The organism is Actinomyces sp. oral taxon 849 str. F0330 (genome assembly GCF_000239715.1).
Lineage (GTDB): Bacteria > Actinomycetota > Actinomycetes > Actinomycetales > Actinomycetaceae > Actinomyces > Actinomyces johnsonii.
In genome coordinates this window covers 97,210-153,735 of sequence record NZ_JH470355.1, presented here as the reverse complement: position 1 = coordinate 153,735, position 56,526 = coordinate 97,210, and the positions used below count along the sequence as shown (strand labels likewise).

49 protein-coding genes and 1 pseudogene (1 of these 50 only partly in view) are annotated in these 56,526 nt (G+C 66.8%); 24 read left to right on the top strand and 26 right to left on the bottom strand.

Annotated elements, in window-relative coordinates; translation table 11 throughout:
* The 3 genes from HMPREF0975_RS10925 to HMPREF0975_RS10915 form a co-directional block, all read right to left on the bottom strand.
* Window positions 1–821 carry the 5' portion of a carbohydrate kinase family protein gene (locus HMPREF0975_RS10925; RefSeq protein ID WP_009234235.1) on the bottom strand. 121 nt of this gene lie to the left of the window's left edge, so only the first 821 of its 942 coding nucleotides appear in the window; the start codon lies at window positions 819–821; the stop codon falls past the left edge of the window.
* Between the two features lie 492 nt (window positions 822–1,313).
* Window positions 1,314–1,649: an exodeoxyribonuclease VII small subunit gene (locus HMPREF0975_RS10920; protein ID WP_232212512.1), complete on the bottom strand. Its 336-nt coding sequence runs from the start codon at window positions 1,647–1,649 to the stop codon at window positions 1,314–1,316.
* 267 nt (window positions 1,650–1,916) lie between these two features.
* Complete coding sequence (locus tag HMPREF0975_RS10915; RefSeq protein ID WP_009234233.1) at window positions 1,917–2,654, bottom strand: ArsR/SmtB family transcription factor; 738 nt, start codon at window positions 2,652–2,654, stop codon at window positions 1,917–1,919.
* A 124-nt stretch (window positions 2,655–2,778) separates the two neighbouring features.
* Between HMPREF0975_RS10915 and HMPREF0975_RS10910 the strand changes: the two genes are divergently transcribed.
* Window positions 2,779–4,155, top strand: a complete 1,377-nt coding sequence (locus HMPREF0975_RS10910; protein ID WP_009234232.1) for an MFS transporter — start codon at window positions 2,779–2,781, stop codon at window positions 4,153–4,155.
* Between the two features lie 137 nt (window positions 4,156–4,292).
* Here the strand turns inward: HMPREF0975_RS10910 and xseA are convergent, their stop codons facing one another.
* Complete coding sequence (gene xseA, locus HMPREF0975_RS10905) at window positions 4,293–5,654, bottom strand: exodeoxyribonuclease VII large subunit (protein WP_009234231.1); 1,362 nt, start codon at window positions 5,652–5,654, stop codon at window positions 4,293–4,295.
* 44 nt (window positions 5,655–5,698) lie between these two features.
* Here xseA and HMPREF0975_RS10900 point away from each other — a divergent pair, with 44 nt between their 5' ends.
* Together HMPREF0975_RS10900 and HMPREF0975_RS10895 are read left to right on the top strand one after the other, a co-directional pair.
* A complete protein-coding gene (locus HMPREF0975_RS10900) occupies window positions 5,699–6,766 on the top strand; it encodes a 4-hydroxy-3-methylbut-2-enyl diphosphate reductase (protein WP_083840783.1) in 1,068 nt (355 codons plus the stop codon).
* A 134-nt stretch (window positions 6,767–6,900) separates the two neighbouring features.
* The gene (locus HMPREF0975_RS10895) at window positions 6,901–8,520 is read left to right on the top strand and encodes an amino acid permease (protein WP_009234229.1); all 1,620 of its coding nucleotides are present in this window, start codon (window positions 6,901–6,903) and stop codon (window positions 8,518–8,520) included.
* Window positions 8,521–9,212: 692 nt separating this feature from the next.
* Here the strand turns inward: HMPREF0975_RS10895 and HMPREF0975_RS10890 are convergent.
* The 10 genes from HMPREF0975_RS10890 to HMPREF0975_RS10850 form a co-directional block, all read right to left on the bottom strand.
* Window positions 9,213–9,584: a hypothetical protein gene (locus HMPREF0975_RS10890; protein ID WP_009234228.1), complete on the bottom strand. Its 372-nt coding sequence runs from the start codon at window positions 9,582–9,584 to the stop codon at window positions 9,213–9,215.
* Entirely contained in the window at window positions 9,574–10,122 is a 549-nt protein-coding gene (locus tag HMPREF0975_RS10885; protein ID WP_009234227.1) for a hypothetical protein, read from the bottom strand. The genes HMPREF0975_RS10890 and HMPREF0975_RS10885 overlap by 11 nt, the downstream gene beginning before the upstream one ends.
* Window positions 10,119–10,775, bottom strand: a complete 657-nt coding sequence (locus HMPREF0975_RS10880; RefSeq protein ID WP_009234226.1) for an RNA polymerase sigma factor — start codon at window positions 10,773–10,775, stop codon at window positions 10,119–10,121. Before HMPREF0975_RS10880 ends, HMPREF0975_RS10885 begins: the two co-directional genes overlap by 4 nt.
* A complete protein-coding gene (locus HMPREF0975_RS10875; protein ID WP_009234225.1) occupies window positions 10,765–11,412 on the bottom strand; it encodes a hypothetical protein in 648 nt (215 codons plus the stop codon). The genes HMPREF0975_RS10880 and HMPREF0975_RS10875 overlap by 11 nt, the downstream gene beginning before the upstream one ends.
* Window positions 11,413–11,425: 13 nt before the next feature.
* Window positions 11,426–11,974, bottom strand: coding sequence for a DUF6286 domain-containing protein (locus HMPREF0975_RS10870; protein WP_009234224.1), 549 nt, complete (start codon window positions 11,972–11,974; stop codon window positions 11,426–11,428).
* Entirely contained in the window at window positions 11,971–12,387 is a 417-nt protein-coding gene (locus HMPREF0975_RS10865) for a hypothetical protein (protein WP_009234223.1), read from the bottom strand. Before HMPREF0975_RS10865 ends, HMPREF0975_RS10870 begins: the two co-directional genes overlap by 4 nt.
* A 2-nt stretch (window positions 12,388–12,389) precedes the next feature.
* Complete coding sequence (locus HMPREF0975_RS16240) at window positions 12,390–12,566, bottom strand: hypothetical protein (RefSeq protein WP_009234222.1); 177 nt, start codon at window positions 12,564–12,566, stop codon at window positions 12,390–12,392.
* 32 nt (window positions 12,567–12,598) lie between these two features.
* Window positions 12,599–13,075 (bottom strand): Asp23/Gls24 family envelope stress response protein, encoded by a 477-nt coding sequence (locus HMPREF0975_RS10860; protein WP_009234221.1) that lies wholly within the window; start codon window positions 13,073–13,075, stop codon window positions 12,599–12,601.
* A gap of 289 nt (window positions 13,076–13,364) precedes the next feature.
* Window positions 13,365–13,622, bottom strand: coding sequence for a GlsB/YeaQ/YmgE family stress response membrane protein (locus tag HMPREF0975_RS10855; protein WP_009234220.1), 258 nt, complete (start codon window positions 13,620–13,622; stop codon window positions 13,365–13,367).
* A 159-nt stretch (window positions 13,623–13,781) separates the two neighbouring features.
* Entirely contained in the window at window positions 13,782–15,038 is a 1,257-nt protein-coding gene (locus HMPREF0975_RS10850; RefSeq protein WP_009234219.1) for a DNA recombination protein RmuC, read from the bottom strand.
* Window positions 15,039–15,310: 272 nt separating this feature from the next.
* Here HMPREF0975_RS10850 and HMPREF0975_RS10845 point away from each other — a divergent pair, with 272 nt between their 5' ends.
* The 5 genes from HMPREF0975_RS10845 to HMPREF0975_RS10825 all read left to right on the top strand — a co-directional run bounded on the left by HMPREF0975_RS10845 (window position 15,311) and on the right by HMPREF0975_RS10825 (window position 22,687).
* Window positions 15,311–16,942, top strand: a complete 1,632-nt coding sequence (locus HMPREF0975_RS10845) for an alpha/beta hydrolase (RefSeq protein ID WP_009234218.1) — start codon at window positions 15,311–15,313, stop codon at window positions 16,940–16,942.
* Between the two features lie 133 nt (window positions 16,943–17,075).
* Window positions 17,076–18,179, top strand: coding sequence for a redox-regulated ATPase YchF (ychF, locus tag HMPREF0975_RS10840; RefSeq protein ID WP_049939810.1), 1,104 nt, complete (start codon window positions 17,076–17,078; stop codon window positions 18,177–18,179).
* Between the two features lie 179 nt (window positions 18,180–18,358).
* On the top strand, window positions 18,359–20,911 hold the full coding sequence (locus HMPREF0975_RS15005) for an AAA family ATPase (RefSeq protein WP_009234216.1): 2,553 nt from the start codon (window positions 18,359–18,361) through the stop codon (window positions 20,909–20,911).
* A gap of 165 nt (window positions 20,912–21,076) precedes the next feature.
* On the top strand, window positions 21,077–21,814 hold the full coding sequence (locus HMPREF0975_RS10830; RefSeq protein WP_009234215.1) for a BglII/BstYI family type II restriction endonuclease: 738 nt from the start codon (window positions 21,077–21,079) through the stop codon (window positions 21,812–21,814).
* Window positions 21,815–21,850: 36 nt separating this feature from the next.
* The gene (locus HMPREF0975_RS10825; RefSeq protein WP_083840782.1) at window positions 21,851–22,687 is read left to right on the top strand and encodes an MT-A70 family methyltransferase; all 837 of its coding nucleotides are present in this window, start codon (window positions 21,851–21,853) and stop codon (window positions 22,685–22,687) included.
* Window positions 22,688–22,722: 35 nt separating this feature from the next.
* Here the strand turns inward: HMPREF0975_RS10825 and HMPREF0975_RS10820 are convergent, their stop codons facing one another.
* Entirely contained in the window at window positions 22,723–23,391 is a 669-nt protein-coding gene (locus tag HMPREF0975_RS10820) for an AIM24 family protein (RefSeq protein ID WP_009234213.1), read from the bottom strand.
* Between the two features lie 178 nt (window positions 23,392–23,569).
* On the bottom strand, window positions 23,570–27,154 hold the full coding sequence (locus HMPREF0975_RS10815) for a DUF5979 domain-containing protein (protein WP_009234212.1): 3,585 nt from the start codon (window positions 27,152–27,154) through the stop codon (window positions 23,570–23,572).
* Window positions 27,155–27,773: 619 nt separating this feature from the next.
* Between HMPREF0975_RS10815 and HMPREF0975_RS10810 the strand changes: the two genes are divergently transcribed.
* A complete protein-coding gene (locus HMPREF0975_RS10810; RefSeq protein ID WP_009234211.1) occupies window positions 27,774–29,378 on the top strand; it encodes a Na+/H+ antiporter in 1,605 nt (534 codons plus the stop codon).
* 189 nt (window positions 29,379–29,567) lie between these two features.
* Here HMPREF0975_RS10810 and HMPREF0975_RS10805 read toward each other — a convergent pair whose 3' ends face one another.
* From HMPREF0975_RS10805 to HMPREF0975_RS10800, 3 genes are all read right to left on the bottom strand, one after another.
* Entirely contained in the window at window positions 29,568–29,891 is a 324-nt protein-coding gene (locus HMPREF0975_RS10805; RefSeq protein WP_009234210.1) for a HigA family addiction module antitoxin, read from the bottom strand.
* Window positions 29,866–30,060 carry a type II toxin-antitoxin system RelE/ParE family toxin gene (locus tag HMPREF0975_RS15000; protein WP_269528425.1) on the bottom strand — a complete coding sequence of 65 codons (195 nt, stop codon included), beginning with the start codon at window positions 30,058–30,060 and terminating at the stop codon, window positions 29,866–29,868. The genes HMPREF0975_RS10805 and HMPREF0975_RS15000 overlap by 26 nt, the downstream gene beginning before the upstream one ends.
* Window positions 30,061–30,791: 731 nt before the next feature.
* Window positions 30,792–33,440: a sialidase family protein gene (locus HMPREF0975_RS10800; protein WP_009234209.1), complete on the bottom strand. Its 2,649-nt coding sequence runs from the start codon at window positions 33,438–33,440 to the stop codon at window positions 30,792–30,794.
* Window positions 33,441–33,940: 500 nt separating this feature from the next.
* On the opposite strand from HMPREF0975_RS10800, the gene HMPREF0975_RS10795 reads away from it, so the two are divergent.
* Window positions 33,941–34,177, top strand: coding sequence for a hypothetical protein (locus HMPREF0975_RS10795; RefSeq protein WP_009234208.1), 237 nt, complete (start codon window positions 33,941–33,943; stop codon window positions 34,175–34,177).
* A gap of 102 nt (window positions 34,178–34,279) precedes the next feature.
* On the opposite strand, the gene HMPREF0975_RS10790 is transcribed toward HMPREF0975_RS10795, so the two are convergent.
* The gene (locus HMPREF0975_RS10790) at window positions 34,280–34,876 is read right to left on the bottom strand and encodes an STM3941 family protein (protein ID WP_009234207.1); all 597 of its coding nucleotides are present in this window, start codon (window positions 34,874–34,876) and stop codon (window positions 34,280–34,282) included.
* A gap of 212 nt (window positions 34,877–35,088) precedes the next feature.
* Between HMPREF0975_RS10790 and HMPREF0975_RS10785 the strand changes: the two genes are divergently transcribed.
* From HMPREF0975_RS10785 to HMPREF0975_RS10770, 4 genes and pseudogenes are all read left to right on the top strand, one after another.
* Complete coding sequence (locus HMPREF0975_RS10785) at window positions 35,089–35,913, top strand: class I SAM-dependent methyltransferase (protein ID WP_009234206.1); 825 nt, start codon at window positions 35,089–35,091, stop codon at window positions 35,911–35,913.
* A 55-nt stretch (window positions 35,914–35,968) separates the two neighbouring features.
* A complete protein-coding gene (locus HMPREF0975_RS10780; RefSeq protein WP_009234205.1) occupies window positions 35,969–36,427 on the top strand; it encodes an RpiB/LacA/LacB family sugar-phosphate isomerase in 459 nt (152 codons plus the stop codon).
* 361 nt (window positions 36,428–36,788) lie between these two features.
* Entirely contained in the window at window positions 36,789–37,505 is a 717-nt protein-coding gene (locus HMPREF0975_RS10775) for a TetR/AcrR family transcriptional regulator (RefSeq protein WP_009234204.1), read from the top strand.
* Window positions 37,506–37,576: 71 nt separating this feature from the next.
* A pseudogene (locus tag HMPREF0975_RS10770) lies at window positions 37,577–39,239 on the top strand (MDR family MFS transporter).
* A gap of 101 nt (window positions 39,240–39,340) precedes the next feature.
* Here the strand turns inward: HMPREF0975_RS10770 and HMPREF0975_RS10765 are convergent.
* A complete protein-coding gene (locus tag HMPREF0975_RS10765) occupies window positions 39,341–40,843 on the bottom strand; it encodes a hypothetical protein (RefSeq protein ID WP_009234202.1) in 1,503 nt (500 codons plus the stop codon).
* Between the two features lie 212 nt (window positions 40,844–41,055).
* Between HMPREF0975_RS10765 and HMPREF0975_RS10760 the strand changes: the two genes are divergently transcribed.
* From HMPREF0975_RS10760 to HMPREF0975_RS10750, 3 genes are all read left to right on the top strand, one after another.
* A complete protein-coding gene (locus tag HMPREF0975_RS10760) occupies window positions 41,056–41,565 on the top strand; it encodes a methyltransferase family protein (protein WP_049939801.1) in 510 nt (169 codons plus the stop codon).
* A 65-nt stretch (window positions 41,566–41,630) separates the two neighbouring features.
* Entirely contained in the window at window positions 41,631–42,698 is a 1,068-nt protein-coding gene (locus tag HMPREF0975_RS10755) for an LLM class flavin-dependent oxidoreductase (protein WP_009234200.1), read from the top strand.
* A gap of 845 nt (window positions 42,699–43,543) precedes the next feature.
* Window positions 43,544–44,914 carry a PAS domain-containing protein gene (locus HMPREF0975_RS10750; protein ID WP_009234199.1) on the top strand — a complete coding sequence of 457 codons (1,371 nt, stop codon included), beginning with the start codon at window positions 43,544–43,546 and terminating at the stop codon, window positions 44,912–44,914.
* Window positions 44,915–45,009: 95 nt separating this feature from the next.
* Here the strand turns inward: HMPREF0975_RS10750 and HMPREF0975_RS10745 are convergent, their stop codons facing one another.
* The gene (locus HMPREF0975_RS10745; protein WP_009234198.1) at window positions 45,010–46,272 is read right to left on the bottom strand and encodes a M48 family metallopeptidase; all 1,263 of its coding nucleotides are present in this window, start codon (window positions 46,270–46,272) and stop codon (window positions 45,010–45,012) included.
* 269 nt (window positions 46,273–46,541) lie between these two features.
* Here HMPREF0975_RS10745 and HMPREF0975_RS10735 point away from each other — a divergent pair, with 269 nt between their 5' ends.
* Window positions 46,542–47,354, top strand: coding sequence for a hypothetical protein (locus HMPREF0975_RS10735; RefSeq protein WP_009234197.1), 813 nt, complete (start codon window positions 46,542–46,544; stop codon window positions 47,352–47,354).
* Window positions 47,355–47,385: 31 nt separating this feature from the next.
* Here HMPREF0975_RS10735 and HMPREF0975_RS10730 read toward each other — a convergent pair whose 3' ends face one another.
* The gene (locus HMPREF0975_RS10730) at window positions 47,386–47,976 is read right to left on the bottom strand and encodes a GtrA family protein (RefSeq protein WP_009234196.1); all 591 of its coding nucleotides are present in this window, start codon (window positions 47,974–47,976) and stop codon (window positions 47,386–47,388) included.
* 94 nt (window positions 47,977–48,070) lie between these two features.
* Window positions 48,071–48,724 carry an HAD family hydrolase gene (locus tag HMPREF0975_RS10725; RefSeq protein WP_009234195.1) on the bottom strand — a complete coding sequence of 218 codons (654 nt, stop codon included), beginning with the start codon at window positions 48,722–48,724 and terminating at the stop codon, window positions 48,071–48,073.
* A gap of 80 nt (window positions 48,725–48,804) precedes the next feature.
* Between HMPREF0975_RS10725 and HMPREF0975_RS10720 the strand changes: the two genes are divergently transcribed.
* The gene (locus HMPREF0975_RS10720) at window positions 48,805–50,166 is read left to right on the top strand and encodes a M18 family aminopeptidase (RefSeq protein ID WP_083840780.1); all 1,362 of its coding nucleotides are present in this window, start codon (window positions 48,805–48,807) and stop codon (window positions 50,164–50,166) included.
* A gap of 2 nt (window positions 50,167–50,168) precedes the next feature.
* Entirely contained in the window at window positions 50,169–50,624 is a 456-nt protein-coding gene (locus HMPREF0975_RS10715; RefSeq protein ID WP_009234193.1) for a YchJ family metal-binding protein, read from the top strand.
* 43 nt (window positions 50,625–50,667) lie between these two features.
* Here the strand turns inward: HMPREF0975_RS10715 and HMPREF0975_RS10710 are convergent, their stop codons facing one another.
* On the bottom strand, window positions 50,668–51,774 hold the full coding sequence (locus HMPREF0975_RS10710) for an oxidoreductase (protein ID WP_009234192.1): 1,107 nt from the start codon (window positions 51,772–51,774) through the stop codon (window positions 50,668–50,670).
* Window positions 51,775–51,807: 33 nt separating this feature from the next.
* Here HMPREF0975_RS10710 and HMPREF0975_RS10705 point away from each other — a divergent pair, with 33 nt between their 5' ends.
* Window positions 51,808–52,821, top strand: coding sequence for a patatin-like phospholipase family protein (locus HMPREF0975_RS10705; protein WP_442852331.1), 1,014 nt, complete (start codon window positions 51,808–51,810; stop codon window positions 52,819–52,821).
* A gap of 2 nt (window positions 52,822–52,823) precedes the next feature.
* Here the strand turns inward: HMPREF0975_RS10705 and HMPREF0975_RS10700 are convergent, their stop codons facing one another.
* The gene (locus HMPREF0975_RS10700) at window positions 52,824–53,402 is read right to left on the bottom strand and encodes an NUDIX domain-containing protein (RefSeq protein ID WP_009234190.1); all 579 of its coding nucleotides are present in this window, start codon (window positions 53,400–53,402) and stop codon (window positions 52,824–52,826) included.
* Window positions 53,403–53,769: 367 nt separating this feature from the next.
* Between HMPREF0975_RS10700 and HMPREF0975_RS10695 the strand changes: the two genes are divergently transcribed.
* The 3 genes from HMPREF0975_RS10695 to HMPREF0975_RS10685 all read left to right on the top strand — a co-directional run.
* Complete coding sequence (locus HMPREF0975_RS10695) at window positions 53,770–54,792, top strand: alpha/beta hydrolase (RefSeq protein WP_009234189.1); 1,023 nt, start codon at window positions 53,770–53,772, stop codon at window positions 54,790–54,792.
* A 131-nt stretch (window positions 54,793–54,923) separates the two neighbouring features.
* Window positions 54,924–55,532 carry a biotin transporter BioY gene (locus HMPREF0975_RS10690; RefSeq protein ID WP_009234188.1) on the top strand — a complete coding sequence of 203 codons (609 nt, stop codon included), beginning with the start codon at window positions 54,924–54,926 and terminating at the stop codon, window positions 55,530–55,532.
* 136 nt (window positions 55,533–55,668) lie between these two features.
* Window positions 55,669–56,526, top strand: an 858-nt coding sequence (locus HMPREF0975_RS10685; RefSeq protein ID WP_009234187.1) for an MsnO8 family LLM class oxidoreductase, incomplete at its 3' end; no start/stop codon positions are given.

Genomic DNA, 56,526 nt, shown 5'->3' with positions numbered 1-56,526 from the left:
TCGCGCCGGTCCGCGCCCACGAGGTCCTCGCTCCACAGGGCGTCCTCCAGGCCCCCCATGAAGGAGTCCCCGGCGCCGACCGTGTCTGCCACGATGACGCTCGGGTCGGCGGGCACCTCCAGGCGCACCCCGGAGGCGGACAGGGCCAGCGCCCCGTCCTTTCCGCGCGTGACGACCACGACGGCCGCGCCCGCCTCCAGCCAGGAGCGCAGCACCGTCTCTAGGTCCGCGTCCTTGCCGTAGAGCCAGGCGATGTCCTCATCCGAGCACTTGACCAGGTCGGACAGGCCCACCAGGCGCTCAACGATCTGGCGGGCGTCCTCGGGCTCACCCATGAGCTGGGGGCGGGCGTTGGGGTCGTAGGCGATGGTGGAGGTGGCGCGGGTCTCGCGCAGCACCTGCTCCACGGTGGCCGCGCCGGGGGCGAGGATCGCGGCGATCGAACCGGTGTGCACCAGCAGCGGCGCCTCCCCATCGGCCAGGACAGGGCGCGGCGGGTTCCAGTCCAGATCGAAGAGGTAGGTCGCGGCGCGGTCCTCACCGATAGTGGCCTGCGCCGTGGAGGTGCGCTCGGCGCCGTCGGCGCCCGGAGCTAGGCGGACCCCGGAGGCCTCCAGGTGGGCGCGCACGGCTTTGCCGCGCTCATCGGTACCGATCCAGCAGTGCAATTCGGCGTCGCGGCCCAGGCGCGCCAGGCTCAGGGCGACATTGGCGGGCGCGCCGCCGGGGATGTCCACGGGCTCCTGCCCGGGGTGGATGACGACGTCGACCAGCGCCTCGCCGATGACGAGGGCGGATCCTTGGCGGCCGGGTGCGGTCATGGGTGACTCCTTTGTACGGGACCGGGGTCCGGTGGCTGTGGGCTGAGTGAGACGGAGCGAGATGGCAGGGGCGGTGGACCGGACGGGTAGGGACGCGGCAGCGCGAACTTCCCCGTGGTTGGCCGGCGGCCTGGTCGACGAATGGGGTCGGAAGGCGAATGCTCACAGACTACCGATCCGGCGCCGCCCTGAGGGCGCGTCTTGTCCGATTGATGTCCAAATCTGCCACAAAGGCGGCGGTGAAGTACTTGCAGCGGAGAACAAGCCGCATAATTCCGCGGTTCTCATTCTGGCGCGTGGGGCTCTCGCGCCCCTTTGTGGCAGATTTGGACACGAATGAGATCAAAGACGGCTGATCCGGGGCGAGTGTGCGTCGATGATATCGTGCGATGCCGTGGCTCCGTCAGCAGCCTGCCGGGGCCCGAACTCTTCGTCGCGGAGGCGGGCACGAGCGCGGCCTGGAGCGGCTGATCCGGGGCGGGGCATGCCCTGTCAGTCCTCGGAGTCGTCCTGAGCGACCGCGGCTAGGCGGGCGCGGGCCTCATCGAGCCAGGTCTGGCAGCGCTGGGCCAGGGCCTCACCGCGCTCCCACAGTGCCAGGGAGTCCTCCAGGGGGGCGGATCCCGCCTCGAGGCGCTGCACGACGGCCACCAGCTCCTCGCGGGCCCGCTCGTAGCTGAGCGAGGCGACGTCCTCGTTGGCGCCAGCGGTTCCGTCACCGGAGGAGGCGGACAATGCCGAAGGCGAGGACCCTGAGGAGGGGCTGTTCTGGGTCGAGTACCCGTCCTGGCGGTCGGAATAGGTGCCGGGGTTCATCTCGGAGCTCACGCCCCGATTCTCGCACGGGCCGGGCTACAAGCAGAGCGGGCTGGACGGTCTGAGGGGTGCCCTCGGCGTAAAAGTGTCCAAAAGGGACGACTTTGACGGTGCTGCGTCTCAGCAGCATTTGCACCTGTGCTGGCCAGAGCGTTTTGGTGCGGTGTCGACTGGTTGTTGAGGCTCCAAAGTCGTCCCATATGGACAAAATCTTGACCTGAGTCTCTCCTGACTCCTGCTGGTTCCGGTTGAAGAGCACCGATGCGTCAGCCCCCACTTCTACCCCGTTGCGCCGTTGGAAGTCGTCTCATCGAGGTGTGTCAGCATTCCCTCCAAACCTGCCTGCGCCAGTGCTTCGCGGCCGGCCTTCGTGACCTTGACGGCCCGGCTCCGCCCGATGCGTGCGATCCAGGCGCGATCGAACAGCGCTTGCGTCAGTGCGGTCCCCAGCGGTCCGCCGAGGTGGAACCTTCGCTCAGTGGAGTCCATGCACGCCTCTCCGTGGGAACGAAGCGGCTTCTCCAGCCCCCAGGTAGCCAGGAGGTCCCCTCCGGAATCGGTCAGCCGCCAGGAGGAATCCAGGTGGCCGCGCTCCTGGAGGTGCTCGGCCAGACTCACGCCGAGCCGCCCCGCCAAATGGCGGTAGCAGGTACGGGCTGCCAGCAGCCGCTTGTTGGCGGTCCACGCGTTGAGGCTGTGCGCCGTGGGCAGTACCGATGCTGACATCACCCCCAGGGCCTCGATGACCCGAGCCGCCCCAGGCCCTGAGAGCGTGACGTAGCAATGCCGCCCCTGGCGGACCCTCGTGACGAGGTCGCTTGCTGCCAGTACGTCGACATGCTCGCTGGTCGTCGACCGCGCGATCCCGGCGTACGAGCCGAGCTCGCCCACCGTCCAGGCGCGGCCGTCCATGAGCGCCGCGCACATGGCGGCCCGCGACGGGTCGGCCAGCGCCGCAGCGGTGCCGGCGACGTCGGGAACCGCCTCGGGGAAGAGACGGTCAGGAAGCCGTGACATGCGGCCAGTATGCGCCCGCCCCGGTTCGGTTCGCGCCGAACGATTGCGGCTCTAGCCTGCCGGTGGCCGGCATCAGCCGGCAGACAGGGGCCAGAGGGGACCCAGAGGGACAAGGAGACCACTTATGAGCGGATACCGGCGGCGCGGCGCCCTCATCGCGGCGCTGCTCGGGTTCTTCGTCGTCATGCTCGACACAACGGTCGTCAACGTGGCGCTGGCCCGGATCGGCGCGGACCTGGGCGCCCCGGTCGCCTCCCTGCAGTGGGTCGTCGACGCCTACGCCCTCACCTTCGCCGCCCTGCAGCTGTCGGCAGGGGCGGCTTGCGACCGGATGGGCACGAGGAGCGTCCACCTGCTCGGTCTGGTGGTCTTCGGCCTGCTCTCGACGGCCTGCGCCCTGGCTCCTGCCGGCGGAGCACTCATCGCCTTCCGTGCACTTCAGGGTGTCGGCGCCGCCGCGATCGTCCCTGCCTCCCTGGCAATGCTCTCCCTCATCCATGATCGCCCCGCCGACCGGGCCCGAGCCATCGGCCTGTGGGGAGGGGCCGGCGGAGTCGCTGCGGCCGTCGGCCCGGTGGCCGGGGGACTGCTCGTGACCTGGACCGGCTGGCGGTTCGTGTTCTGGGTGAACCTGCCCCTCGTTGCGGTCGGCATGTGGCTCACCGCCCGCTGCCTGCCCGAGCCGGTGGCACGGTCGCCGCGACGACGTGGAGGCGACCTGTCCGGACAGATCCTCTCCGTCATCGGGCTCGCAGCAGCCACCTACGGGATCATCGCTGCAGGTGAGCACGGATGGAGTCTGGTCGCGGTTCTCTCGACCCTTGCCGGCCTGATCCTATTGGTGGCCTTCATCGTGGTTGAACGCATCGCGAGCCGACCGATGCTGCCGACAGTGGTGTTCTCCCGACCGCGTTTCGCAGTGGCCGCTGCGGTCGGGTTCGCGCTTAACACCGGCTTTTTCGGCCAGCTCTTCGTCCTGGCCCTGTTCCTCCAGCGCTACCTGGGCTATTCACCCTGGCTCGCCGGTCTGGCACTGGCGCCGCAGGCGTGCAGTGCCGTCATCGCCTCCCCGCTGGGAGGCAGGATGACCGCCAGGATCGGGGCGTTCCCCACGATGCTGACGGGCCTGCTCACCGGTGCCGCCGGATTCGCGGGGCTTGCTCTTGCCACGGCCTCGACGCCGTACCCGCTGGTGGCGGCCCTGACCTTCCTGGGTGGTTTCGGCACGGCACTGACCATGCCGGCCGCGACCTCGGCCGCCGTCGCCTCCGCGCCGGTGGGCTACACCGGAGTCGCCGGCAGCGTCATCAACGCGGCCCGGCAGACCGGAAGCGTCGTCGGTGTGGCCGTCCTTGGCAGCCTGATCGCCTCAGGCGACTTCCTGACCGGATTCCATCGGGCGGTGGCTGGGGCATCGATCGTCTTCGCGGTGGCAGCGATCCCCGTCGCCGTCGTCGTCCTCGGGGTGACCGGTCGCCTGAAGCACGTGGACGCACCGTAGGCCTCGACGACTGCCCCTCAAGGTGCCGTCCGCGAGCCGCCAGGCGCGTCCGCGAGGTTGCCGTCGGGTGCGGCCGCCTGACCTCCCCGGGCCGCGGTTGGTGGCGGAGCGGCGCCCGCCCGGTGCTCAGTCGCTATTCAGTCGATGTTGGCCGGACGCGGCCTGGTGGCACCGACGACTTGGGCCACAAGCCGCCCCTGGGCCAGCACGCCCTCGATGAGGTCGCCCTTCTTGACATCCTCCGCGCTGGTGATGATCTTCCCGCCGGGGGAGCGCAGGATCGTGTACCCGCGGTCCAGGACCCCCTGCGGCGACAGGGCGGTCAGGCGGGCGTGATCGGCGCGCAGGTCGGCGGCCGCCAGTGACAGGCGGTGGCCAACGGCCCGGCGCATCCGGTCGCGGGCCTGGCCCAGCTCGAGGACCCGGTCGCGCACGATCGAGGTGGGGTCGGCCATCACCGGCCGGGCCCGCAGCTGGTCCAGGGCCGCCTGCTCGGCGTCCAGGCGCGAGGCGAGTACCGTGCGCAGGCGCTCGCGGGCCGAGTCCAGGCCCACTGTCTCCTGGGCGAGGTCGGGGACGATCCGACGGGCCGCGTCGGTAGGGGTGGAGGCCCGGTAGTCGGCCACCAGATCCAGCAGGGGGCAGTCGGTCTCGTGGCCGATCGCGGAGACCAGCGGCGTGCGGCAGGCGGCCGCGGCGCGCACGAGCCCCTCGTCGGAGAAGGGCAGCAGGTCCTCAACAGCACCGCCCCCGCGGGCCACGACGATGACGTCGATCTGCGCATCGGCGTCCAGCTCCTGGATCGCCCGGCTGACCTCGCCGACGGCGCGCATCCCCTGGACGGCGACCTCCCGCACCTCGAAGGGCAGGCCGGGCCATCGCAGGCGGGCATTGACCAGGACGTCGTCCTTGGCCTTGGCCTGGCGTCCGCACACGAGCCCCACCTTGCGCGGCAGGAAGGGCAGGGGCCGCTTGCGCTCGGCGTCGAACAGGCCCTCGGCGGCCAGGATACGGCGCAACTGCTCGATACGGGCCAGCAGATCGCCGACGCCGACTGGCCGGATGTCATCGGCCTGCAGCTGCAGGGAGCCCCGCTTGGTCCAGAAAGTGGGCTTGGCTCGGATGACGACGCGGGCGCCCTCGCTCAGCTCGGCGCCCGTGCGGGCCAGGACGGTGTCCAGGACGCGCGAGTAGATCGCCACCGACATGGAGACGTCGGCATCGGTGTCCCGCAGGGTGAGGAAGGCCATGCCCGCGCCGGGCCGGCGGTTGAGCTGGATGATCTGGCCCTCCACCCACACCTGGCTCATGCGGGCGACGTACTGGTCGATCTTGGACGACAGCAGCCGCAGCGGCCACGGGTTCTCCGCGGTGGTGAGGTTCGCGCGCGGCGCCGGCTCCCGGGGACTCCCGTCCACGACGGAGCCGGGGGCCGGGCCGCCGGTGGGCAAGGGCTGCGGGCTGGGCTGGGCGGGGCTCTGGCCTGTCACATGCACCACTGTGCCACGTCCGCCACTGGGGACCTGGGTCCCACTGTGGCACAGTGGTTTCCGTGACGACCATCGAGCTCGCCAGTGAGCACAACGACGCCGCCGCGCCCTCATCGAAGGGCGGCAAGCGGATCCTCATGGCCGCCCCGCGCGGCTACTGTGCCGGCGTGGACCGCGCCGTCGACGCCGTCGAGCAGGCCCTGGCCCATTACGGGGCGCCGATCTACGTGCGCAAGGAGATCGTCCACAACAAGTTCGTCGTGGACGCCCTCTCGAAGCGCGGCGCCATCTTCGTCTCCGAGACCGACGAGGTGCCGGTGGGCGCCCGCGTCGTCTTCTCCGCCCACGGCGTCTCCCCGGCCGTCCACGCCGAGGCCGCCGAGCGCCGACTGGCCACGATCGACGCGACCTGCCCGCTGGTGACCAAGGTGCACAAGCAGGCGGTGCGCTTCGCGGCCAAGGACTACGACATCATCCTCGTGGGCCACACCGGCCACGAGGAGGTCGAGGGCACCCAGGGCGAGGCTCCCGAGCACATCCAGGTCGTCAACGGCCCCCACGAGGTGGACCGGGTCGAGGTGCGCGACCCCTCCAAGGTCGTGTGGATCAGCCAGACCACCCTGAGCGTGGACGAGACCCTGGAGACGGTGCGCCTGCTGCGCGAGCGCTTCCCGGAGATGATCGACCCGCCCGGCGAGGACATCTGCTACGCCACCCAGAACCGGCAGGGCGCGGTCAAGCAGATCGCCCCGCAGGTCGACCTCATGATCGTGGTCGGCTCGGGCAACTCCTCGAACTCGGTGCGCCTCAAGGAGGTGGCCCTGGAAGCCGGGGCCGGTGCCTCCCACAGGGTGGACTTCGCCAGCGAGATCGACCCGGCCTGGCTCGACGGCGTCGAGACGATCGGCCTGACCTCGGGTGCCTCGGTGCCGGAGATCCTCGTGCGCGAGGTGATCGAGCGCCTGGCCGAGTTCGGCTTCGACGATGTCGAGGAGGTGCGCACCACCACGGAGAAGATCTCCTTCTCCCTGCCCAAGAACCTGCGTGCCGACCTCATGGCCGCCCAGGGCGCCACGGCCGACCACAAGCGCCGCGAGCCCGCCGCCGGTCACACCTGCTGAGGTCGGCGGTTCCGCACCCTTTCCGGGATGCTGGAGGATGGCGGAGGCTGTGAGACCGCCGGCACACCCCGGGGCGTGCGGGACGAGTCCGACGTGAACGCCGGATTGCGCGCTGTGCGATTACCCTCGGTTACGTGACACACTCCCACGACGAGCATGACGAGTCGGCCGCCGGCGCTCGCCCTCCGGCCGGACCGGGGCGCCAGTCCGACGGGTCCGACGGCGCCTGCCCCGCCGATACCGCTGGTGACGCCGCCAGCGCACTGATCGCCGGAGCCTCCGGCCAGGTCTCCAATGAGGCCCTGGAGCAGGGCAGCGGACTGCAGCGCAGCCTGACCAACCGGCACATGCAGATGATCGCCATTGGCGGCGCCATCGGTACGGGCCTGTTCGTGGCCTCGGGCGCCACGGTCTCCACGGCCGGGCCGGGCGGCGCCCTGGTGGCCTACGCGGCGATCGGCCTCATGGTGCTCCTGCTCATGCAGTCCCTGGGGGAGATGACGGCGCACATGCCGGTGGCCGGCTCCTTCCAGACCTACGCCACCCGATTCGTCAGTCCCTCCTTCGGCTTCGCCATGGGCTGGAACTACTGGTTCAACTGGGCGATCACCGTGGCGGCCGAGCTGGTGGCAGCCGGGATCGTCATGGCCTACTGGCTGCCGGGGGTTCCCCCGTGGATCTGGGCGGCGCTGTTCCTAGCCCTCCTGACGACGCTCAACGCCCTGTCCGCCCGCGCCTTCGGAGAGGGGGAGTTCTGGCTGTCGGCCATCAAGGTGGTCACGGTCATCGTCTTCCTGATCGCGGGCGTGGCGATGATCGCCGGCATCATCGGCGGCAGGCCCGCGGGCTTCGGCAACTGGACTACCGGGGACGCGCCCTTCCACGGCGGGATGTTGGCGATCGTGTCGGTGTTCATGGTGGCCGGGTTCTCCTTCCAGGGCACTGAGCTGGTGGGGGTGGCGGCCGGCGAGGCCCGCAACCCGCGCCGCGACGTTCCCAAGGCGATCCACACGGTGTTCTGGCGGATCATGATCTTCTACATCGGGGCGATCGCGGTCATCGGCTTCCTGGTTCCCTACACCGACCCCAACCTCCTGCGCTCGGACACCTCCGACATCTCCTACTCGCCCTTCACCCTGGTCTTCGAGCGGGCGGGCATCGGGATCGCAGCGGCCCTGATGAACGCCGTCATCCTCACCGCGGTGCTCAGCGCCGGAAACTCGGGTCTGTACGCCTCAACCCGCATGCTGCACTCGATGGCGCTCCAGGGGCAGGCCCCCGCCTGGTTCGCCTACGTCAACCGTCACGGGGTTCCGGTGCGGGCCCTGGGGGCGACGGCGCTGGTGGGCGCGGCCGGTTTCCTCACCGCCGTAGTGGGCCAGGACACCGCCTACACGTGGCTGCTCAACGTCTCGGCCCTGTGCGGGTTCATCGTGTGGCTGGGGATCGCCGTGTGCCACTTCCGCTTCCGGCGCGCCTACGTGCTTCAGGGCAACGACCCGGCCGACCTGCCCTACCGGGCGCCCTGGTTCCCCCTGGGACCGGTGCTGGCCTTCAGCCTGTGCGCCCTGGTAATTCTGGGCCAGAACTACGAGGCCATCTTCAAGGGCCAACTGCTGGAAGTGCTCTCCTCCTACATCGGTCTGCCGGTCTTCGGGGCCATCTGGTTGGGGCACCGGCTGATCTCCGGCTCGCATGTGGTGCGCCTGGAGGACGCCGACGTCTCCGGCGTCGTCGTTCACGAGCGGCACTGAGCCCCGCGTCTGCTGGGCTCATGTCCTGAACCCAATGACCGACGTCGGGGCACCGATCATCTGACCGGTGCCCCGACGTCGACTCGTGCTGGAACCTGCACGAGGGTGGAACTGCTGTGGGTGGGTACCTACAGCTGTCTTGTCTCCTCACGTCAGAGGTGCTCGTTTGGGCGGGAACTCGGGGGTGAGTCTGTAGTTGTCCTGGAGGTGACGGTGGGCCGATGGAAGAGGCCTGGCGGGTCGCCGGTGTGCATGGAGCGGATATCGAGCTGCTGGCGGCATTAAATCCGCGGGGTATTCGTGGCGGAGGCGGGCGCCCCTGGCCTCATGTGTCCTGCCTGGCCCCTGTCCGGCACCTGTCCTGAGTCTCGGTGGCACTAGCACAGCGCCGCCCCTGGCCCACCCCGCCTCGGGTCGGCCTACTCCACGAGGGTGGGGATCTACTGACCGGGGGTTGTGCGTACTGCACGAAAGCCGGACCTACGTGGAGTGCCCCCGACCTTCCTCCAGTAGCATTCCACCCTCGTGCAGTACACGCCAGGCACCATCAGAGCGACTGCGAGCATCTGAGCCGGTTCCTGCCAGCACAGCGAGCAACGACGATCGGGCTCTATCCGCCCGCACCGCACCGGTGCCTTGAGATGCCATGACATCCGAAACTCTCAGAAGTCATGAGGCAACATGGCGGGCACCTACAGCAGGGACTGGACCCGTACCGTGACCCGAGGCACGTTCAGGTTCCCGACGCCGGAGGAGCCGGAGTCCTCCCGTGCTTCGGAGGCGTCGTCGGGCTCGCCGGCCTCCGACAGGGAGCGGATGATGGTCTCCTGGACGTCGCGCACGATGTCCTTGACGGGTCTGGAGCCGTCGATGCCGATCTCGATGACGGCCCTGCGCGAGCCCGCCTCGACGACCACGCCGAAGCGGGCCTGATGAGGATCCTGCTGCCGGATGTGGCTGCCGATCGCTCTCAACGTGCTGCCTATCCCCGGCTCGATTCCTCGGACGCCGGGGACAGCAGTGACCAGGTGGGCCAGCTCGGCCGCTGAGAGGCTAGTCGTCATCGTGGAGATCCTCGATGTGGACGTTGACGGTCGGGGACACCCCTAGGTTCTCATGGCAGGCTGCTCGAACGGCGTCGCGGACCCGTTGGGCGAGCTGCGGCAGGCTGCCCACGCTGATGTGGGCGGAGATCCGGCAGGAGATGGTCTCCGGAACCCCCAGGCCGCGGTGGTTCTCACCTGAGGGCGCGTGCTCGAAGGAGGAACGCAGGGCGCGTGCGCCGGGCACGCAGTCCACGGCGCGTCGGATGAGTGCCCGCAGCGAGAACTCGGACATGCTGTAGGGCCCCAGATCGGTCGCGGGCATCTCCACCTGGGCGCCATGACGAGTCTCGGCGATGATGGCGTCCATCAGGTGGCGCTGCGGCATGACTGAGGCGCTCGCCTGAGACTCCAGCTGGTCCCACTCCTCGTGCAGGGAGGCGATCAGACGCAAGTACTCCCGCGTGTCCGCGTCGTCCTGCTCATGGGGCCGGGTGAAAGACCTGGCCGACGCCGTCGAGCGTCGGACGCTGTGTGAGAGCTGGTTGACGGTGCTCATGCCCACTCCTTCATCTGGCGCATGACGAGAGAGCGGGCGCGTGCCAGCCTCCCGCGGACGGTGGACTCGGTGAGGTTCAGGGCCTGGGCGATCTCCTCGTAGGACATGTCGTCGACCTCTCGGAGCACCCAGACGATGCGCAGCTCGGGCCGCACGGAGGCCAATAGGTCGGCCAGTGCCTCGATCTGGGCGTTGACCTCGCTGGACTCGGCCGGGTCAGTGGTGCTGCTCGACGTCGTCTCCGCCATGGCGCTCGCGGTCTCGAGGCTCTCGGCGTCGTAGGGGTCGGTGGCCCGACGCTGACGCTTGCGCGTCATGCTGGTGGCCTTGTTGGTGCAGATCCGCATGAGCCAGCCCCGAAAGGCGGCAGGTTCCCTGACCAGGTGAAGACTGCGCCAGGCCTGGATGAGGGTCTCCTGGACGATGTCCTCACTGTCGTGACGGTTCCGCACGATCATGTAGGCGGTGCGGAACAGACGCCCCTGATAGCGCTCGACGAGCTGCTCGAAGGCGTTGATGTCCCCGTCCTGGGCGCGCAGGACCAGGTAGTGGTCCTTGTCATGGGGTGCAGCGGACGAGGTACTCGGTTGTGCGGCGTGGTGTGGACGCGGGCGAGGTGCCAGCACTGCCTCGTCCTGTGTCTCATGCGTCATCGCCGTTCCCGGTGATCTTGGGTGAGCGCCGCCCTGTGACGGTCTGCGAGACGTTGCGCGAGTTTGAGGAGCGCTCCAGTCGCACCAGGACGTCTACCTGCCTGGGGCCCGAGCCCAGGGACGTGGTCACGTCATCCTCGAGTCGGCGCCTGAGCTCGGCCACGGCCCATTCGACCTCGCAGTCCTGAGAAACGGTGGTGTCCGCTTGTACCCACAGACTGCTCGGGGAACCGGTGACCCACACGGCGCACTGCTCCACCCCGGGGACTTCCTGAGCTCGCTCGGACAGGGCCTGTGACAGGACGTCGGGGCCGACGGTGGCCAGCAGGACGCCCTCGGAGTCGCTGAGCCTCAGAGGCGAGGCGGCCGCCTTGCGGGGGACCTGCATGGCGAGCAGGACCAGCCCGGCGATGATGGCGAGTACAGACACCAGCGCGGCCGTCGGCAGGAGCCAGTGCGCCTGGGGCGCGATGATGCTGTCCACTCGGTCCTGCGCAGCGGCCAGGAGAGGGGCGGCGTCGGGCCAGGACCGACCGGCACCGAGGCCGGAGGCCAGTAGCCAGGACGCCGCTGCCGCGATGAGAAGTCCGCAGCCGGCCAGGACCGTCCTGTTGAGGACACCAGAAACTGAACGCATGATCGTATCTCCTTCAGCTCGTGCGCCTGATCCGCACGCGGCTGCGTATGATGCCCACGGGTTGGAGCGTCTGCAGGGCCTCGTCGGCCTTCCTACAGGCGGCTTCACGCACTGGGTCGAGGTCGTCCAAGACGCTGAGGACGACGACGTCGACCCGTGAACGACGGGTGGTGACGGCGACAGAGTGGACGCCGCCGATCTGCTCGACCTGGGTCTTCACCAGGTTGGCCAGGTCGCGGCGTCTCACCGCGGTCTGGCCGGGGACGGTGTCGGGGAGGATCTCGACGCGCTCGGGGAGTCCCGGCCACAGGGCCGCGAGGATCATGGCCAGGCCGCACACGGCGGCGATCCCGGCGGCGGTGAGCACCGCGGCGGAGCCGAGGGCGGTGGATCCGACGGCGTCGAGCGTGGTGATGGTGCGGTCCGGCCAGGTGCCGGTCACGATCCGGTGCCCCGTCAGCCAAGCCCCCAGGCCTCCGGCCGTGAGCAGCAGCAGTGCCAGGACGACACTGGGTACGCTGCGGGACGGGCGACGAATGAGTTTCGGGACGGGTGTTCTCATTTCAGGCTCTTCCTGACGTGGCTGCTCGGATTGAGCCAGGAGATCTCAATGGTGATCTTGCCGACGCTCAGCCCGGTGAGGTGCTCGACGCGACCGCGCACGTGCGCGCGCAGATCTTCGATGGTGGAGGACAGTGGTGCGGGAAAGACCAGGCCGAGGTCCAGGTGGAGGACGGCGACCTGCCCGTAGAGCTCGCACTGGGCCTCGGGCTGGGAGGCGAAGTTGCGGCGGGCGCCGATTCCCAGGAGCCCTCCGGCGTTGGATCCGACATTGCCGGTCTCATAGGCGGCCTGGGCTGCGATCTGGGCGACGACTCGGGCCGGAATGGTGGTGGTGCCGCGCTGTTCCCAGGAGGATTCCTCGTCCCGGGCGGGTCCCGGCTGCGTGATGGCGGGCTGGGTCGCGGTCGCCATCGTCACTTCTTTCGCCGATCCAGGATACTTTGGACATCGACCCGGCCCTCCAGGTAGAGGCCCAACGCCAATCCGGCCAGGCCGCACAGGGCCACCAGGACGAAGTCGGCGAAGGAGCCGAAGGCGAGAATGGTTCCAAGGAACAGGCCCACCAGGAGGGCCAGGTACGTTGTCTTCATGAGAACTCCTCAGATCAGGGCGTTGGGACGGATCACTTGAGGTCGGCGGCCTCGGAGTTGTCGGAGTCGTCGTCGGGCAGGTGGACGTCGGTGACGTTGATGTTGACCTCGACGACCTCCAGGCCGGTGGTGCCCTCGATCTGCTCGATGATGTTGCGGCGGATGGCGTCGGAGACCTCGACGATGGAGACGCCATACTCGACCACCACGGTGACCTCGATGGCGGCCTGGGTCTCACCCTTCTGGACGCTGATGCCGCCGGCGACGTTGGTCTGGGCGTTGGGGATGCGGTCGGTCACCGCGCTGAAGGCGCGGCGCACGGCGTTGCCCATGTCGTAGACGCCGGGCACCTCACGAGCTGCCATGCCGGCGATCTTGGCGACGACGTTCTCGTCGATAGTGGTCACGCCGTGCGAGGTCTGGAGGGGGCCGCGAGGGGTCTTGTCCTCCTCGGTCTGCTCGTTGCGCTCGCGCTGCTGGCCGGTCTGGGGGATGGCGTTATTGCTCATTGGAGCCTCTTTCGTTGATCCGTGAGATGGATGGCGACGGAATGTCGTGGTGCGCGGTCCAGCAACTGGTCCGTCAAGGCGCCTCGGTGACTGCCGTGGCCGGTTCGTGTGACTGGCCGACGTGACTGACTGGTTTTGCTGTCCGTCATGATTGCCGCGCTGAAAGAAGGACGCCGTCGGCCGGGTAATCCTCACGACCCCATTCCATGGCTTGCATCACAAAAAGGTGAAGCGGGTTCCGTGGAGGAGGTGAGTACCTCCGCGGAACCCGCTTCAGGGCGCTGAGGGGCTACTTGCGGCCGGTGATGCCCAGGTAGATGGAGATCGCGACGATGGCGGCGATGATGGACGCGACCCAGCGGATCCAGTCGATGCCGGGTGTTTCCGCGATGCCGAAGAAGCCGGCGACTGTTCTTCCGACGAATGCGCCCACTGCGCCCAGCACAATGGTCCACAGCATCGAGATGTCCTGAACTCCTCGCATGACGAGCCTGGCTAGGGCGCCGATGATGGCGCCGGTGATGATCATTCCGATGAATGACAGCATGGTGTCTTCCTCCGAGAAGGTCCGATGAGGTGGAGATGTTCTCCAACCGGACGTTGAAACGTTCTGGCAACGTGTCAGCCTGTCATGAGACGGGAGACAACGCTCCCTGATAGACGCCATGGAAGCGTCAATCGTCACGGGCCGGGAACATGGCATGCGTTACATCGTCGTGGGTCCAGGATGCCCGTCGGCGGTGAGCTCGGGGGCGGTGAAGGTGCGCACCTGGGCGGCGTCGGCGCTGATGAGCGCGGGGGAGTCGACCTGCTCGCCGAGGGTCTCCAGGGACCGGGCGGTCACCAGCAGCCGGTTCTCCATGGAGCCGACCGCCTTGTTGTAGGCGGTGACGCTGCGCCGCAGCGCCCCGCCCAGGGCATCGAGGTGGCCCGCGACGGTCCCCAGCCGCTCATAGAGAGTGCGGCCGAGCTCGAGCAGCTCGCGGGCGTCGTCGTTGATGGCGGTGCGCGCCCAGGCCGTGGCGCAGGTACGCAGCAGGGCGAGCAGCGTCACCGGTGAGGCCAGGGCGACTCCGCGCCCCAGCGAGTGCTCCAGGAGTGCGGAGTCGGCTTCCAAGGCGGCCGACAGCACGGCCTCCGCCGGGACGAAGAGCACCACGAGCTCGGGGGAGTCCCCCAGTGCCCGGTCGTAGCGGCGCGCAGCGAGCTGATCGACGTGCCCGCGCAGCGCCTTGGCGTGAGCGGCCAGGAGCTCGCCGCGCCGGTCCTCGTCCTCCGGGGCGGCGCCACGGACATCGATGGCTGCCAGGTAGGAGTCCATGGGGGCCTTGGCGTCCACCGCCAGGTACCCGTCCCCGGGCAAGTGGACGACGACGTCGGGCCGGGACCGGCCGGCGGCACCGTCACCGGAGTCGGTCGCTATCCCCGGACCGCCCCGCTTCTGGATCAGCGCCCCAATGGTGCGCTGCTCGGAGAAGTCCACGTGCCGCATCATCCCGGAGGCCTCCAGGATTCGGGCCAGCTCCGCCTCGCCCCACATGCCGCGCGCCGAGCGCGAGCGCAGGGCGCCCTCCAGGGAGGCTGTGGATCGGGCCAGGTCCTGCTCGCGCAGCGCAGTGGCCCGCAGCTGCTCGGCCAGGGCCGCGTGCTGCTCGGCGCGCTGCTTCTCCAGGGACTCGACCCGATTCCCCACCTGTTCGAGCTGGCTGCGCACCGGCGCCAGGGCCCGCAGCACCGAGCCGTCACGCTCGGCGCGCTCCTCAGCCACCTGGGTGCGCGAGGACAGCTCCTCGGCCCGGGCCTGCCACTGGGCGGCCTGCGCCCGCAGCTCCGCCACCTGCTCGCCATCAGCCCGATGCGCGGTGGTGCGCCGGGCGATCGCGCCGATGTAGCCGATGACCACGCCGATCACCAGGCCGATGAGGAGCAGCAGAATGGGAAGGAGGACGGGTGAGGAGCTCATGAACCGATCATGCCTCAGAGGTGTGACATCTATTCCGGTTCCTTGAAGGGGCGCATCAGTAGGCGTCCGAGGCCGACGGTCCAGTCGGGGCGGATCCTGCAGGGTCAGCGCCGACATCGCCGGCCGACCAACTCCCAATCGACCGTCCGGACCTGGGCCGACGGTCCCTCCTCGCACCTGTCTACTCCGCCCGAAGGAGGCGAAGAGATCAAGGGCACGGACCCTTTGCTACCTCGGGAGGATGGGCAGCTGCGCAGGCAGTGCCATCCTTTATGGACGTGAACCTCTTGCGTGGTATCGAGCTGACCAGTTCCAGCACGATCTGGACCGTCGGGGTCCTGGCCGTGCTGACGGCGGTCGTCGCCGCGGTCCTCCTGCCGTGGACGCTTCCGGCCGCTACGGGAGACAAGCCCTCCGAGGCACCCGACGTGCTGGAGGCCGCGGAGAATCCCGCCTCCGTCAGCCCCACGGTCCGCCACGTGCTGCGCACCGCCGGCCGTTATACGGCGCGCACCGTCATGGTGGGCACGCCGGTGCTGCTCGTCGTCGTGCTCGGCGGTCTGCTCATCAACCTGCCCATGCACTACGTGCGCACGCTCGGCGACGTTCTCGAGGCCGCCGCCCCGCGCACCCAGGGCTCCTCGCGCGTCACGTCGCTGCCGGATGCTTCCGTCTACGACGCCGTCCCGGCCTCGGCCTGGAAGGCCTCCTTCCAGGACGTCGGCGACGGCTCGCAGAAGAGCAACTGGACCGGCCCGGTCAGCGGCATCTCCCTGCCGGTGCGCGTGGTCCTGCCCTCCGGGTACCGGCCCGACGACGGACGCACCTACAACGTCATCGAGGGCATCCACGGCTGGGTCGGCGACCCGGAGTCCCTGGTGACGGGCCTGTCCTCCCCCAAAGCGCTCCAGGCCGCCATCGACGCCGGGCGCATCCCGCCGTCGATCATCGTCATCCCCTCGGTCAACGTGGACGGAACCCAGCACGACTGCGTCGACATTGCCGGCCGCCCGGCCGTGGAGACCTGGACCGCTGAGGAGATCCCCCGCATGGTCCGGGCCACCTTCCCCAACGTCTCCACCCAGCGGTCGGGGTGGATGCTCATGGGGGTCTCGGCCGGGGCCTACTGCGCGGCGCGCACCGCCTTCGACGTCCCGCAGCGATTCGGTGCGGTCGGCGTCCTATCTTCCTACGATCGCCCCGCCGAGGGGGCCCTGGCACACGGCGGCCAGCAGCTCCAGGCACAGAACGCGCTATCCACCCTGCTGGAGCAGCGCACCCCCGACGGCCTGCGCCTCTATGTCATGGGCACTCAGGACGACCCCTATAGCGCCGCCCGTACGGCCTGGCTCATGGAGGACGTGGCTCAGAAACCCGACTCGGTGTCGATCGACACCCCGCCCCAGGGCGGGCACTCCTGGTACCTGTGGACCGACCGGTTCCCGACGCTGCTGACCTGGTGGGGCTCGGACCCTGAGGTCTTCGCTGCGGCCGGGCTGCCGGCGCCCGAGGGCGATACATGGGCCAAGGCGACCGCCGCCGGCGTCACGCCCATCGTGGCCACGCCTAAGGACCAGCGCACGGTGGGATCGGCCTCGCCGATGCGCGCCGCTCCGTTCGAGATCAACGGCCTGGGTACCATCATCGTGGCCGTCGGCGCTTCGCTGGCCGTGGTCAGTACCGCCCTGGTCTGGTCTCCCCGCTGGGGCCGACGGCGCGGCGGCGAGAAGCCGTCGGCGGTGCGCCTGGGCGGCGCGATCGCGGGGCGATTCGCGGTGGTTGCGCTCGCGGCGGTCCTGATCGCGGTGACGGTGGGGATCGGGGCCAACGCCGGTGGGGGCTTCTACACCTCGTGGCACGATCTGCGGGCCTCGATCCGGGTGAGCGGTAACGCCGGTAGGTGAGAGGCGCTCGCCGCCGGGGCAGCCGGGTCGACCGGCGCAGTCGACTGCGGTCGACGTCGTCGGTAGGCGGGCGGGGCCGTGATGGGCGTTGTTGGGACGCACGGTGTCGTCGGGGCCGTCTAAACTCTCCCGCGTGGCACTTACCATCGGAATCGTCGGACTGCCCAACGTCGGCAAGTCCACCCTGTTCAACGCCCTGACCCGCGCGACCGTCCTGGCCGCCAACTACCCGTTCGCGACGATCGAGCCGAATGTGGGGGTTGTACCGCTGCCGGATGCTCGCCTGGACAAGCTCGCCGAGCTGTTCCACTCCGCCAGGGTGGTCCCGGCGACGGTGTCCTTTGTGGATATCGCCGGGATCGTGCGCGGCGCCAGCGAGGGCGAGGGACTGGGCAACCAGTTCCTGGCCAATATCCGCGAGGCGGACGCGATCTGTATGGTGACGCGTGCCTTCGAGGACCCGGACGTGGTTCACGTGGACGGCAAAGTGGAGCCGGCCGGGGACATCGAGACGATCGCCACCGAGCTGGTGCTGGCGGACATGCAGACCCTGGAGAAGGCGATTCCGCGCCTGGAGAAGGAGGTGCGGGGCAAGAAGACGGAGCCTGTGGTGCTGGAGACGGCGCAGGCGGCCCTCAAGGTTCTGGAGACCGGGACGCTCCTGTCCGCCGGGGCGGCCGCCGCGGGCATTGATGCGGAGGTGCTCAGGACCTTCCAGCTCATGACCACCAAGCCCTTCATCTACGTGTTCAATATGGACGACGCCGGAATGAATGACGAGGCCCGTCAGGCCGAACTGCGCGAGCTGGTGGCGCCGGCGGAGGCGATCTTCCTGGATGCCCAGTTCGAGGCCGAGCTCGTGGAGCTCGAGCCGGAGGAGGCGGCGGAGATGCTGCACGAGAACGGGCAGGAGGAGTCCGGCCTGGACAAGCTGGCCCGGGTCGGTTTCGACACTCTGGGCCTGCAGACCTACCTGACGGCGGGGGAGAAGGAGTCCCGGGCGTGGACGATCCGCAAGGGCGCGACGGCGCCCCAGGCCGCGGGCGTGATCCACACCGACTTCGAACGGGGCTTCATCAAGGCGGAGATCGTGAGTTATGACGACCTGGTCCACTACGGCAGCGTTGCCGAAGCCCGCGCCCACGGCCGAGTGCGCATGGAGGGAAAGGACTACGTCATGGCCGATGGGGACGTGGTGGAGTTCCGTTCTGGACTAACGTCTGGGGGTAAGAAGTGAGTGCGGAGCCTTCGTTCTTCTCGACTATCATGACTACATCCTCGGAACTACCGGGGAAGTCATGTTCTGTTGGGACGTCGTGCGCCGCGACTTTTGAACGAGTTGAGACTAGCGGCGACGTTTGATTCGCCCATTATTTTCTCTTCCCCTATGAACCCTGCAAGTGAAGGAACATACAAGTGGCGGCTTACGAAGATGTATTGAGCTGGGCGGAAAGAAGACCTTGGTGGCAGCAGAAGGCTCTTGCGCGCATTATCGCTGGGGATGCGTTTGGGGAACATGATTATGAGGAAATTGCGCGAAGCCTAATGGAGGAACCTGAGTCTCCCCCTGATGGAGGTTGGTTTTCTAACCTCACACAACCGCAGGTGACGCAGGCCGAGCCCGTTCAACTGGTTGCGGTAAAAAATCTCGCTAACGTCAATCGTCTTGCTCCTGGACAAGAACTTACATTCGAAGAAAACGGACTCACCGTGGTGTATGGACACAACGGTAGCGGCAAGTCTGGTTACGCTCGAGTGATCAGCACAATGGTTGGAGCGCGTCATCAAAAGAAGATCCTGCCGGATGTGTTCGCTAATGATTCTGAAAAGCCATCAGGCGAAGTTGTCTTCAGTGTTGGTGGTGATGAAAGAAGTGCCCTTCTAGGCCAATCACCCGATCCAGACCTCAAGAGCATAGCATTTTACGACGAACACTGCGGGAATAGCTATCTGACTACCGAAGCGGAGATTTCCTACCGTCCTTCAGCGGTGAAGCTGCTGGAGGAGCTCGCAGAAGTCTGCACTGGCGTGTCCCAAGTGATTGAAGCGTGGAAGCAAGAGATAAAACAGCCTGGGCCACTGCCTGAAGTTGATCCTCACGGTTCCGCCGAGGTGTTTCTTCGTGATCTCAGTGCCTCAACAACGGATGATGCTATTGAAGCAGCGATCCAGTGTCCTCCTGACGCTGCCGAGCAGCTGGAAAAGCAGAAGAAGACAGTTGCTCGTCTTCGTGTCAGCGACCCCGCTCAAGAGAAAGAGCAACTGGTTGCAACTTCCGAAGCACTCGCTACGATTGCCGATCATCTGGAGACTCTTGATAAACATGTTGGAGTGCAGGCCGAGAAACAACTCGCTACCCTGATCACGAATGCAAATTCCGCTCAGGAAGCGGCGAGTATTGCTTCGCGTAGAACGTTTGCTAGCGAGCCTTTAAGCGAAGTTGGATCAAGCGTCTGGAAAGCCCTATGGAGTGCAGCAGAGTCATATTCAAAGGTGGCTTACCCCGATCATGAATTCCCGTACACTTCCGATGGTGCGGTCTGCGTCCTATGTCAGCAGCAGCTTGGCGATGATGCTGTTGGCCGGCTTGAGAGGTTCCAGCAGTTTGTCGCTGATACGACAGCCGCGGAAGCACAGCGTGCACAGAGTCAACTTGATCACTACCGGGATGGGCTTAGGAGATTTATCAAGACTCCAGAACAGATCTCAGAGTCGGTCATTAAGCTGAAACTGAAAAATGATCCCAGGGTGGAAGCTCTCAATTCTATTGTTGAGGCCCTACGAGATCGCGCATCTGCGCTCGTTGCGGGTGAAGTGGCACATCTGGTTGATGTTGCTACTACTGTGACTGTTCTTCGGAACGATGCTGTCACTCATCGTGACCAAGCCGATAGCATGAACTCAGAGGGCTTCAAAGTGCAACTGGCGCAAGCAGAAGCGCAAGAGCGTCAACTGCGCGATCAGATTGCGATGCGTGATGGGCGGCAATTCATTGAAGATGAACGAACTCGACTCCAGACGATAAGTAAGTTTGATAAGAAGCTGTCCGAGACAAGCACCCGTTCAATTACATTGAAGGTCGGTGAACTTACCCGTGCTTACGTAACTGAGGAGGCAGACGAGTTCTTTACTTGCGAGGCTCAGAATCTCGGCCTAGAACGCGTTATGTTTAGGGCCACCAAAGCGCGACAAGGCTCTCAACTTCATAGGGCACAATTTCGAGATGCTCGCTCAGGAACGAAGCTCACAGATGTTCTTTCTGAGGGGGAGCAGACTTCACTTGGTTTTGTAGGTTTTCTCACAGAGGCACACTTCGATGCTAGTAAGTCAGCCTTGATCTTCGATGATCCGGTTTCCTCTCTTGATCATATGAAACGTGAGTCTGTTGCTAGGCGAATCGTCGAGTTAGCTAAAGATAGACAAGTTGTGGTGTTCACACATGACGTAGCCTTTACCATGTTCCTGCGCAAAGCAGCAGAAGAGTCCACCGTTCCATATGCTACGCGAGGTATCGAAAAGCTAAGGAAAGCTGAGTCTGGATACACGACTGTGCACCATCCCTGGACCGCGAAGGATTCAGCCCAACGTATAGAGACATTAAGGCAGGAAGTTGCGGCCCTTCGTCGTAGTGAAATAGGGATGTCTGAGGAGGAGTATCAACGAGAAACTGAAACCATCGCAGGCCACATGTCTCAGACTTGGGAGCGGATTATTAGTCAGGTCATCGCGGAGCCTCTGGTCGACTTTGCGTCGTTAGAAGTTCGAGTCGGAAAACTGCGAATTATTGGTCGTGTTACAGAACAAGATGTGAAAACCTATGATGGCTCCTACAGTCGCATCTCTGGGTGGGCATCGCGGCATGACCCCCATCCTGAACTCAACTACGTTCCACCAACAGTCGAGGAGTTGAATACTGAAATTGAAGTCATTGCAGATTGGCTCAGAAGGATTAAGAGGTATCAGAGTTAGTGATAAGGAGTCTATGCTTCACGATCGCTCGCAGCGAATGACTATTCTGGCTCAGATGCGGTGTGAGGAGCGTTGAGTGCAGCCGGTAAATGTGGCGGAAGGTGATGTGGTGGAGTTCAGGTTCAACGTCTAACTGCTGGCGGTGGCGCCTGATGGGAGAATGGTATGAGCGCGTCTAAGGCCGAGCTCCCGGGGACGGTTCGGAAACCCCGGGTGGAACTGCCATCCGGATACCGCTATGGTGTGACTAGATATGCCGATTTCATCCTCAAATACGCCTTCCCCGGGAAGTTCGCAGACGTTACGGGCAACCTCGATGAGTTCTTCATAGATTACGCCGAGGATATTAAGCAGGGCGGCGGTTCCCGCGCGCGGCACACTGCTCGACACGACGCCGGTCTCACGAGGCGCGGCTGGAGCAAGCACAACGTCACCATCGAAAAACTCGTTGATGGCGAACCGGTGTACCGAGTTCGGAACCATGAGATCGATGTCTTCACCATGGGCGACGACGGCACCTACCCGGGTATAGCCGACGAGATGGAGTGGAATAATAAGGATCCATTCTTCCATCGCGATCTCAACAATTTTCAGGCGCTGCATCGTGAAGGCGTCATAGCTGTCGGCATCATTATTACCCGGGGGCCGCGGCTCCAAGAGGTTCTCGAATACCTCGGAGCTCATGGCGAATACCCCAACACCAAGTACGGCAAGGCGACCACTCACTGGGATAAGCTCGTTCCCATGATCGACATGGGTGGCGGTGGAGAATGCCCCCTGCTTTGCATCGGCATTGAACCGGAGCGAGTGCGAGGGCTTCCCGCCGATGTCCTTCGAGATTTCAGGTTCTCGGACGGGGGAACTTTGGCCCTTCCAGACGAGAGTGGTGACAGCCACAAGTAGATCTCATGTGAGATCTACTTGTGCTAAACTGTGCGTGTGACACCGAAAGTTGCGCCACTGCGCGAGAATCTTGATATTGCCCCACTTCCGCGCGTTGATGGAGGATTTAAAACTGTCCTGGCCGATCCTCCGTGGCGTTTTCAGAATCGTACCGGCAAGGTGGCCCCTGAGCATCGTCGTCTCGACCGCTACTCGACCATGAGCCTGGAGGAGATCAAAAGCCTTCCCGTGTCGGAGGTGGTGTCAGACAATGCGCACCTGTATCTCTGGGTTCCCAACGCCCTTCTGCCCGAGGGTCTGCAAGTCATGGAGGCCTGGGGGTTCCGATATGTCTCCAACATCGTCTGGGCCAAGCGCCGCAAAGACGGCGGTCCGGACGGCAGGGGTGTGGGATTCTACTTCCGAAACGTCACTGAGCTCATTCTTTTCGGTGTTCGAGGCTCCATGAGGACGCTTGCTCCGGCGAGAAGCCAGGTGAACATGATTGAAACGCGCAAACGAGAGCACTCGCGCAAGCCGGATGAACAATACGATCTCATCGAGCAGTGCTCTCCGGGACCGTTCCTGGAAATGTTCGCCCGTCACTCACGCGAGGAGTGGGTCACGTGGGGGGATGAGTCCGCGGAGGACGTCGTTCCTCGGGGGCGCACTCACAAGGGGTACGCCGGTGGACCGCTGCTCGTCCCCGCGGTTCAGCCGCATGGGCGGCTCAGCGCCAAGGATCAGGCCGTCATCGGCAGGAGGCTGCGCGCAGAGTACGACAATGGTGCCAGTATCCGCGACCTCTGCGCGCAGACCGGATACACCATCACGCGTGTGCGCACGTTACTCACCAACGCCGGCGTGATCTTCCGGGAGCCTGGGCACCACTGACAAGGCAAGTCCGGCGGTGCCCGGCTGCCGCCTGCTCAGGACGCCGCGACGATCGGCTGGCCCTCACTGGGCTGGACCACGACGAAGCCCGGCCCGTGGAAGGCCAGCTGGAAGGACTCGCCCGAGCCCCGGCCGATGAGGGAGCTCACCTTGAAGGTGCTCTTGATCTGCGGCTGAAGGTTCGCCGACCAGCAGATCGCGGCCTGCGGGTCCACGAAAGTCGGCTGCTGCGAGCAGTCCAGGAGCAGCGGCGGCCCGTCGGAGGATACCGCCACCACGCCCTGCCCCTGCACCATGAGGTTGAACAGTCCGCCAGCGAGGATCCCGGCGTTGCCCAGCATCCGGATGTCGTAGCTGAGGTGGGCGTCGAAGGCTAGGAGGGAGTGGGTGTTCACCGTGATGGCGTCACCCTCGAGCTGGAGCAGGAACACGTTGTGCGCGCTGCGGGCGAAGAACACCTCTCCCTGCCCGGTGGCGCGCATGAGGTTGCCGCCCTCACCGGTGACGGCCTTCTTGACCATGCCGCCCAGACTCTTTGATCCCTGGTAGGAGAAATCGATGTTCCCCTGGTATGCGACCATCGCCCCCTGAGCGGCGAGTACCTCCGGGCCCAGGGCGACGCGAAGCATCTTGGAGGACTGGACGGTCCAGCGCTGGCCGGTTTCCTGCTCGCGGTTGGCTTGTTCGAAGAGGGGACTGCGCACGGAGGGTACCTCTGTTCCAAGGGTTGGGACGGTGACGGGAGTCTGTCGGCTTCAGGCTACAGACTGGATGGCGTCGGCGGGCACAACTCACGACGCAATGGGGATCCCTACCCATTCGGGTAGAGACCCCCACTCGACACTCAGCAGCGTTGCGGCCGCCGGCTGTCAGCGCCTCGGCTCAGGCCCTGCGGCGGTAGGCCAGAAGCACACCTCCTGCGATCGCAGCCAGCGCCAGAGCGAGCGGGATCCCCACATACGCCCCGGTCCGGGCCAGAGACGATCCGGAGTCCTCCTGTGCCGGGTCGCTCGGTGTCGGCTCACCGGACGCAGAAGTCTCAGGGCTCGCCGACGGCGAGGGCGTGTTTACCACCTCGGTGTAGGCGTTGACGAAGGAGGTGCTCGCCACCTGGTCCTTCTCCGAGACCGTCACCGTCTGGGCCTGCGGAGCCGCCAGGGTATAGCCGTCGATTGCAGCTGACTGGCTGTTCTCGGTCACGGTGCACTGCGTCCCCGTGGGCACCCGTGGCCCGGCGACTGCTTCGCCGTCGGCCTTGGCCTTCAGCGTGCCCTCGGTCCCGTCGGTGCAGGTGTAGGAGAAGGCGAACTGCTTGTCGCCGGCCTGCGCACCCGTCACCATCTTGAGCACCGAGAAGGAACCGGTCTGGCGCGTGTAGGTATTGGTGAAGGACAGGGCGGCGTCCTTCTCCGTGATCGTCGCGCTCTGCGCTTCAGGAGTCTTCACGTCGTAGCCGTTAACCTGGGCCGACGACGTCTTCTCCGACACCGAGCACGTCGCCCCAACGGGCAGCGCCGGGCCGGAGGCGGTAGCACCGTCGCCGCGAGCCGTCAGCTCGCCGCTCACCTCGCCCTCGACGTCGGAGGAGCAGCTGTACTCGAAGGTGAAAGCCGCGTTCTTGTGAGTCTCGGCGCTATCGCCCTCCACCTTCTTCGACACGGTGAAAGTGCCGCGGTCCAGGGTGTAGGTGTTGACGGCCGAGACGCTGACGGCGGTGGCGTCCCCGCCGAGCACATCGAAGGTCGCCTTGCCGTCCCGTACGAGCTCGCCGCCCACGGCCAGGGTGGTCGACAGGCTCGTGCCCTTGGCGGAGGCGTCCTTCTCCGTGAGCGTGCACGAACCGGTCGGCACGTCGCCCACATGCGCTGTCTCACCGGCCTTGACCATCACCTGCCTGGGGGAGCCGGCCTTGCCGGTGACCTTGTCGGTGCAGGTGTACTCGAAGGTGAACTCCGCCGGCGCTAGCTGCGCGCCGTCGCCCTCCACCGTCTTGGACACCGAGAAGCCCCCGGTCTGCCGCGTATAGGTGTTTATCACCGACACCTCCGCAACCTGGTCCTTCACGATCGTCGCCGTCGTTGCGGAGTAGGCGGTGGAGACCGCGTAGCCCTCGCGCTGGGCCGAGGCAGCGTCCTCGCTCAGGGTGCACACCGTCCCCGTGGGAAGGGCTGGGCCGCCCACGGCGGTGCCGTCCATCGGGACATCGAGCGTGCCCTGGGTGGCCTCGGGGTCGTTGCAGGTGTAGCCGACCTTGACGGCCTCGCCCGCCTGCGGGGCGTAGTCGCCCTTGGCACTCTTGGTGACCGAGAAGGTGCCTGTGTCACGGGTGTAGGTGTTGGCGGCGGTGACGGCCACGGTCTGGTCCTTGGTGATGGTCACCGTGTCCTGCGACAGGCTCGAAGTCACCGAGTACCCGCTCTTGGCGGCCGCGGCGGTGTCCTCCGCCAGCGCGCAGGAGACTCCGGTCGGGATTTGCGGGGAGCTCACGGCCGTCCCGTCTCCGGGGACTGTCAGGGTTCCCTGCACGCCGCCGTCGCAGGTGTAGGTGAAGGAGTATGAGCCGTTGGCCGCCCCCTGCGGACCTCCCTGGACCGACTTGGCGATGGAGAAGGCGCCCGTGTCGCGGGTGTAGGAGTTCGTGAAGGCCGCCGTCGCGATCGGTTCGGCGGGGTCCTTGACCGTGACGGTCTGCTCCGCGGGAGCGGTGAGCGTGTAGCCGTCGAGACGGGCGGACTCGGCGTCCTCCTTCACCGTGCACGTGGTGCCCTGCGGGAAGGTCGCGCCTGCCTGGGCGGCCGCCCCGTCGCCCTTGGCGCTCACCTGTCCGGACTGGCCGTCGGAGCAGGTGTAGGTGAAGGCGAAGTCCTTGTCGCGAGCGCCCGCAGCGGCCTCAGGGCCGACGACGGTCTTCGTGACCTGGAAGGTGCCGGGCGCCTTGGCGACGTCGGCGGTGTTGTTGAGGGTCGCCTTGATCGACACCCGGTCGCCGATGGTCAGCGTATTGGTCGTGGTTCTACCGACCGCGAAGACAGGCTTTCCCCAGGCATACCCCGAAGGAGCGGGAGATGCCTGGCCGGTGTCCTCGGACAGGGTGACGACGGTGCCCTTGGGGAAGGTTCCCTGGAAGGTGTTGGTCTTGCCGATACTGATGTTGAGGACGGCCGTACCGGAGAGACCATCGGCGTTGAGCGTACCGGGGGCCTGCCAGCCGGTGTAGCCGCTGGCAGGGCCGGGCAGGACGTAGTCGACCTTGACCGGCAGGGTCGTGTTCGCGACGTCGACGGCGTCCAGGGCCGCGCCGTCCAGGGTCTTGGAGACCTCGAAACCGCCGAAACCGGGGGCCATGTCCACGGTCACCTTGAAGGAATCGGTGTAGCTGCGCGTGAACTCGCCGCGGGCGTCGGAGTGGTCGAGCGAGGCGGCATTGGTGTACCGCACGCCGGCGATGGCCTTGCCGTTCTGGGAGGTGAACGTCACCGGGTAGGAGATCCGGTAGTTGGACTCAGGGGCGAAGGGGCCCGTCACCTTGATCGTGGCGACCTGCCCCTGGATGTCCACGTCCAGGTCGAAGTCTCCGTACTTCGCGCTCAGGTCCTTGCCCGCCGCGTTAGTCAGCGACACCCCGGAGATGCTGGGCTCGGCGGCGCTGTTGCGCAGTCCGAGGTACCACCTGCTCTTGTCGTTGTTGAAGATCATGCCCGAGCCGAGCGTGTCCGTGATGGTGATGGTCCCCCGAGTCTGACCGTCCGAAGTGATGGGGGTGCCTCCCTTGGCCAGCTGCTCCTTGATGTAATCCGAGCCGAAGTTGACCTCCCACGTCATGGCTGAGGAGGCCGACGTGATGACCGAGGAGACCTTGCTGAACTTGAGGGCCGTGTATCCCCGCGCAGCGGGGCCCTTGATACCGCCGCTACCGGGCAGACGGACGCTCACTTTCTGGTTGCCGTCGACAGTCATATCCACTGACGCGGCCGTGGTGGGCTGTGTAATGAGGAGCAGTGCCTGACCCGAGCCCTTGAATTCCTTGAATCCCGCCGCTTTGAGCTCTTCAACTTTTTCGTTGAAGGTGCACTCCATGGTTCTCTCCGTCAGCCTGCATGCGCCCACCTCGGTGGAAATGCCGTTGAAGGGAATGTTGAGTGGTACGGTTTTCGGGTTCTCCAGGTTCTTGAAATGGGCGCCGAGGTCGATAGAGAAGGAGTCTCCCGGGGTCACGGTGGTCTTAGTGGCGTCCCACGTGTAGGACAGTTTGGCCACGTCCTGCGTCGTGAGGGCCTCTCCTGGGGCGTCGTTGCCGTCTCGATCCGACTTGATCAGAGCGAGATCGGATAGTGCGACGTCGGTGTTGACGGCGGCCTGGGCCTGCAAGGGAACGATCGTGCTCAGCAGCAGTGTCAGGAGGGCGAGCCAGGTGGCCGGCGACTGCCCCCGTGGCGCGACGCGCCTGAGATCGGCAGGAACCTGCATGTATACATCCTCTTCACTAGGGATCGGCGGTCTGGGGATGACCGTGAGTAACTGGTGAAGAGTATCGCGAGGAGGAAAATCAGAACAAGACTTGTGGTGTGCCTGTCAGGGGCTCCAGAAATGTTATCGGAATGTCATAAAAATGTTGTGAAAAAGAAACTTTTGGGGCTGTATCAAAAGTGCTTTCCCCTGTGTTTGCGTTGTGGTTCGGGGGTGTCTGCATGTGGGGTGGGCGTTCGTGTTTGTCCAGTCTGGAGGGTGTGTGCCTTGCTCTGTCAATGAGTCTCGGGGTGCGATCCTGTTTGCATCAAGAAATGCCTGTATCGCATTTCTAGATGCCTTGAGAAATGAGGGGGGTGTTTTTGTGAGGGTATTCAGGAGGGGGGTGGGGTGATTTCGGCTGACGTTGAAGTCGTGGTGCGATGCCTCGTCCATGTGCCTCACTCATGACGCGACCTTTGAGGTTTGAGTCGTTCTCATGCTCGCCGGCGACTACGCGAGCTGGCAGGAGGCGTCTGTAGGCTGTGCCCGGCCAGGACTCTGCTCAAGCCCTATCACGCCAGCAACGCACGTCCTCGAGCCGGCCGCAGTCAGCCCAGGAAGGGAGCCCGGCAGTCTCATGACCATCGACATGATCGTCGCACTCATTGGCGCCTCGGTTGTCGCCTACGTGATCGCCAACAGGTTTCGCCTCATCGCTCCAGTACTTCTCATTGCCGCGGGCGTGGGCGTTGCCCTGCTCCCGGTGGGGGAGGAGATGTACCTGCCCAGCACGGTGGTCCTGACGATCTTCCTGCCGATCCTCCTGTACTGGGAGTCCCTGTCCGTCTCCCTCAACCGTATGCGGCGAAGCCTGCGCGGCATCATCCTCAGCGCCACGGTCCTTGTCGCCATCACGGCCGCCCTCATCACCCTCATCGGCGTCCTCATGGGGCTGAGTGTGGGAGCCGCTCTCCTCATTGGGGCCTGCCTCGGTCCAACCGACGCCACCGCCGTCTCCAGTCTGGGACGCGGCATCAACCCCAACGGCCGCACCATCCTTCAGGCCGAGTCGCTACTCAACGACGGCACCGCCCTGGTCATCTTCGCCATCGCCCTCCAAGCCGCGCAGGACTCTTCCGGCGTCACGGCCGGGCTCGTCACACGAGAGCTCCTCCTGTCCTTCGGGGGAGGAATCGGTGCTGGAGTCCTCGTCGGTGCGGCAGTCACGAAGATCGGCATTCGGGTCCGCACCATCACCGACGACCCCATGCTGGCGACGATCACTGCCCTGGCCACCCCGTTCCTCACTTTCTTCCTCGCCGAGGAGTTCGGCGGCTCGGGAGTTCTGGCCGTCGTCACCTGCGGCATCATCATCTCCCGCTTCGCCGCACCGCACTTGCCTCTCGGTTCGCGTGTCCTCGGGACTCCGTTCTGGACCATCCTCACCTACATCCTCAACACCATCCTCTTCGTCATGGTGGGCGTCGCACTCCCTGGGATCGCAGCCGACCTTCCGCGCGCCGACCTCACTCGCGGTCTCGTCCTCATCCCCATCATCTACATCGCCATGGTGGCGGGCCGATTCGCCGGGCACCACCTCATCATCTTCTCCATCCGCGCCCTTGACCGCCGCCCCGAGCAGCGCCTGCGCCGCACCAATATCCGTGGCCGCATCGTCTCCACGGTCGCCGGTTTCCGCGGCGCGATCTCCCTGGCCATGGCGCTGTCCATCCCGGCCTCTTTCGGCGGCGTCGCCTACGCCGAGCGCAACCTCATCATCCTCGTCGTCGCTGGCGTGACGCTCCTGTCCCTCCTCATCCAGGGGATCGCCCTGCCCCACGTGGTCCGCTGGGCCAACGCCAAGCCCTCGGTCGGTGCGCAGACCGCCGAATCGGTCGAGTCGCAGGAGATCGAAGCCCTCGCCGACATCCTCGACGACACCATCAGTCAGCTCGATGCCATTGCCGAACGCGTGGGCGTCGACGACGATGAAATCATCGCGGTGGTGCGCGCCGATTACCGACGTCGCCGCGAGTCTGTGCTCAACTCAGCCGCAGAGGATGAAGTAGAGATCTACAGCGGCCCGGAGAGCGCCCTGAGACTTTCCGTCATCGACCAGCTGCGCGAGCGCGTGCATGACCTGCGCTTCGCCGGCCGCATCGACGACTCCACTGCGTCGCGAGTCAACCGGCGCCTCGACGTCGAGACTCTCCACATCAACGGTCCCATCGACGTCGAGTAAGCCGGCGGGAAAGAGCAACAGCGGGAGTTGAGAGCCAGGCCCTGCCGGTCGGTGACATCGGTCGCCTCCGTGCTGTTCGCGTCGCCAAAGCGTGCCCGATGATTATCTGCGGTCATGTCACCGCGACGTGAACCGCGCTAGCTCACCTAACCAGATGTGAGCATCGGTCACGTATGCCGTTTGCGTCGCCTACGCTACCGACTGCAGCGGCACAATGCTCTCGAGCTGCTCGCGCAGCGCCCGGCGCTCAAGCCTGAGCTCATAGTGGCTCTGCAGGTTCATCCAGAGCTCGGCAGATGTGCCGAAGTACTTGGCCAGTCGTACAGCGGTGTCTGCGGTGATGCCGCGTTTGCCGTGCACGATCTCGTTGATGCGACGCGGAGGCACGCCGATGGCTGTGGCGAGCTTGTTCTGGGTGATCCCGAAACCCTCGATGAAGTCCTCCATGAGGACCTCGCCCGGGTGAATCGGGTCGATCCGGTCAGCATCAGTGGTAGTCGACGAGTTCGACATCATCCGCACCTCCTTCATGCCAGGTGAAGCAGAGTCGCCACTGGGCATTGACCCGAATGCTGTGCTGGCCACGTCGATCGCCAGTCAGCCGCTCGAGTCGGTTGCCCGGTGGGATGTGCAGGTCTTCGACATCGGCTGCTGCGTGTAGAAGCTCCAGTTTGCGTAGCACGGCGCGCCGGAGCGACTTGTCGAGGGAGCGAACGTACTCCTCGTGCCACAGTCGCTAGGTCCCCTTGTCCGCTAAGGACCTGATCACGACAACAGGGTATAACGGAGGTCGCTAATAACGCTAGGCGTTAACTGGAGGAGAGCAGGGCGGCGATGTTGTGCCGGGCGCGTGAATGTGCTGGCGAGCGTTGATGCCATCGAGATCGTCGTCAGTGACGACTGAGAGGCTTCATCCATGGGGTTCACTGTTGGTCCTCCTGTGTCATGCGAGTGGTTCAGTGTCCAAATCGGTGACAAAGGAGCCCCGGTATCGCCGACGCAGGCGAATAGACGTTGGAATCATGCGGTTTCTTCTCGCCCGTTCTGCTCTGTTCCAGGCCTTTGTCACCGATTTGGACACTATCGGACGTCTCGTTGGTGAGAACGGAGGGCCGCTGGGGTCCTTCAGCAGCGCCGGGTCCACCTGTGCTCGATCCGTGCCATGCCAGCTCGCCGGATGTGAGCAGAGAGGTCACTCACGCGAATCTCTCTACCCTGCGGCCTGCGGCTGAAGGACAACAGCCTGCGGCCCGGGGCCGGCCTGCAGCCGCCAGCCGGCATCCGGCATCGGTGGCGAGCCCGGTCCACGGTTGGGCCGTGCCGCTGAGGAGGACAGCACTGAGGGGTGGGACGCGCCGGCATCCCACCCCTCAGTCAGTGCTCAGAGCCGGATCGAGCCGGCTCATCGCGTGTTCAGTTCTTCGTGCGACGCACCCGCAGAATCAGGTAGCCGCCCATGATCCCGGCGGTCGCAAGGCCCAGGACCAGCAGCGCGTTGGCGCCCGTCTGGGACAGGCTATGCCCCGGCTTCGTTGTAGCCCCCGTTGCCGAGGCGCCCGGAGCATTGGCCCCGTTGGTCGGCTGCGCCATGGCGCCGTCAGTCGGCCGGTCGATCTCGTCGGGCTGCGTACTGGGCGCAGGCGTCGTCCCCGGAGTCTGGCTCGGCGCCGGGCTCGCGCTCGACGATGGCTGACTGGACGGCGTTGGCAGGGAGGTCGCCCGCGAGCTCGCCGTCGATGGAGCTTGCTGCGTCCGGCTCGGCGCGGGAGCAGAGCTCGGGTGTCCACTCGGCTGTCCCGACGGCGTGGCGCTGGGCTGCTGGGAGGGCGCGGTTGAAGGCTCCGCCGTCGGCCCCTGCGAGGGCTCGGCAGACGGCTCCGGCCCTGCAGAGGGCTCGGTGGTAGGAGCAGTCGGCGCGCTGCTCGGCTCCGGCGCGGGCTCGGTGGTCGGCCCCGCGGTGGGCGCACTGCTCGGCGTAGACGTCGGCTCAGCACTCGGGGCAATGGTCGGCTCAGCACTCGGGGCTGTGGTCGGCTCGGCAGACGGTGAAGGGCTCGGCGACGGGCTCGGGGCCTGCGTGCACTGGTCGCCGACCCAGGCCATGGTGAAGTTGCGGTACCAGATGCCGCCGTAGTTCGCGCCTTCGCTGGCGTCCTCGCTGAGCAGCCCGATGCTGCCGTCGGACTGCACTGCGATCGTCGTGTAGCCGACGAAGGGCTCGTGGAAGACTTTGCCGGTCACCCAGGAGGCGCCGTCGTCGCAGGACATCGAGATGGTGCCGCGGTCGCGCGACCACGGCGTCGGGTTGGGCGAGTGGCTCAGCAGCAGCACCTTGGCGCGCGAGTCGCCGGGGGCGGCGTTCGGGAAGGCCCGGATGATCTGGGCGTTGTCCACCGAGTCGGGCAGGTTCTTGTCGCTGACCGGTTCGCTCCAGGTCTGCCCGCCGTCGGCGGAGGTGGCCACCTTGCGGAAGCCCGTGCCGTCAGAGGCGCGCGAGTTGAGCATGAGGGAGCCGTCGGAGAGCTCGACGACCTTGTTCTCATCCATCCCGGTGCCGGTCGGCTTACCGGCCTGCCAGGTCTGTCCGTGGTCGTCGGAGTAGACGGAGACCGCCTGCACCGCTCCTGCGGAGGTCTTGATCGTGTACTGCTGCACCAGGCGTCCGGCGTGGGCGCCCTGGCGGATCTGGATCCCCTGGCCCGAGGCCGCGAAGCGCGAGACCCAGGGGTTGTCCTTCGTGATGTCCGCGGTGATGGTGCGGTGCGTCCAGGTCCAGCCGTTGTCGGTGGAGGAGGAGACCTCGGCCTGGATGACGTTGCGGTCCTCCGGGTCGGTGCCGGCCCTCGAGCCGCCCCAGCCCTGATCGTAGGACTTGACGTGGAAGTTGAAGATCGTACCCGTCTGGTTGTCGACGACGTAGCTCGGGTCGGAGTAGCCGACCTTCTGGCCCGTTTCCGTGCCCTGGTGGATGTATGTGGGCGCCGACCAGGTCTTGCCGCCGTCGGTGGAGCGGCGCTGGACGATGTGGTTCGGGTTGGGGGCGTCCCCGCCCTTGTTACCGTTGTCCTTGGGTCGCTCGTCGTAGGAGACCAGCAGGTCCCCGTTGGGAGCGGTGGTGATCGCCGGGATGCGGTAGTTGTCGCTCGCCGTGTTGGCGGCCAGGTGCTGGGCCTGGCTCATCGAGGCGGGAAGCTCGGTGCTGGCGTCGGGTGCCGGGGCCGGCTCCGCCTGCGGGTGCTGGCCGACGACGCTGATCGGATCACCGGCGGCGGTGAGTGTCTGGAGGGCGGCGCCGTCGGTGCCGGTTGCAGTCAGCGTGATCGACGGCGTCCACCGGCCGGCGTCGACGTCGGCCTGCGTGATCGTGTGGGTGAGCGGCTTGCAGTTGTAGACAGCGCCCTTGCCCGGCTTGAGATTGTCCCAGTGGCACTGGCGGTCCAGGTCGTCGAAGGAGGAGTCGGTGGCGGCGACGTTGATCGTCTTATCGGCGACCGAGCGCACGCGCACCGTGTAGCTGACGGTGTCTCCCAGCTTGTAGGTCTCCTGGCTCGCCGACGGCGTGAAGGACTCGACCCGCAGTGAGGCGGGTTTGATCGGGCTTGTGTCGCCGCTGATCGTCTCCGGGGTGTTGAGGGCCTGGCCGGCGTACTCAACTGCCTTGACCTCATAGGCGATCTGCGGAGTGAAACCGCCGGCCTTGAGGTCCTCTGCGGTCACCGTGTGCGTGGCCAGGCCGGCGCAGTCGGTCTTGGTCACCCCGGCGGGGACGTTGCGCCAGCGGCACTTGGTGACGTTGCCGGACAGGTTCGTCGAGGCCGGGGCGTAGGAGTGGGCCTCGCTGCTGGTGTTGGTCAGGGTGAGGTTGAAGGTCATGACGTCGCCGACGGCGTAGAGACCGTCCTCGGGAGCGTTCACCTGAGTGATGGTGACGTCCATCAGGCCATCGGCTGTGGGGGTGGCGTGCGCCGGGGGTGCGGCGGCGATCACGCCGGTGATGGCGAGGGCCATCGAGCTCAGGAGGGCCGAAAGGCGCCTCAGGGCGGAGGGGTGGGGTTTTCTCATATGGGTTCCGTTCGGGGTGACGAGGCGGCCTTGCCTCTCTGGGTGGGGAACGCCGACGAAGGATGTCTGACGTCTTACGATAAGGTAACGGATTGTTGCGAATCTGCAAAGTTGCGCGAGTCGTCAGGCTCTCGGGGCTGGCCTGTGGTCCGTTCGACAGAGGTTGGCGGGCCGTCGGTGCCCGTGGTGGCGCCGACCGGGACGGCCTCGGGGCCCGGCGATCGCGCCGCGCCGGTGGGCCGAGTTGGAGCTCTCAGTGGTGTTGATTCGGCCGCGTGACCCCTGCTGGAACTTGCCGGATCGCCGCACGTGAATCCATCTGCGCTCAATCGATTGTGTCGAGCGCAGGATTTCGGGAATGCTCGGTGATCACAAGCTGTGAACGAAGAACGTTATCCCCAGGGTGGGGTGGTCGGGGTGTTGACCGTGCAGGTCATCCTGCACGATAGTGTCATGGGAATTCGATACTATGCATATGCTGTTGAGAAGGAAAAGTGTGCATGTTCGGAATGGGGTGGGAGCCGTGGGTCAGGGTGCTGAGACCTGAAGAGATGAAGGCGATCAGTTTGGACTTGAAGTCGTTGTGCCTGGAAGAGGGTGTGCCGATACCGGAACACGGTGATGGAGTCAGTGGTGGAGAACGTATGTCCTATGTTGCCAGCTATCTTCGGGCGGCCTGTCGATTTGCTGACGTGCTCGTCGGGAGCGGGCGCGGCATGGTTTACATGATCGGCTGAGCGATGCCGCAAGGATCGTGCTGGTGACCTGAAGAGCGTTCTACCTGCCTAGTCCCGCCGCGTTGACGTCCGTACTTGCGGCTCGGACTTGGCTGGTGTTCTCTATCGGTAACGATGACGAGCCTTCTCGAGGAGCTCGATCAGATCGGCGTTTGAGACGGCGAATCCTGAAGGGAGGGCGACTGATTTGCTTTTCCCTGCCCAGGAAACCTTAAGTACGAGGAACTGGTTTCTGCCGATCGGGTCGGTGGCCAGGAATTCGCGTCGACGCTCCCTCCCGGTATCGGTCAGATAATAGTGAATGGCGGCTATTGTTCCTGCGCGGGAGCGTATTGCCCGGAAGCCTTCAACGTCGCGCCATTCTACCTGTTCGATGATGTTGCCGTTCGCGTTCTCTAGCCTCAGTCCCTGGAATGTGAGCACCAACCGAATCCTCTGAGTCAACTGCCTGTAGGTTGCCACGGATGCGAGTAAAAACAGGGCGGAGAGTGCGAGTCCCATCGTCAGTAGTACCAGGGGTGCCGCCGAGTTGCCGGGTGCTGCTGGTGCGGTAAGGATGATGGCAGCGCTGATCGCCGTGAAGACGCTGAAGACGATGAGCTTGAGGATGAGCCGAGTTCGAGATGAGGGAATGACCAGGGTGCCGTCGCGCTCCAGCACTCCGAGGTGCTGTGCGACGCGCTCCTCTCTTTGTGGCATCGGCCGCTCCTCCTCTCCTCTGTGTGCTCTGACGTCGAGTTCGATGCTGTCATGTGAGACGCAGTGACGCCCGACGGCCGCTATATTGCGATGCAGATCACGTTTTCTGTCGCCCTATGTCCACTTCTGCGGACGAAGAACGCACCCACCCTCACTCATGCACTTGATTGTCAATATCGACACGAGTGACACTGCCTCCTAGGGTGTGGACCATGATCGACGCTGGGGTTCAGGAGACTCTCTTCTTCCCGCTTCTGGGGCGGGCCCGTGCTGCGCGGAACTGGCCGAGCTGCTTCCGGGATTCCTGGTCCGAGCGTCTGGTCTCCATGGTCTCCGCCGTTCACCCTGGTATCGAGAACATGGATATGGGTGCGATGCCCGCCGCCATCTACGCCTTGCGCCACCTTGCGGCCGTCACAGAGATCCGGCGCTACCTGGAGACCCGCCCCGGAGCCGCCGTCGTCGATCTCGGATGCGGACTGGATCGACTCGTCGACGAGGTCGACAACGGTCGGGCGCTGATCCACAACCTCGACTTCCCCGGCGTTCTCGAAGCCCGACGCGCCTGGGCCGAGCCCCATGAGCGAGAGCGGGAACTGCCCTTCTCCTTGACCGATCACCGCTGGATGGATGAGGTCGACGCCAGTGGCGGACTGATTGCCGTGGCCTCCGGGGTCTTCTACTTCCTGGAGAGCAGTTCAGTTCGAGACCTCGTCAGTGCGATGGCCCGCCGCTTTCCCGGCGGCCGTCTGATCTACGACGCCGAGTCCCCGGAGATGGTCGCAATGAGCGAGCAGGCCGTACGGGATCGAGGAATCGATGCGGCCCCCATGCCCTTCCGGGTCGCCGACCCCTGCGCTGCACACACCTGGAGCTCTCACGTATCCCAGATCAGGGTGAACTTCGACCTGTCCTCCTACGCCACCGATCCCTTAGCACTTCCTGCGCAGGTACTCGATGGCTTCGCCAAGATGAGGGAGAGCCGGGCTCTCTACGAGGTCATCGCCGATTTTGCCGTCGTAGGGGAGTCTCGCTAACACGTTGATCGCGGCAGGCTCGCCTTCCGCGATGAGGCCTGAGAGACTTGGGGACATGCGAATCGCCATCGGTGCCCCGGGCAATGGAGTCCTCTTGAAGGACGCTCTTGAGGAACGACTGGCCGGGGACGAGCGCGTGAGCGACGTCGTCGACCTGTCCGCTCCGGACATCACCTACCCGGAGGTCTCCTTCCGGGTCGCCAGAGCGGTCGCCGAGGGGAGGGCCGACCGCGGTGTTCTCATCTGCGGGACCGGTGTGGGTACCGCCATCGCCGCCAACAAGGTGCCGGGCGTGCGTGCGGCGACCGCGCACGATCTGCTCACCGTGCGCGGCTCGGTGGAGAACTATGACGCCCAGATCCTGTGCATGGGGCAGAACGTCATCGCGGCCCCCGCCGCCTGGGCGCTCATCGATATCTGGCTCGACCTGCGCCACGACCCCGCCAGCAATTACGGCCCCAAGGTTGGCGAGATCGAGGCCTACGAGGCGAGTGAGGTCCGCCACCGGGCGTGATGGGGGCAGGTTCTGCAGTTCCGCCCATAGTCTTTATGCGACTTTCATGGAACCTCGTCGAGTTCGCCGCTTATCAGGATGCCTGAGAACTGTGTGCGTGCCGAACGGAATGTCCGTGTCCAAATTTGACACAAAGGGCCTCCGGCGGTCTTGTCTATGATGCTGGAACCGCGGAATCATGCGGTTTCTTTTTGTGCATCCGAGTTGGGATGGAGCCTTTGCTATAGATTTGGACACCGCCCAGCAAATCTTGGCCAGTCTTGCTGCGTATGGGGCCTCGGTGCCCGGTTCACGACCCTCGTGAGGAACCTCGCGCTGTTCTGCATTGAGTGCAAGACTGCACTGAGTGCAATATGAGTGTGTGACCGGAACCGACCTGCGCGCCACCCATGCGCAACGCACCCGCGCCGCCATCCGCGCTGCCGCGTTCACCCTGACCAGGGAGCGTGGTTACTCCGCTATGACGGTGGACGACGTCGCAACCCTCGCTGGAGTCTCCCGGCGCACCGTCTTCAACCACTTCTCCTCCAAGGCCGATCTCCTCGTCGTCGGCCTGGAGCCCCCTGAGCCCAAGGCCATCGAGGCCTTCGTCAACGGTTCTGGAAGCCTCCTGGAGGACCTGGGAGCCCTGCTCGCCTCCGGCGCCGAGGCCGTCGAGTCCGAGGGCGGACGGCTCCTGTCCTTTCTGGAGCTCGTGCGAGACAACCCGGAGATCGAGCGAACCGTCCACGAGCGCCTGCGCGTCATCGCCATCTCCCTGACCGACGCCACCAGTCGCCGCCTGGGCGCGGAACCCGATGACCCGCGCGCTCGCGCCGTCGTCGCCCTGGCCATGGCGATTCAGCGCAGCGCCATGGACCTGTGGTGCGGACGCACTCATCCCTGGGAGCGGCGCCGAGAGGAGGCGCCGGCACGAGCCGAGGTGCCCGAAGTCTCGGTCCAGCATCCCGAGATCCGCTTGGCGGACGCCGTCCGCGTCATGGTCGAGGCAATCTCCGACGTCGTCGCTCCCCCTCGTTCCGCAGAAGCGGCCTCCGGTGCTTCCAGCGGTCTGACGCCGTCGCACTCATCGGGCTAGTCGCCCTCGGCTCTCTCAGTCCTCCTCACTGTTCGTTTTACCTGCCTACCTCAACCGTAAAGGTCGTATCCGTGACTCAAAGCACCTCGACGCCGGCACCCGCCGGCACAACCCTCCACGAGCCGGGGGCCGACTTCCACCCTGACCGCCGTTTCTGGGCGGTCTACGCCTCGCTCCTGGTCGTCATGTTCCTGTCCGCCATGGACCAGACCATCGTCGGTACCGCCCTGCCCACCATCGTTGGTGACCTCGGCGGCGCCGCCCACATGGCCTGGATCCTGACCGCCTACACCCTGGCCGTCACCGTAGCCATGCCGGTTTACGGCAAGCTCGGCGACCTCGTGGGCCGAAAGAACCTCTTCCTGGTGGCCATCGCCCTGTTCCTGGTCGGCTCGGCCCTGTGCGGGACCGCCAACACGATGACCCAGCTCATCATCTACCGCTTCATCCAGGGCCTCGGCGGCGGCGGTCTCATGATCTCCTCCCAGGCGATCACCGGCGACCTCATCCCGCCGCGCGTACGCGGCACCTACATGGCCCCCCATGGGAGCCATGTTCGGCATCGCCTCCATCTTGGGGCCCATCATCGGCGGTTGGCTGACCGATTCCGTCTCCTGGCGCTGGACTTTCTGGATCAACCTGCCGCTGGGCGTCCTCGCCTTCATCGCCATCGCCCTGGTGCTGCGCCTGCCCAGCAGCCGCCTGACCAGCCCCGTCGACTGGTGGGGGCTCGCGTTCATGGACGCCGGCGCCGTCGCCATCGTCCTCATGGCCACCTGGGGCGGCAACCAGTACGCGTGGACCAGCCCCGTCATCATCGGCCTGGGCACTGCGGGCCTGATCTGCTGGGGACTGTTCGCCTACGTCGAGACCCGCGCCGCCGACCCCATCCTGCCCTGGTCGATCCTGACCAACCGCACCTTCATCGTGGCCACGGTGGTCGGCATGCTCGCCATGGGCGGGATGATCGGCGTCATGAGCTACCTGCCCACCTACCTCCAGATGGTCTACGGGTACTCGGCCACCGCCTCCGGCCTGCTCCTGGTCCCCATCACGATCGGGATGCTCGTCTCCTCGATCCTCTCCGGCATCCTCGTCTCACGCACCGACCGCTACAAGATCTACCCGGTCCTGGGGCCCCTGGTCGCCGCCGGCGCCTCCTTCTGGCTCTCGCGCCTGTCGACGACGTCGCCCGTCTGGGAGATATCGGCCGCCACCTTCTTCATGGGAGCGGGCATCGGCATGTTCTTCCAGCTCCTGGTCACCGTGGTGCAGAACGCCATTGAGGCCAGGCACCTGGGTACGGCCACCAGCGGCAACAACTTCTTCCGCGAGGTCGGGGTCTCCCTGGGCGCCTCGCTCATCGGCGCGGCCTTCTCCTCAGGCCTCACCTCCAACCTCACCGATCGGATCGGGGAGCTGGCCCGCAGCGCCGACCCCGCCGTGCTGACCTCTCTTGGTCAGTTCCGGGAGGCCGACACCTCCTCGCTCACTCCCGCCCTGGTGAACCAGCTGCCCGCCGCCCTGCATGACGCCGTCGCGAACTCCTACGCCGATGCCCTCCTGCCGATCTTCGCCTGGATGATCCCGCTGTTCGTGGTGACCTCCGTCGTCGCGATCTTCCTGCCCGAAGTCCCCTTGTCCCAGAAGACCGGGATGGAGCAGATCGCCGAGGTCGAGGCCAGTGAGCCTGCCGGCGGCGAGTCGGCCGGTGAGAGCCTTCTGAAGGCGTAGAGCTCAGCGACTGAGGAACAACATATGGGTGGTGGGAAGACCGGCGACAGTCTTCCACCACCCATATGCGCTCTTCGGCCTCGTTCGCCTCGTTGCTCGCGCTAATCGGAAGTGCGGGCGCCGGCCGGCTCGGGGAACTTCAATGGGCGGAGATGCGGGAATGCGCCGGCGAGAATCAGCCCGATAACAGGAGGAACGGAAATCGCGTCCTGGAAGAACATGATGGCGAGCAGCATGCATGCCATTCCCAGGGCGATTCCCCCGAGAACTCGGATGTTCGGAGGATAGGGAGTCCAGACCAGAATCGCCCAGATCAGCGCTGAGCCGCAGCAGAGCGCAAGGACGCTGTGAAGCGGGAGAACAGAAACATTGTCACCGCCGGTCGCCTCCACCCAGTACAGCGCCGCGAATCCGACGGCTGAGGCGCAGGCCAGGGCGACTGGCGCCCAGACATGCACAGCCTTATGGGAGCAACGCCCCGAGGCCCACAGTCCGATCGCCACGAGAACGGGAATGAAGGCGATGAATCCGATGGGAACCCCCAGGGCCAGGAGCGTCTTTCGCGGGGCGAAGGTGACGATCCCGGTGATTCTCACGATGACGCAGCAGGCGGCCAGGGCTCCAAGGACAGTGGCGCAGGCGCCGAGGAGACGAATGGACAGCACTCGTCTGTCAGACAGGATGTTCAGCGGGCGCTGCCGGGCCGGCGTTGAAAACACTCTAGGAGGCGAGGGCCTGACCGGTGCGGTGTAGGGAAGTGCCGGCCCAGCCGACGGAGCGACTGCCTGTTTCCACTGAGACGGGTAGGACGCATTGCAGCCGGCGATCAGCGGGCCCTGAGCGGGCTGCATAATCGGGTAAGGGGGGTGCTTGGGGCGGTTGGAGGACTTCGTGACGGCGAAGAGCGCGAGTGGAGCGACGATCGCGCCCATCCACAGGAACGCATCCACCGCGAAGGTGAACGGGGCCAGGAGAGCCCCGACGAGGAGCCCGACGATGGCCCGTAGCCCTGGTTCCAGACGTCTGCTGATGGTCAGACCGCTGACGGTGATCGCCGCCGCCAGCGCCCATGCGACCCAGGATGCGCGTAGGAGCGTCATATCAAGATGGCCGAGTATCGGCTGGATCGGGCCGAGCGACGGCTCAAGGGAACCGGAGTTCGCGGTCTCGATGTTGATCACCAGGGCGATATCCGCCACCGCGTCGATGATGCCGTATCCCAGGGACACGATGCTCGCCGCGAAGGCGTGTTGCGGGGCCAGCCATCTGTGCTGGCGAGCGAAGCTGATGGCTGCGATCATGAGGAAAGCGAGGGCGAAGGAGATAGTGACTCCTCCTGTCCACCGGAAGATGAGCTCATCGGGATCGAACCTCGGAGCGAGATCCGATATCACCGTCGCGAAAGCGAAGAACCATGCCATGCAGAAGGCGAACAGTACTGTCGAGATGGCGCTGCATGCCAGCGTCATCCTCCTACCGAGCCTCATACCCGCACGGTAGGCGAAGGAGCGCTTCTCGGGGTGTGGGGGCGGGTGCGCGGCCCCGGTGGCGGATGCGCCGGGGGCGCTGGGGCTGTCGCTGTTGCGCTGATGATCGGAAGGCATCTCGTTGACTCCGTTGGGAACATAGGAGGTCGATCAATGCCTCGAAAGACTAGTGGAGATCGCTGGAGGCGTCCAGGGAAGTTCTGCCCAACAGGTAGATTTGCGAGAGGAGATCGCCGACGCCCGCATCCAGGTCGAGGATCTGGTGGCTCAGTGCTTCCACATCGGTTGAGCCCGGTTCTCTGTCAGGCCGTCATAGGTGAGAGGATGCCATGGTGATCGAGAGGTTCAGACGACCGCCACCAGCAGTGCTGCTGGCGATGGCGGGGCTGGCGCAGAGCGCCGTGACTCGTGGTCGGAGAATGACGCCGTCGTCGATGGCGGTGGCTGCTCCGGTACTCGGGGTCTCGTTCTGTTTGCTCGCTGGAAGTGCAAGCAGTTTTCTTCGGCACCACACGACGGTCGATCCGATGAGAGTCGAGCGCGCGCAGTGCCTCGTTGTGGACGGTCCCAACCGACTGACGCGCAATCCCATGTACGCAGGCCTGGCGGGAGCACTGCTTGCGCACGCGATTGCGCGCAGGAGCCCTTCTGCCGTGATCCCGCTGATCGGATTCGTCTGGCTGATCGACCGATACCAGATCCCGGCGGAGGAGAAGGCGCTGGAGGCGAGGTTCGGGCAGGCCTATCTCGACTACAAGAAGGCCGTTCCTCGCTGGCTGGGTACTCGAGGCGCGTCGATGGACGACCCCGGTCACGAGCTGACGATGCGCGACGCCTGAGGTCGGGTGATGCGGCTCGCGCGGTCGGCCGGAATGATCCGTGAACTCATGTAGTTGAAGGTTGCATGAAAGCATTCGGGTTCCTCAGCTTCGGACACTACGGACACGGTCGGGGCCCCGGCGACCCCGACGCCGGCCAAGCGCTTAAGGACGCCGTCGAGATCGCGGTCGGCGCCGACGAGATCGGTGTCAACGGCGCCTACTGGCGCGTTCACCACTACGCCCGCCAGGCCGCCGCCCCCATCCCGCTGCTCTCCGCGGCCGGCGCACGTACCAAGCGCATCGAGGTCGGCACCGGTGTCATCGACATGCGCTACGAGAACCCTCTCCACCTGGCCGAGGAGGTCGCCGCCCTCGACCTGCTCACCGACCAGCGCATCGCCATCGGCATCTCCCGCGGCTCCCCGGAGCAGGCCCGGCGCGGCTGGGAGACCTTCGGCTATGTCGGTGGTGCCGACCCGCGCGGGGCCGACGTCGCCCGCGCCCACACCGCCCAGTTCCTCGACGCCGTCCGGGGCGTCCCGCAGGCCGACCTCGATACCAGCAACGGCATGGCTCCCGGTGCGTCCTCCCGCCTGCGCATCGAGCCGCACGCCCCCGGCGTGGACCGCCGCATCTGGTGGGGCGCCGGCTCGCGCGAGACCGCCGAGTGGACCGCCCGCCAGGGCCTGAACCTCATGAGCTCCACCCTCCTGACCGAGGCCACTGGCGAGGGCTTCTCCCACCTCCAGGCCGAGCAGATCCGCCGCTACCGGGAGACGTGGAAGGAGGCCGGTCATGACTGGACCCCGCGAGTGAGCGTCTCGCGCTCCATCTTCCCGATCGTCTCCGACGCCGACCGCAGGTTCTTCGCCCTGCGCGGCGAGGACTCCCACGACCAGATCGGCATCATCGACGGCCTGCAGTCGACCTTCGGGCGCACCTACGCCGCCGAGCCCGATGTTCTCATCGAGCAGCTTGCCCGGGACGAGGCGCTCTGCGCCGCCGACACCGTCATGCTCACCATTCCCAGCCAGCTCGGCGTCGACTTCAATCTCCACATCCTCCAGGCCTTCGCCGAGCACGTCGCCCCGGCACTGGGCTGGCGGCCCAACACGGCCGGACCGGTGACGAGTGACGCCCCGGAGGAGTAGCTGTACTGATCGGGGACATCCGAAGACGGTGAAGGGGGGCGCCGATATTCGTCTGAGGCGGGATGCAACCAGAAGATGAAAGGAAACGGGCTGGCGATAGAGCACCGCGAAGACGGGGTTGACGGGTCGGCTTGAACATGACGTGGCCTGTGGGGTCCGGGACTCGCCCGGGCCCCACAGGCCCGTGTCGTTGAGGGTGGCATCTCCCTGGATTCCCATAACTCCAGGGGGACTCGCCCTCCTTCGCCAGAACGACTCGCGTCGGGCTCCCTATCAACCCGAAGCGGCCTCGAAATCCGATCGGTCATCGGGCTCCCCAACCCTCGCGACCGGTTCCGTCCGGCGGCAGTTACTATGTAACCCGCTGCCCCTGTGGGGGCACTTCAATATAGCTGAGAGTTGTCTGGGAAGTCTCTCCATGTTATTTATTCTGTTTTCATGGGGTTGTCGGGTTGGGTTCCGGTGTTATGCAGTTGACTCCGTCTTGGTGGGTAGCTTTAAAACGTATAGGCGTCCCTGTTAGTGTCCCTTCGGGTTCTGATTCCGCTGCTTTCTGTCCATCATTATTGATGGTCGAAAGTTCTCAGGGGGCTGTGTGCTGGAGTGTCGGTGAAAAAATGTGACGACCGCACAAGGGGGCTGCTGTGGTCAGTGAAAAGACGCACATCTCACCCAATCGGCATGCCGTGCGATCGGTCATTTATAGCGAATTATCAGATCTCATTTCGGAAACGGGGTGTATTGTTCAGCCGTCCAACCGGAAATCAGCGGGCGGAAGGTGAGGATTACCCGTCTCGCCGCGCCGGACGCCGTCGCGCCCCGATCTCTTCAAGGAGCACTCGCTTATGCCTAAGGTCACCGGAGCCACCCATGAGGTGGGCGTGGACCAGCTCTTCTTCTCCACCACTGACGCGCGCGGCGTCATTCGTCATTCGAACAATGTGTTCATCGAGCTCTCCCGCTACCGACGCGACGAGCTCTCCGGTGCCCCGCACAACATCATCCGCCACCCGGAGATGCCCGGCGGCGCTTTCAAGGCCATGTGGGACACCCTCAAGACCGGCAGTCCCTTCGCCGCCTACGTGCGCAACCTCGCCGCCGATGGCAGCGAGTACGACGTCTTCGCCGCCGTCACTCCGCTGTCCGACGGGGGATATCTCTCGGTGCGCACCCGGCCGGTGTGCACGGACCTGTTCGACACCGCCTGCACCATCTACCGCGATGCCCGGGCAGTGGAGGATCGGGCCATCGCCGACGGCGCCAACCGCCGGGCGGCGGCCGAACAGGGGCTTGGCCGTATCGCCGAGCTACTGGCCGGGGCTGGTCTGTCCTCGTACGAGGAGTTCCAGAACACCGCCCTGCCGGCGGAAGTAGCGCGTCGCGAGGAGCTCTCCGACGGCGTCCCGGTGCGCCCCGATGCCACCGGGGACCTGCGCGTCATGCTCGATTCGGTCACCATGATCGCCGACGGGCTCGACTCCTGGATGGCCGGCCAGCAGCAGCTCGCCGAGCTGTCGGCCTCGCTCAAGGCCGCGGGCAAGGGCCTGACCCGGACCCTGGAGGACCCGCGCCTGAGCCCCGCGCGGATCGCCGCCCTGGACCGCTCCGATACCCGGGTCAAGCCCCTGGCGGACCTGCTGGACCTGTGGTCTCAGATGCAGGGCCTGGTCAGTCCCCTGGTCGCCCGGCTCGTCGACACCCTGGCCCAGCTCGACTCCAACGGCGCCAGGACCCGTTCCCGTATCGCCCTGGCCCGTCTGCACGCCACCATCACCTCGCTGTTCACCGTTGAGCTCATCGACGGTGCCGGCGATCCGCAGTACTCGGCAGAGGCTATCCCCGACCTCATCGAGTCCCTTGACGACGGCGTTGCCGAGATGGAGCGCCAGGTCCGGGCCTACAGCGCGCTCGCGACCCAGGTCATCGCGTACATCGGTGAGGTCAGCCGGATGATGACGATTCCCAACCAGCTCCTCATGCTGTGGACCGGCTCCCCGGCCTCAACCGACCCCGCCCTGCCGGCAGAGGCCGCAGAGCTGTCCGCCGCCGCCCCCGGAGTGGTCGAGTCCGTCGGTCAGCGCCTGGCCGAGCTCGACGAGCTGGCCGCCCGGTGCCAGGCCATCAGTCAGGGCGTCGATGTCGCCGACGGCGCCGGGGATCTGCGGAGAGCTCTGAGCGCCTTCACGGCGGCGGCCGGCGTCGTGGCCCCGAACTGAGTCCTGCGGGGCGGAACCGCGCCAACGGAGGCAGACAGGTGCCGGTTGGGCGAACGCATGCATTCGCCCAACCGGCACCGCTGTGTTGATGGGGTTTAGGCCCCAGAGTGCGCAGACTCCGGATCCAGTGGGTCGAAGGGGGTCGTGTTGGAGCCGCCGATGAGCCCCTCCTCCTGTTCTGCTGACGGGGAGTGCCCGTACGGCTCGGGCTGCATCGGCCCGGTCGCGCTCGGCGCGGATTGACCGTCCTCGAACGATGTCCGTTCGCCGGACTCCGCCTTCACAGGGACGGGGGAAGCCCAGCGCAGCTCATTGCGGGGGATCTTGTAGCTCACGCCCGGATAACGGCCGAACTGCTCCTCACTGGGCACGCTCGTGGTGGTGGAGTCCAGCACCGAGAGCATCTGCTCCGGCGTCGGCCAGGAACCGGAGCGCTGGTATCCGGTGGGAGCCGAGGGCGGGAACCAAGCGGTCGACTCCGGTGGACGGATCATGATCCGTCCGGGGCGGCTGCGGTCGCGCAGGGCATGAGCGCGCCAGGTGTTGATGGGGTGACTGGAGAGCCAGTTGGTCATGTGGAGCCAGAACCCCTTCTCGCGTGTGGCGCGATCGGCCAGAGCATGGGTGTTGACCTCGGCTCCCAGGTACTTGCCCCCGGAGAGGACTCCCATGGCTCCGGGCACGCCCTGGGGTGCGTTGGCGTAGCCGTGGTTGTCCGCGGTGTACTCCTGGGCGCGCGAGAGCGCCTGTCCCAGGAAGGGAACATAGCCTGCCAGCTGGGAGAGGATGAGACGGAAGTAGGACACGTGACCGGCGGCGAGGTGACCGACCTCGTGACCGATGATGAAACGCAGCGCCTCGGGGTCGCGGGCCTGCCCACCGATCTCGAACAGGTCTGAGTAGACGGCCACGAAACGCCGGAAGCCGTGGCCGGAGGCGAAGGCGTTGATCTGGCCATTGCCCAGCACCACGTAGGCGTCGGGGACCCGCCGCAGGCCGAACTCCCGGGCCGCCTCCACGACCATCCGATACCCCTCCGGGAACTGGGTGGGAGACATCTGCACCGAGCTCGCCCGCAGCTGGGCGTACGTGAGGGCGCGGATGATCCATACCAGCAGGGGGATGAGGGGGATGGCCAGTATCGCCTCCGAGATAGTCCCGCCCCCCAGGATCTGTTCGCGAATCTCGGCGCTCAGCCCGGTCGGCTCGGGCACGGTGACCAGCCACGTCACTAGGCCGAACCAACCGATGTAGCCCAGTGCCGTAGTGACCACGGCGGCGATGAGCAGAGGAATCTCCGCAGGATGACGCAGGCCGCGGATCCCGGCGATGCCGTGAACGGTCGCACCGTTGAACATCCGGGGGCGGGAGAGGGCCCCGGCCGGAGGCGTACTGCCTGAAGCGCCGGGGACGGTAGACGGAACAGGTGGTTGCATGGTGGCAACTTAAACGACCTCTCCGGGGTTCCTCTCCTGCCTCAGGAGGATCTTGGCCGCGCTACTTATCCGCCTCATGGTGGGAAAAGGTCGCGTCCTCTCCTTCCAGGGGGCCGCGCCGTTCGGGCGGCTCCCCGGGTGCCTGCGTCGGATCCTGACGCGGCCGGGGCCGAGCCCGTAGGCTCCTACCCGTGCCTCAGTCCTTCTCATCTCCTTCGCCATCCTCCTTCTCGCTGCAGCCGCCCTCCCTGTCCGGGCACCCGGACCACGCGGTTCCCTGGGGTATGCAGATCGCCGTGCGCTATGACAAGGTCCACCCGCCACGGCGGATCGATGTCGCCGAGGCCGCCGCCCGCGCCGTTGTCGCCCTCCTGGCCGCACCCGCCTCCGCCCCGGGCGGACCGTGGAACCAGGCCGTCGACTACTGGCGCGACGGGCGCATCCGCAAGCTCGTGCGCCGCGCCCGCGGCAAGCGCTGGGAAGAGGTTCAGGAGATCGACGGTGTCACCATCACCCAGGACGGCCCGTCGGGTTGGGGGCGGGCCGCGGCGCGCGCCTTCGTCCCCGGCCCGGTGCGCCCCCTGCCCGGAGCCTTGGCCAAGACCCAAGTGGAAGGAACCCACTTCCCGGCCGGCGACGAGCTGCCCTCACCGCCTGCCGCGATCACCGCGCGCGTTGCGAAGGACCCGGCCGCGGCCGATGAGATCGAGCTCGGGTCGGCGTCGGCCTCCGCCGGGGCACTCGTGACGATCGAGGTCACGCCCCTGCATGAGATGACCTCGGGCAAGCTCGCCGCCCAGTGCGGCCATGCCGCCCAGCTGGCCTGGGAGAGCCCCGCCATGGAGCCCGCCTTCCGGCGGGCCTGGGCCGACGACGGCTACCGGGTACGCGTGGTCGTGCCCAGCCGGGAGCAGTGGGAATCCACCACCCGGCCCGTGCGCATCACCGATGCCGGCTTCACTGAGCTCGACGGCCCCACCGAGACGACCCGCGCCTACTGGTGAGGGCGAGGAGCTGACCGACGGGGACGAGTCTTCAGACTCCGGTGGGGTAGTCCTCGAAGCGGTGGGTCTGTGCGGGCTCCGGGACTCCGCGGAACACCCACAGCCGAATGAACACGTAGAGGTAAATCCCCTCGCAGCAGGCCGAGATGACTCGAGCCAGCTCGGCATTGACCCCGAACCAGTGCAGCAGCGAGGACAACCCGAGAATGAAGATGACGTACTGGCTGATGATGCCTACCGTGTAGCCCGCCCCCTGCTCGATGACATGTCCATGAGCTTGGAAGTTCAGCCAGCGGTTGAGCAGGAAGGAGTAGACGGCGGCGATGACATAGCCGACCGTGACCGCCACCGGATAGAACCAGTGAAAGTGGTTGTAGAACACCCACAGGCAGGTGATGTCCAGGAAGAAGGCCGAGCCGTTGATGATCGCGTAGCCGATGAAGGTCACCGGCAGCCGGCTGCGTACGAATCCGGGCAGCTCGGAGTGGATCGTCGTGATGAGGCGCAGGAAGATCTCGGGGGCGCGGCGGGCGTTGGAGGCGGGCGGTTGGAGGGAGGATGCCGCAGGCTCCGTTGCGGTGGTGGTTTCGGAGGCCTGGCCGTCTGCCGTCGCTCCTGCCATGGGGTGTCCTTTCCTGATTGTTGGTGTCAGGGGGAGTCTTCACCGCCTGCGCCGGTCAGGCAAGTTCCGAAAGGAGGAACGGTGGCCTGCCGGCTCATCCTCGTGGAGGAGAGGCGGCCTGCGTTAGGGCCTGGGCGACCTCGCGGCGCAGAAGCTCGCCACCGGCGTCGGCCGGGTGGTGGATCGTGCGCAAGCCCACCTCGCGGGCCGCGGCGATGTTGGTGGCGCTGTCATCGACGAACAGGGCCTGGTCCGCCTCCACCCCCGCCAGCTCCAGCAGGCGGCGGAAATAGGCGGCGTCCGGCTTGGCCACCCCCAGCGTGCACGAGTAGCCGTCGATGTCGCACAGGCCGTCATAGTCCAGCTGCTCGCGCATCCAGGCCCGACGCTCCCATTGCTGATTGGTGGCCAGGACCGTCGTGTAACCCGCCTCGCGCAGGTCACCTACCAATTGCCGGGCCAGAGGATCGGGCGTGGCCTGGTGCCACATCTCAAGCAGGTCCGACGCGCTCAGCTCCAGCCCCAGCTCCTTCACCACCCGCTCCAACAGCTCGGTGAGGGTCTCCCGGCCTGCCAGGGCATCGGTCTCACCATCGATCATGGCACGGGCGAAGGCGGGGCCGCCGCCGCGGGTCAGCGCCTCATCCCACGGGGTACCGATGAGCTGGAGGACGCCGTCGGCATCGAGCAGGACGGCGCGCACGGGAGTGGACGAGGCGGGCGGGATGACAGGCTGAGAGATGCTCACGCCCCGATCCTGCCCTATCCCCGCCCGACCGTGCGGCAGATGTCGTCCGGGACATGGCGCTCCAGTGGAAGACTGGGGCCATGACCGATGCCGCCAGCACACCCGTCAGTGCTTCACACAGCGATCCCTTCGGCGCCGCCACCGGCGAGGCACTGCGCGACGAGGACGCCTATACCGACTCGCTCATTGACTTCGTCACCGCCTCGCCCAGCTCTTACCACGCCGCCGCCGAGGCCGCTCGGCGCCTGGAGGCGGTCGGCTTCTCCGGCGTCGAGGAGACGGTCTCCTGGGAGGCCGACCTGCCGCGCCGCGGCTACGTCATCCGTGACGGCGCCATCGCCGCCTGGGCGCTGCCCAAGGCGCTCGCGCCAGGAGCGGGTCTTCGCATCGTCGGCGCCCACACCGACTCCCCGGCCCTCAAGCTCAAGCCCAACGCCGCTCTCGTCCGCTCCGGCTGGCAGCTCATCAACGCCGAGGTCTACGGCGGCCCCCTGCTCGCCTCCCTCCTCGACCGCGAGCTGGGCCTGGCTGGGCGGCTGACCACCCGCGACGGCGCCGTCCACCTCGTGCGCACCGGCCCCATCGCCCGCATCTGTCAGATCGCCCCGCACCTGGACCGCGGCGTCAACGACGCCCTCCACCTGGACCGCCAGACCCACCTGCTTCCCCTGTGGTCGTTGGCCGGGCCCGACGCCGCCCCCGACGCGGTCGAGACCCACCTGTGCGAGATCGCCGGTATCGACCCGGCCGAGCTCGCCGGCCACGACGTCCTGACCTACCCCACCCAGGCCCCCGCCCGCTTCGGCCGGGACGGAGAGTTCCTGGCCTCCTCCCGCCTGGACAACCTCTCCTCGGTCCACGCCGGACTGGTGGCCCTCGAGGCACTCGCGGCCGCGGGGGGCGAGCCCGCCGAGCCCGTCATCCTGATCGCCTTCGACCACGAGGAGGTCGGCTCGGCCACCCGATCCGGTGCGGACGGCCCCTTCCTCACGACCCTCCTGCGGCGCCTCGCCGGCGTTCTGGGGGTCAGCGGCGACGACGTCGAGGCCCTCCTGGCGCGCTCGTCCTGCGTGAGCGCCGACGCCGGGCACAGCGTCCACCCCGCCTACGCCCACCTGCACGACCCCGCCGTCCAGCCGCTCATCAACCACGGCCCCCTGCTCAAGATCAACGCCCAGCAGCGCTACGCCACCGACGCCGTGGGAGCCGCGATCTGGGCGCGGGCCTGCGCCGCCGCGGACGTGCCCAGCCAGGACTTCGTCTCCAACAACGCCGTGCCCTGCGGCTCCACCATCGGCCCCGTCACCGCCACCCGGCTCGGGATCACCACCGTCGACGTCGGCGTGCCCCTGCTGAGCATGCACTCGGCCCGCGAGATGGCCGGTGTCAAGGACGGCCCCTGGCTCGCCCGGGCCCTGCACGCCTACTGGCTGGGCGCCTGATCATGGCCAGTCGGCAGGCAGGCCGCTGGGAGCAGTCGGGCTCGCCGGTCCGTGCCGCGGGCGTGCGCGGCACCGACCCCTGCCCTTGCGGCACGGGGCGCGCCTACGCCCAGTGCTGCGAACCCTTTCACGACGGCGCTCCGGCACCGACCGCCGAGGCCCTCATGCGCTCGCGCTACACGGCCTTCGTCGTCGGTGACGAGGACTATCTCTTCCGCACCTGGCACCCGCGCACCCGGCCCGAGGGCCCCTACTGCCACCCCGGCACGCAGTGGACGGGCCTGAGCGTCGACGAGACCGTGGATGGCGGGGTGCAGGACGAGACCGGCGTCGTGGAATTCACCGCCTCCTACCGCACCGGCGACGGTCGCGGGGCAGTGGTGGCCGACACCCTGCACGAGCGCTCCCGCTTCACCCGCCGCGCCGGCCGCTGGCTCTACCTCGACGCCGTCGAATAGCTTCGGAGCCCCGGATGGCCGGGCGACAACGTCGGGTCCCCGCTCAGCGCCAGGTGCCGCGCCAGTACTGGATGGGCCAGGGGGCCTGATCCCAGGAACGCACCCCCAGGTCCGCCGCCCAGCGCAGCGGCAGGTAGGGATCGCGCAGGGCGGCCCGGCCTACGGCGACGGCGTCGACCTGACCGGACACCAGCGCCTGCTCGGCCTGTGCCGCCTCCTCAATGAGACCCACGCCCACGACCGGGACACCGGTGCCGGCAACAGCCCGCCTGACCCGCTGGGCCAGCGGCAGCTGGTAGCCGGGCCCCACCGGGACCGGAGCAGGTGTGTTGCCGCCGCTGGAGATGTGCAGGACATCGACGCCGGCCTCCACCAGCTCGCGGCTGAAGACTGCGGTCTCCTCACCGGTCACCCCGCCGTCTTCCCAGTCCGAGGCCGACAGGCGGATGTCGAGGACTGTGTCCGGAGCGATGGACTCGCGCACCGCCCGCACCACCTGCAGCGCGAAGCGCTGACGGTTCTCGGCGCTGCCGCCGTAGGAGTCGGTGCGCTGGTTGGACAGGGGCGAGCGGAACTCGTGGATGAGGTAGCCGTGGGCACCGTGGATCTCGATGACGTCATACCCGGCCTCGACGGCGCGGCGGGCGGCCGCCGCGAAGGCCTCTACCAGCCGGCCGATCCCGGCCTCGTCCAGCTCGGTGGGCGTCGCGTGCCCGGGGTAGGGGATCGCGCTGGGGGCCAGCAGCTCCCAGCCTTCCAGGGTTCCGGTGCGGGCACCGGCGACGTTGGGCCGCCACGGGGCGGTCCCTGACTTGCGGCCGCCGTGCCCGATCTGGATGCCAGCCACCGCCCCGCCGGCGTGGATTGCCTCGACCAGGCGGCGCTGGCCGGCGATCTGCTCATCGGACCACAGGCCCAGGTCATAGGGGGACAGGCGCCCCTCGGGCGTGACCGCCGTGGCCTCCACGATGATCGTGCCGAAGCCGCCCACCGCGCGGCTCGCGTAGTGGGTCACGTGCCAGTCGGTGACGGCGCCGTCCTGCGCCTCGACCGAGTACATGCACATGGGCGGCAGCCAGAGGCGGTTGCGGGCGGTGATCCCGCCGAAGGTCATCGGCTCAAGAATGCGCGGCGTGCTCGAGGTGCTCATGACCTCACGCTACTCTCCCGACCGCCGGCAGACATGGGGTGGGAATCACCCGTGCGATCACACCATGGAACCCATAGGCTCCCAGGCGTGAGCCCACGCCCCGTCCCCGACCCTGTACAACGGCTTGTCCCCGTCACCGACCCCAGCCACCGGCCCGCCCCCATCACCCACGGTCCTGACGACGTCGCCCTCGTCTTCGAAAGCGGCGGCATGCGCGGGGCCTACACGGCCGGCCTCGTGCGCGTCATGCTGGAGGCCGGGCTCTCCTTCCCCTGGGTCGGTGGCATCTCGGCGGGCTGCACGAACACCTGCAACTTCGTCTCCCGGGACACCTGGCGCACCCGCGAGGCCTACCTGGGCCTGACCACTGACCCCAAGGCCGGCGGCTGGGGAAGCTTCGTGGCCGGCAAGGGCTACTTCAACTCCGAGCACATCTACCTGCACACCTCCGCGCCGGACGAGTCCATCCCCTTCGACTGGGACACCTTTGCCGCCTCGCCCACCACGGTGCGACTGGGCGCCTTCCGCTGCGACACCGGCGAGGAGGTCTACTGGGGCCTGGAAGACATGCCCACCATGGGCGACCTGCTGGTGCGGGCCCGGGCGTCGTCGTCGATGCCGGTGCTCATGCCCATGGTCGAGGTCGACGGCGCCCCCTACGTGGATGGCGCCGTCGGGCCCACCGGCGGATTCGCCATCGACGCCGCCCGCGCTGACGGATACGACAAGCTCCTCGTGGTCATGACCCGTCCCGAGGGCTACCGCAAACCGCCCATGCGGCGCCACGAGATCGAGGTCCTCCAGCGCCTCTACTCCCGCTACCCGGCCCTCGTCCAGGCCGTCATCGACCGGCCCGAGAACTACAACCGCACCGTCGAGGAGCTTGAGGACCTGCGCGGCCAGGGACGCGCCTATCTTTTCCGGCCCGAGCACATGCCCATTGCCAACGGCGAGCTGCGTTACGACCGCATCGTCACCGCCTTCGAGGCCGGACTGGCCCAGGCCCGACGCGAGCTGCCCGCCATCGAGGCCTTCCTCGCCAGCTGAGCTCAGTGCGGCAGGGCGACGCCGTAGCGGGCGATATCCTGGCCGGTCTCGAAGCCGAAGGTGGTGATCGGGGGTACTGGCAGGCCGCCGGCGAGGGCGGCGGCCAGGAGGGTCAGGACGCGGCGCTCGTGGGGCGGGACCGCCTCGGGCAGGTCGTTCAGCGAGAACCAGCGCAAGCCCGCGTTCTTGGCCGGCTCGCGCACGGTCGGCGTGCCCTCCCAGGTGCGCAGCGTGAAGAACAAGTCGATGCGCTGCTCCAGGGCGCCGCCGCCGAGGTCATTGGTGCGGTGCATCGCCGTCAGCGGGCTCAGGTCGGCCGTCGCCGCGCGGACGCCCAGTTCCTCGCGGGTCTCGCGCAGGGCCGTCTCGACGACACTCTCGGCGGCCTCGACGTGGCCCGAGGCTCCGCAGGCCCAGTGACCGTCCATATACCCGGTGCCCTGCCGCAGCTGGAGGAGCACCTGCGTCTCAGCGCTCTCCGATCTGCTCGTCGCCCCGGCCCGGTCGGCGGCGGAGTCGGGAGCGGGGCGCAGGAGGTAGACGTAGGCGGCGGGGACGAGGGTGAAGGAGTGGACGGCCATGGCGGCCACCGTAGACCAGACGCGGGCAGGGGCGCGGCCCCGGGAAGAAGTAGCCGGGATACCGAGTGTCAAGTTTCATGAAACCATCAGGAACTTAGGCAATGCTCCCACACAGTCAGTCATCAATGGCCGTCCGTGGAAACTTCCGCAGCGCACCCGTCGCTGGATCGCTGCGATTCGCCTTCCGCGGTAACGCTGCCGGCTCGACGTCGGACAACTAGGCTTCTACCTGGGGTGGCGGGAGACCGCAGGCCCAGCTCTGGAGCTGCACCACCGCCGATAGTCAGCCGTCGACGCGATCAATGATGACCGATGCCGACTTGAGCATGATCGAGACCCCTTGAAGACGCCGCCTGAGGAGGACCAGATGCAGACCAGCCTTACTCGGCTCACGGCCGACGACGGAACGCGTCTGGTTGTGCACATCTGGCTCCCCGAGTGGCTCATCGACGGTTCCCTGCTGGTGGCCGATGCCCCAGACGCCGCCGGGCTCAGCACCATGGTGACGCCGCACCCGAAGGTGGCCGGTGCCGCCCGCCCCCGGGGCATCATCGTCATCTCCCACGGGATGGCCGAGCACGCCTCGCGCTACGCCCGCTTCGCCGCCTCGGCGGTGGAGGAGGGTTACGCGGTCCTGGCCGGGGACCACCGCGGGCACGGGGCCACCGCCGCCCCAGGCGGCTTCGGGTTCGTCGCTGAGCAGGACGGCTGGGACACGGTCGTGGCCGATATGAGCACCGTCATGGACGCGGCCCGACGGGCTTGGCCCGATGTTCCGGTCTTCCTCATGGGCCACTCCTGGGGCTCCTTCCTGGCCCGCGACCTGGCGGCGCGCCGAGGTGGCGATCTGGCCGGCCTCATCCTGCTGGGGACCGGTTCGGGCGTCGGAGCGCTGACAAGACCCGCGACGGCGATCTGCGCCGGGGAATCCAGGTTGCGCGGCCCGCGCCACCCCTCCCGGCTGCTCAATGCCCTCGCTTTCGGTCCCTACCAGCGCCACTTCGCCCCCAACCGCACCGAGGCCGACTGGATCAGCCGGGACGCCAAGGAGGTCGACCGCTACGTCGCCGATCCCTGGTGCGGATTCGTATGCACCTCCAGCTTCTTCCGCGATCTCGTGGCCGGGCAGGGTGTCGTCAACACGGCCTCCCACGCCGCGGCAGTGCCCGCGGAGCTGCCCATGCTCCTGGCCTCCGGGGACCGGGATCCGGTCGGCGCCATGGGACGGGGCGTCCAGCGGGCCGCCACCCTCTACCGCCGTGCAGGCGTACGGGAGGTCTCCGTCCTCCTCTACCCGGGCGGGCGCCACGAGCTCCTCAACGAGACGAATCGGGACCAGGTCACCGGTGACATCCTCACTTGGATCGACGGACACGTGCAAGAACTGTGAAAACCACCGATTGACTGCCGCCTCTGACCCGCCGAGCCCCTCGTTCATTGTAGGTATCCCACAAATGGTGGCGTGGTGCTTCAGTGAGATTCGGTCGTTCGCGGTGCCGCCGGTGCCCGTAGGGTTGAGGCATGGTCACGAATCACTCCACCCCGGCCGCCGGTTCCGCGGCCCACTCGGTGTCCGTCGATAGCGCCGCCAACCCCGCTCTCGCCCGTCTCCGGGAGGTGGGCCTGGTCCTGGCCGGCACCGCCGCCCTGACTCTTATCGGCCAGATCTCCATCCCTCTGCCCTTCACCCCCGTGCCGATCACTCTGGGCACCTTCGCCGCCCTGGGCGTCGGGGCCGTTCTCGGCTCGCGCCGCGGCGCCCTCTCTGCGCTGCTGTTCGGAGCCCTGGCCGCCGTCGGCGCCCCGGTCCTAGCCGGCTGGAGCAGTGGCGTCGTGGCCACCTTCGGCTACGTCATCGGCTACATCCTCATCGCCGCCATCGCCGGACGTGCCGCCACCGTGTGGTCGGGCCACTCCGGCTCGGGAATCCGCCGGGTCGCCACCGCCGTCGGACTCATGCTGCTCGCCTCCGCATCGGTGTACGTGCCCGGCGTCGTCTGGCTGAAGATCGCCACCGGCGCCAGCTGGGGCGCCGCCCTGAGCATGGGTCTGGTCCCCTTCATCGTGGGCGATGTCATCAAGTCGTTGGCCGCAACCGGACTGCTGCCCGCGCGCGGCCGGCTGCACTGACGGCCCCGTACCGGTCTCCACCCGGCAGCCGCTGTCACGGTCTGCCGCTCGTGTGCCCCGCCGAGTCGCCGATCGGCGGGGCACACGGGTCCAAAGGCTCGGATCGGGGCAGGTTGGCCCGGGTTAGAGTGCCCGTATGAGTCAGCCCGAAAGGCGGGCCGCACCCGTACTGTCCGTCATGGACATGGTCCCCGTCAGCGCCGGTCGCAGCCGCACCGACGCCCTCAACGACATGATCGCCCTCGCTCGGGCCGCCGATGCCGCCGGCTACGAGCGCTACTGGCTTGCCGAGCACCACGGCTCGGACACCTACCTGTCCTCGGCGACCATCGTCCTCATGACTCAGGTCCTGGCCTCCACCGACCGCCTGGGCGTCGCCTCCGGCGGCATCATGTTGCCTAACCACGCCCCGTTCGTCGTCGCCGAGCAGATCGGCACCCTGGCCACCCTCTACCCCGGCAGGGTCGATCTGGGGCTGGGACGCGCTCCGGGAACGGACCGGCTCACGGCCGCCGCACTGCGCCGAGGGGCCTCCGATCCGGGCCGTTTCGCCGAGGAGATCCTGGAGATCCTCGGCTACCTCGACGACGGGCCGGCACAGGAGCCCCATGTGCCCGGCTCCCTTCTCCTGGGTGCTCCCGGAGCTCCCGACGACGCTGTCCAGGGCGTCACTGCCGACGGCCCTCGGGTGAGAGCCATTCCGGGCGAGGGCACCCGGCCCGACATCTGGGTGCTGGGCTCCTCGGTCAACGGGGCGCGCGTCGCCGGCAGTCTCGGACTGCCCTTCGCCGTCGCATCCCACTTCGCCCCGGTTCAGGCCGAGGCGGCGATCGCCACCTACCGCTCCGTCTTCAAGACCCCGGGCGACGAGCGCCCGCAGGCCGGCCCCCGGGTGGCGGCCGCCGTCAATGTCATGGTGGCCCCCAGTGACGACGAGGCCCGCCTCCTGTTCAGCACCGCCATGGCCGCCGCGGCCCGCATCGTCGGCAACCGC

Coding starts and splice junctions, on each gene's coding strand:
- HMPREF0975_RS10915 (WP_009234233.1), bottom strand. CDS start 2,654: ATGTCACGGCTTCCTGACCGTCTCTTCCCCGAGGCGGTTCCCGACGTC.
- HMPREF0975_RS10910 (WP_009234232.1), top strand. CDS start 2,779: ATGAGCGGATACCGGCGGCGCGGCGCCCTCATCGCGGCGCTGCTCGGG.
- HMPREF0975_RS10890 (WP_009234228.1), bottom strand. CDS start 9,584: ATGACGACTAGCCTCTCAGCGGCCGAGCTGGCCCACCTGGTCACTGCT.
- HMPREF0975_RS10885 (WP_009234227.1), bottom strand. CDS start 10,122: ATGAGCACCGTCAACCAGCTCTCACACAGCGTCCGACGCTCGACGGCG.
- HMPREF0975_RS10880 (WP_009234226.1), bottom strand. CDS start 10,775: ATGACGCATGAGACACAGGACGAGGCAGTGCTGGCACCTCGCCCGCGT.
- HMPREF0975_RS10875 (WP_009234225.1), bottom strand. CDS start 11,412: ATGCGTTCAGTTTCTGGTGTCCTCAACAGGACGGTCCTGGCCGGCTGC.
- HMPREF0975_RS10870 (WP_009234224.1), bottom strand. CDS start 11,974: ATGAGAACACCCGTCCCGAAACTCATTCGTCGCCCGTCCCGCAGCGTA.
- HMPREF0975_RS10865 (WP_009234223.1), bottom strand. CDS start 12,387: ATGGCGACCGCGACCCAGCCCGCCATCACGCAGCCGGGACCCGCCCGG.
- HMPREF0975_RS16240 (WP_009234222.1), bottom strand. CDS start 12,566: ATGAAGACAACGTACCTGGCCCTCCTGGTGGGCCTGTTCCTTGGAACC.
- HMPREF0975_RS10860 (WP_009234221.1), bottom strand. CDS start 13,075: ATGAGCAATAACGCCATCCCCCAGACCGGCCAGCAGCGCGAGCGCAAC.
- HMPREF0975_RS10855 (WP_009234220.1), bottom strand. CDS start 13,622: ATGCTGTCATTCATCGGAATGATCATCACCGGCGCCATCATCGGCGCC.
- HMPREF0975_RS10850 (WP_009234219.1), bottom strand. CDS start 15,038: ATGAGCTCCTCACCCGTCCTCCTTCCCATTCTGCTGCTCCTCATCGGC.
- HMPREF0975_RS10845 (WP_009234218.1), top strand. CDS start 15,311: ATGGACGTGAACCTCTTGCGTGGTATCGAGCTGACCAGTTCCAGCACG.
- HMPREF0975_RS10830 (WP_009234215.1), top strand. CDS start 21,077: ATGAGCGCGTCTAAGGCCGAGCTCCCGGGGACGGTTCGGAAACCCCGG.
- HMPREF0975_RS10815 (WP_009234212.1), bottom strand. CDS start 27,154: ATGCAGGTTCCTGCCGATCTCAGGCGCGTCGCGCCACGGGGGCAGTCG.
- HMPREF0975_RS10810 (WP_009234211.1), top strand. CDS start 27,774: ATGACCATCGACATGATCGTCGCACTCATTGGCGCCTCGGTTGTCGCC.
- HMPREF0975_RS10805 (WP_009234210.1), bottom strand. CDS start 29,891: ATGTCGAACTCGTCGACTACCACTGATGCTGACCGGATCGACCCGATT.
- HMPREF0975_RS10800 (WP_009234209.1), bottom strand. CDS start 33,440: ATGAGAAAACCCCACCCCTCCGCCCTGAGGCGCCTTTCGGCCCTCCTG.
- HMPREF0975_RS10795 (WP_009234208.1), top strand. CDS start 33,941: ATGTTCGGAATGGGGTGGGAGCCGTGGGTCAGGGTGCTGAGACCTGAA.
- HMPREF0975_RS10790 (WP_009234207.1), bottom strand. CDS start 34,876: ATGCCACAAAGAGAGGAGCGCGTCGCACAGCACCTCGGAGTGCTGGAG.
- HMPREF0975_RS10785 (WP_009234206.1), top strand. CDS start 35,089: ATGATCGACGCTGGGGTTCAGGAGACTCTCTTCTTCCCGCTTCTGGGG.
- HMPREF0975_RS10780 (WP_009234205.1), top strand. CDS start 35,969: ATGCGAATCGCCATCGGTGCCCCGGGCAATGGAGTCCTCTTGAAGGAC.
- HMPREF0975_RS10765 (WP_009234202.1), bottom strand. CDS start 40,843: ATGCCTTCCGATCATCAGCGCAACAGCGACAGCCCCAGCGCCCCCGGC.
- HMPREF0975_RS10760 (WP_049939801.1), top strand. CDS start 41,056: ATGGTGATCGAGAGGTTCAGACGACCGCCACCAGCAGTGCTGCTGGCG.
- HMPREF0975_RS10755 (WP_009234200.1), top strand. CDS start 41,631: ATGAAAGCATTCGGGTTCCTCAGCTTCGGACACTACGGACACGGTCGG.
- HMPREF0975_RS10750 (WP_009234199.1), top strand. CDS start 43,544: ATGCCTAAGGTCACCGGAGCCACCCATGAGGTGGGCGTGGACCAGCTC.
- HMPREF0975_RS10745 (WP_009234198.1), bottom strand. CDS start 46,272: ATGTTCAACGGTGCGACCGTTCACGGCATCGCCGGGATCCGCGGCCTG.
- HMPREF0975_RS10730 (WP_009234196.1), bottom strand. CDS start 47,976: ATGGCAGGAGCGACGGCAGACGGCCAGGCCTCCGAAACCACCACCGCA.
- HMPREF0975_RS10720 (WP_083840780.1), top strand. CDS start 48,805: ATGACCGATGCCGCCAGCACACCCGTCAGTGCTTCACACAGCGATCCC.
- HMPREF0975_RS10715 (WP_009234193.1), top strand. CDS start 50,169: ATGGCCAGTCGGCAGGCAGGCCGCTGGGAGCAGTCGGGCTCGCCGGTC.
- HMPREF0975_RS10710 (WP_009234192.1), bottom strand. CDS start 51,774: ATGAGCACCTCGAGCACGCCGCGCATTCTTGAGCCGATGACCTTCGGC.
- HMPREF0975_RS10705 (WP_442852331.1), top strand. CDS start 51,808: ATGGGGTGGGAATCACCCGTGCGATCACACCATGGAACCCATAGGCTC.
- HMPREF0975_RS10700 (WP_009234190.1), bottom strand. CDS start 53,402: ATGGCCGTCCACTCCTTCACCCTCGTCCCCGCCGCCTACGTCTACCTC.
- HMPREF0975_RS10695 (WP_009234189.1), top strand. CDS start 53,770: ATGCAGACCAGCCTTACTCGGCTCACGGCCGACGACGGAACGCGTCTG.
- HMPREF0975_RS10690 (WP_009234188.1), top strand. CDS start 54,924: ATGGTCACGAATCACTCCACCCCGGCCGCCGGTTCCGCGGCCCACTCG.